The organism is Psychrobacillus sp. FSL K6-1464, from assembly GCF_038003145.1.
In the GTDB taxonomy this organism is placed as follows: Bacteria; Bacillota; Bacilli; order Bacillales_A; family Planococcaceae; genus Psychrobacillus; species Psychrobacillus psychrotolerans.
On sequence record NZ_JBBOOP010000001.1, the window covers coordinates 2,995,085 to 3,052,755 of the forward strand.

Here is a 57,671-nt window from a genome sequence, read left to right on the forward strand (position 1 = left end):
TTATAGCAAGAATTAAAGCAGTTGAAAATAATATATTAGAAGTACAATTATTGTTAGCGAAAATTACAGGTAACTTTAAACGTGGAAACGAGAAACTCGGTAGGAATAAGAGAAAATAAATTAGCCCTAACTTTCCATAGATCGGACTAAATACGAAAATATAAAACGTTAAAACATCTCAATTTAATGTGTTAGATCAGCGTTGGACCCGGTGTAAAAACAATCGAGATAATTAACTGCAATTCAAAAACCGCAAACAAACTGCTTTGCCAAAACCCATTCAATCGTGGATTTTGATACAGCAATATTTTTATTGATTAAACTAGCTCAAATTTATAAGTCCTTAATTCAACAATCGATTTTATCCCCCTGTTATTATTGAATTAAATCAAGAGATTATCGGTTTATGAATCGTACTAGAATTAAAAGGGATATACCTAGTATCAAGTATTGCTAAAGTTCATTTTTACTAATCTCCCCGAATATAAATAAATAATACTGTTCAACTAACTCGAGCATCTATAAAAAAGGTGCAAGTGCGGATTACAATCAACCCATAGCCGCTATTTATAAAGAAACGGGAGTGGATTTTGATTTTTCAGAGCCAGCAGTTAAACGTATGGGTAAATTTCTAGAAAAAGTAATTCAAGACATTCATTAACTAAGTGTGAGCATTATTAAATTAAATCAAAAGTTTACCTTCTATAATAACAAGCAGATGGTTTAGATGTGCGATACCAGCGCTTCTATACCATCTGCTTTTAATTTCACTATTAAACCAGTATCCAACAAAGATAAGATGTTTCCCTACTCCTCGAGCTATCTTTCATATGCATAAACAATCGAATCAAAACACCTTCCTATTTTTTAATCCTTCTCCTATTAAAAATTCCAACCAAACACATGACTTGTCAACTATTGATTAATCAACTATAATGACCATAGATTTATATTTCAATAAAAAAAGGGTGGAAAATATGATACAACAAAAAACAGCTTTAGAACAATTAATGGAGGAACGTAAATCTGTGCGTAAGTATGAGACTGGCGTTACGATTCCTCGCGAAACAATTGAACACATTTTACAGCAAGCTACATCAGCTCCATCATCAAGTAACTTACAGCCTTGGCGCTTCCTAGTTATTGATGATCAAGAACAAAAAAAAGAATTACGCATTGCTGGTTTTAATCAGGCGCAAATCGAAACATCATCAGCGATTATTGCTGTATTAGGCGATAACGAAATGCATAAAAACGCTAAACAAATTAATGATTTAAATGTTGAGCTAGGCTATATGCCACGCGATATTGCTGATATGATGATCGCCAACTCGGAATCCACGTATAGCGATTTATCGGATGAACAACGGACAAACATTGCACATTTAGATGCTGGTTTAATTACTATGCAAATCGTACTTTTATCGAAGGATATGGGTTACGACACTGTAATTATGGGTGGCTTCGATAAAGCAGCATTCGCTCAAAAATACGAGCTACCTGCAAATGAGATACCAATGGTGTTAATCGCTATCGGTAAAGCGGCTATGCCAGCACGTAATTCATCACGTTTACCGTTTGAACAAATTATTCGCTTTTCTAGCTAAATAAGGCATTTCAGCTCTTAATTCATTTTAAATTTGATTTTGTTATCCTTTCTAACAAACGAAAATGCTATTATATAGGTTTAGACATAGCGTCCCTCTGTTCAATGTCACAAAGAGCATCTGGCGTACATTATGAAACACCTAAAAATCTTCTATAATAAATGCCGAATTCGAACTCAATTTTTAATGCGTGCAAAACGAAAAGCAATCAATGTGAGGAGGAATAGTATGGAAGTTTGTTTGGATGATAAAAAACAAATGATTATGATGTTGAAAAGATTAGACCGGCACGTAACGCAAGTTTTTGAAAAAAGAACAGAAGTTAGTTTGACTAGATATGAAATTTTAGCTTCTTTAATTAAAAAGGGTAGTGTTTCACAAAAAGTACTACAACAATCCCTAGCTATCGATCAATCGGCAATTACGCGACACTTAAAGTTGCTTGAAGAACAGCAATATGTCGAACGCAAACGTAATGAAAAAAACAATCGTGAAGTACTTGTAACGATTTCTGATAAAGGACGAGAATTATTAGAGGGTTGTACAATGTTTAAAGATCAATTTATGAATGATCTCTACGATGATTTTTCAGATAGTGATTTACAGCAACTCAAGCAATTTCTCACGCGCTTAAATCACAATGTAGAGAAGCTTTAAGTTTTGCTCATTAATGCGAAAATCTATTGTTTTAAAACAAATTAAGCATAGTAGTAGAAACCATGGCTATGGTCTTTACTACTACGCTTTTTTTATCTTTTATACCATTCGTATTTCTTACAATGTCCGTTGGTGCTGGTGAAATTAATTATATAAGTTCAGTTCCTATTCTTGGGAAATCGAGCCTATTTTTATTTTTTATCTTCAACTAAACTCATCTTCCCTTAAGGCATCCTTTGTTAATTATTTTTTTAAAAAGGGTTAATAACTAGCAATCTATAATATAATAGTTTTAATAATTAAAATTATTGAAATAATTATATGGTAGAAGGAGAGTCATTCATGTCACAAAATACAAGTCCTAATTATTATAAAGAATTAATTGATTTACAAGATGTCGAAGGGGTGGAAGCTCAGTTTAAAAGTTTACTTGCTGTTCCGATTGAATCCATTTCTGATTTAGAAAAGTGGTTAGAAGACGAAAAGGATTTACTGTTTATAATCGATGAGGCGATGACAGGTCACCAAGTCGACTTCTACCGAAACACAGAAGATGCGGACATCAAGTCAACTTATCTTCACGATCAGCAAGCCATTCAACCACTTTTAATGAAATACGTAGCAAAGTTAAATGATAAATGCTGTGATTCTACTTATTTTACTCAATTAGATGATAACCGTTACGGCTTGATGCGACGTGTTCGTGAGTCGAAGGTTAAACTTTTCAGAGAAGAGAATATTCCACTGCTTGTAAAGGAACAAGAGCTTTGTACTAAGTACGATGAAATTATGGGTAGCCTAACAGTTGAATGGGAGGGAGAGGAAAAGCCTTTTCCATTTATCGAATCCCTACTAGATCATCTAGACAGAGCCGTGCGAAAAAAAGCTTATCACACAATGATGTCAGCCCATCGTCAAATTAAGCCCGATATGGATGCCATAATGGACGAGCTTATTCAATTGCGCCATCAAATAGCTTTAAATGCAGGATTTGAAAATTACCGTGATTATATGTTTATAGAGAAAAATCGTGAATATAGCATCCAGGATTGTTATGACTTTCATGAAAATGTAGCAAAATATATTATTCCCGCTTGGAATCGACTCTCAAATGTTTTTAAAACAAAGCTTGGTGTCGATAAGTATCGCCCTTGGGATAACACAGCTAAATTCATGAAAAACCCACCATACTCTGAGGTGTCTACTCTGATGAATGGCGTTTCTGAAATGTTAGGCAAAACTGACCCATTTTTTGCAGACCGTTTCGATTACATGAGAGCGAATGGGTTACTAGACCTCGATGACCGAATAGGTAAAGTCCCAGGTGGTTTCTGTACTTCTTTACCTGTATCAGGGGATACTTTTGTTTTTGCGAACTTTAGTCCTTCCTTTTTCTCTCTTATCGCATTAATTCATGAAATGGGCCATGCAGTGAATGGATATTTTCAGTTATCCGAACACGGCCCCATTGAAGACTACAAAGGACGAAGTGAAGTTGCTGAGCTTTATTCTCATGGGATGGAATTACTCTTATTGGATAAGCTTGACCGTTTCTATCCAGAAGAGGAGGATTTTAAGAACGCACAGCGTGAAGAGCTGAGACGAGCATTTTCGATGTTAATCGGACCATTAGCAGGAGATCTCTTCCAGCATTGGATGTATACAAATCCTAAACACACTTCCAAAGAGCGAGATGAAAAATACTTTGAAATCTCAAAACTTTATGGCTTAAACCCTGTTGATACTTCTGGCCTGGAGGAAGAAATTGGGATGAGCTGGGCTGGTACCCTTCATTATTTCCAAGTTCCTTTCTATCTTATTGAATACTCCATCTCGATGCTTGGTGCACTACAAATACTGGAGAATTATCAGAACAACCCAGAGAAAGCAGTTGAATCCTTTAAAAAAGGTGCAAGTGCAGACTACAATCAATCCATCGCAACTATTTATAAAGAAACTGGGGTAAATTTTGACTTTTCAGAGCCAGCTGTTAAACAAATGGGTGAATTCCTAGAAAAAGTAATTCAGGACATTCATTAATAAAGTGTGAGTATGGGGACAGATCATTGTAGAGGTCAATTGGGATTTTTCCATACAAAAGTTACAAGTAGTGATGTCTATCCCCTTTGATTAATAGTCAAGGTTTTATTCATGGACTTACCTTCTAAAAACTATTTAATCTTTTTTAAAACAACAAGAGAAAAGAACGAATTCCATACAACGGAAATTCGTTCTTCTTTCATTATACTAACTCCAACCAAGCGACTGCTTCACAATGTTTGGAGTGCTGGTGGGTTTAATTATTTTGGCTCAATTCCTAGTTTAATAGAGTCGAGCCAATTTTTATTAATATATTCTCAACAACCTTTTTTCTTTGGTCGTCGGATCCAGCATGACACATCAAATAATTACTTGTACAACAAAAATAGATCTTTCGTATTTCCGTATTTTCATTCACTAAAAAAGAGCTATTTTTAGCGCTTCCATCGTAAATTTTATTTTACTATTGAAAAAGAGCTAACTGGAGTTTGTGGAGCGGTGTATTGATTATGTAGCATTTAAAACCTTTTAATATTAAAAGGTTTTAGAACTAGGCTCGGTTCCTAAGCGAACTCTTCTCTGTTTGCACGCTCTACAGGTAATCCGCTATTTAAGTAACTATTTTCCCATCGATTTCATGAATATAAGAGTTTAAAACCCCAATTTGCTCTTCTAATTTTTCCTTGTGCTGAACTAATATAGCTTGCGTATTAATCTCTTCCTGTTCTAAATTCAGATTTGAAATATTTTCTCGTATATCCTCAATCGACATGCCCAGATTTCGAAAACATTTGATTAATTTTAGGAGTTCAATATCTTGATCATCAAATATTCGATGATTTTGTGTATTTCTTTTTATTGATGGAATTAAATCTATTTTTTCATAGTATCGAATTGAGCTTGCTGGAATTTCAACTAAGAGACTAGCTTGTTGAATTGTATACACGAGGCATCCTCCTTGACTTAAAGTATGGTTTAACCTTTAAGGTTGATAGTATCAAATCAAAAGGAGAATGTATAATGAAAAAGATTTTAGTAGTAGTAACAAATATTTCTAAATATCCAAATTTAGAACGCGCAACAGGATTATGGTTAGGGGAAGCTGTTCACTTTGCAGCTGAAATGGAAAAGGAAGGCTACCAAATTGATTATGTAAGCCCTAAAGGTGGTCACACACCACTTGACCCACACAGCCTACAAGCTGAACAAATGACGGAATTGGATTGGCAATATTATACAAATGATGATTTCTTAAACAAGCTAAGTACTACTTTATCGGCTGACGCTATTAACCCAAATGATTATGATGCTATCTATTATGCAGGTGGTCACGGTGTTATGTGGGATTTCCCAGAAGATGAAAACCTACAAAGCATTGCGAGTAAAATTCATGCAAATGGTGGCATTGTATCAGCTGTTTGTCACGGGGCTGTTGCGTTATTAAATATTAAAAATGCAGAAGATAATTATTTAATCGCAGATACTAAAGTGACTGGCTTTGCCAATACGGAAGAAATTGCCGTTGGATTAGATAAAGTCGTACCATTTTTAACTGAGGCTGAACTTGTTCGTAGAGGGGCTAATTACGTAAAAGGCGAAGACTGGGCAGTGTTTGCTGTAGCTGATAATCGTATCGTTACTGGACAAAATCCTGCATCAGGTGGTGCAGTGGCCAAAGAGGTAATTAAATTATTAAAATCACTTTAATAATACTTAAGTAAAATTACGTTATAATAACTTCTTACAGAGCTAATACAAGTTCGCTGAATCTTTAAATTAATGGAGCAAAAGCAGATGTTTTAAAGGTGAGATACGTTCACTTCTAATTTAGTTTCTTTAGTTAGAAAAGAAAAGCAATATGTAGAACATAAGCGTAATGAAAAAAATCTTGATCAGATACAAAGATAACCTCAAAAAAGCTGTGCTAAAATCCCCTACAGCGTGGATTTTTGACACAGCTTTTTTGATTATATTTTCTATACTAACTCTAACCAAGCGACCGCTTCACAATGCGTTGATTGCGGGAACATATCCACTGGTTGAACCTCTTTTGTTTTATAACCGCCGTCTTCTAATATTCTCAAATCACGAGCAAGCGTTGCGGGGTTACAAGATACATAAACAACACGCTTTGGACGCTGCTCTATAATTGTCGTTAATAGTGCTTCGTCACAACCTTTTCTCGGTGGATCCACTACTAAGACATCTGCATGCTTGCCTTCTTTGTACCAATTAGGAATAACTTCCTCTGCAGGTCCAGCCTCAAAGTATGTGTTAGTAAAACCATTCAGCTCTGCATTTCGTTTTGCGTCTTCAATTGCCTGTGGGACGATCTCTACTCCAAGTACTTGTTTGGCTTTTTGCGCTAAAAATAATGAAATTGTACCAATTCCGCAATATGCGTCAATTACTGTTTCTTCCCCTGTTAGCTGTGCATAATCCAGTGCTTGCTTGTATAGGACCTCCGTTTGTACAGGATTTACTTGGTAAAATGAGCGCGCTGAAATTTCAAAGCGAACATCCCCGATTAAGTCTTCAATAACGGCTTTGCCCCAAATAACGTTTGTTTCATTTCCAAAAATCACATTTGTGTTCTGGTTATTCACATTATGAACAATTGATTTCACATTTGGTTCTACTTCACGGATGAATTGAATAATTTCCTCTTGCTTCGCTAATTTTGCATGCTTCGTTACAAGTACAACCATCACTTCTCCAGTTGCCCGTCCTTTACGGACGACTAAGTGGCGTAGCTGACCTTTTTTCGTTTCTTCATTGTATGGAACTAAATCCAGTTTCAATGCATTTTCTTTTACTGCTCTTAGTAATCTATCTGCCTCATCTGATTGTATTAAACAAGTATTCGTATCTGCTATTCGATGAGATTTCGCTTGATAGAAGCCTGCAATAACTTGACCATTTTCTAAATCAAATGGTATTTGAGATTTGTTGCGATATTCCCAAGGCTTGTCCATACCTTTTACAGGAAGAACTGGTGCATCTATTTTCCCTATGCGTTTCATGACATTGCGAACCATACTTTCCTTCCATGCAAGCTGTCCTTCATATGTCATATGCTGAAGCTGACAGCCTCCACATTGATAAAATACTGGACACGGTGCTTCTACACGAAATGGAGATGGCTCTACGATATTTTTTAACTTGGCAAAGCCATAGTTTTTTAATGTTTTAAGCACATGGACTTCTACAGTTTCATTCGGCAAGCCTCCTGCTATAAATAGAGGATATCCGTCGACCTTTGCGACACCCGCTCCGTCATGTGTTAAATCTTCAATATAGACTGTTAACTGATCATTTTTTTGTACTGGTGTATTCAATGTTAATCTCCGTTCTAGTTATGATTGATTCATTATACCAAAAAGAATGCGTACAAGTCTGCTGACTCATACGCATTATCAATTATTTTTCAATTCTTCTATACAAAATCACCAGTTATGTGAACCTTCTATATATAACAGAATTTTTAGAAATGTTATACTAGTTATAGCTTTATTTATCTAAAAAGCCCATCTTCCACAAACACTGGCCTGAATGTTGGAAAAAATAAGTTAAAAATAAATCAAGTTAGATAATGAATGGAGGTAATAAGATGGAGTTACTTATGGAAATTATAGGTAAAGTACTACCCGTTGTAATAGTTGGAAGCATTGCGATCTTTATTATTAAAAAGCTTGAGCATAAACAAAAGCAAGGTAAGACTGGCAGAAAAAATTCAAACGACCAACAAGATTTACTGGACAGTTTAATACCTCTAGGAATGCTATTTGGATGTGTAGTTGGGGTTATATTTAATATACTTTTCTCATTTTCATTATTATCCACTTTATCTTTTGGCTCTGGGGCAGGCCTACTACTTGGCTATTTTGCATATGAAATTTATAGCAGGACAGAGGTAAATTAATCAGAAAAACTTAACTAGAACTTTAGCTTAGTATAAGATTAGGATTCATTACTTCTATGTTTTCTATAGTCGTCATGAATGACTGGAACAAATCCGTTTTGTTCCAGTTTTAAATAGCGCTCCTCTAGATGGGTTATTATCTTTTGTCCCTTTTCTTTAGAAAACACACCATACTCAACATATTTGTTAATAATTTCTTTCTTTTGGTTAAGCGCATCTTGTTGTAAAGACTTCATCTCTTCTTGTTGTTTCGCCGTTAACTTTATATCTACTGGCATTTCTGCATTTGTTTCTAATGAAAACCCCATTATTCCCAAACACATTAAAATCGCTGTTATAACACTAACCCAACGTTTTTTCATAGACAAATCTCCTTCCTTCAATTTGTTTTATCATGTGCCACTAGGCAGCAATTATCCTTTTTTGAAAAACTGTATAAAATGCTATAAGTAGAATAAAAATAAAAAAGAACCTCATTTTGAGGTCCAATTACTTTGTTTCTACTGCCAATATTTTAACGAGTCCAGCTAATTGCTCCCATGAATGAATTTCATAGGTTGGTTCAATATTAGTTTGGTTCTGCTTTCTATTTGGATTGAACCAACATGTATCAATCCCAAAATTATTTCCGCCTTGAATGTCGGAAGAAAGTGAATCACCAACCATTAATACGCGAGCTGGATCGGAAATTTGAAGCTTCTCTAATGCATATGCGAAAATTTCTTTTTGAGGTTTTTGGAATCCCGTTTCTTCCGAGGTTATGATGGCTTCAAAAATATTCTTTAAAGAAGATCCATTTACTCGTGCATGCTGTGCATCTTTAAATCCATTAGTAAGAAGAGCGATTCGGAAATCTTTCATGCTTGCTAACATTTCTTCTACTCCCTCAATCAGATGAACTTCTTTCCCTAAATTTTCTATGTACTTCTCCCCGCATATAATCGGATCTATGTCTAAGGAATGTTCGGTAAATAACCGTTTAAAACGTTCGACTTTTAGCTCTGTTAAGGTGGTACGACCATATTCTAGGTCTTCCCATAAGCTTTTACTTATAGCCTTGTAGGTATCTAGATAATCATTTAAACCATTTGGCAATCCATACTCTTCAAACAAAAAACGAAATGCATTATGTTCAGTCATTCCAAAGTCAAGTAAAGTGTCATCTAAATCAAATAGTAGTACATCATATTTCATCAAAAATACCCCTTTCCTGTCCCTCCAATTGTAGCAGAATAGATATTAGACTAAAATATCCTTTAGTGTTTTCTAATAAGAAGATATTCTTTCCAGGTCCAATAAATATTTTAATGGGCTATCTTATTAACTTTTAGGGCTTTCTTGCATGTAATAGTGCTATTTATGGACTATATTTCATCTATTTTGGCCATATAAAGTTTTTAGGGCCATCTGACTGAAAACATAATAATGTCCCCGCTCAAGTCGACCGAGGACATTCGTTTATTCGTCCTTCACTGCCCCGTCTTTAGAAGCTGCCCAAAAGGCTATGATAATGGAGCCGATTAATACGATGAATGGTGCATAAAAAATCATAAACTCTGTCATAGTTTGCTCCTTCCTTATGCGTGATTATCTTCTTTTTTCCCACGTACATAATCTTTATTGAACAAAAACAATCTCAGTAGTAAATATAGCGATGGTATTAGTAAAGCAAGCCCAGCTATAAAAGCGACTATTAAAGCAAGAGCCATTGCTTCATTAGTAAAGCTGTCATAGATTGTTAAATGTGGATACAGCAAATATGGGAGATGCGCAAATCCGTATGCGAAGAATGCTATGAGAAACTGGCCTCCTAATAACACAAAAGCCAATCCGTAACTTCTTTTCGACCATAATAACCACACTGTACCGATGAAAAGTAATAGTGATAATGCAAATGCCCACCAAATATTAAGCATGTTTTCGTAATGCTCCGGATTATGTGAACGAAGCTCCACCATAATTCCACCCGCTGTTATTATCGTCGGCAGTGCCCAAATAAGTGCATACTTTCGCATCAGCCTTGTCGCATCTATGTCTCCTGCTTTATTGGCATACCAGGTCAAAAACACGGATGAAATATACAATACAGAAGAAAGACTTAATACAACAATCGACCATGTGAGTGGGCTTGTAAATAATGCCTCGTAATCGAGAGTAGGCGAATCATTAATCATATGAACAAAGCCGCCTTCTGATATTGTTAATACAATAGACAAAGCTGCCGGGATAAAAAGACCAGCAAGACCATACATAAATGAGTATCCCTTGTGCCCTCTAGAACCATATGTTTCAAAAGCATAATAAGAGCCGCGAATCGCAAGTAATATTAGAGCTATACTTGCAGGAACTAGTAAGGTCGTACCATAATAAAATGCAGTTTTCGGGAAAAATCCGATAATCCCTACAAAGAAAAACACTAAAAATACATTCGTTACCTCCCAAACTGGCGACAAATAACGCTGTATAATATTTGTTAATATCCTCTGCCTTCCTGTGAGTAAACTATACGCGTTAAAAAAACCAGCTCCAAAGTCAATAGATGCAACGACTAAATATCCGAAAAGAAACGTCCACAACACAAAAATTCCGATGATCTCTAATGTCATAACATATCACCGCCCTTTTCAGCATGTCTGTCTTCTATTTCTTGCTCGACTGGATTCTTTCTGAACATACGACTTAAAACTACGATACTTCCGACTCCAAGTACTAGGTAAAGACCAGCAAATAAAATCAGCATGATATCGACATGTGGACTGGTCGTTGCAGCATCCTCCACCCGCATAATACCTCTTAGTATCCATGGCTGCCTTCCTACTTCCGCAAGCCACCAACCAGCTTCAATAGCGAGTATAGACGCTGGTCCTCCCAAAACTATGAGCCAACGATACCATCTAGAATTGACAAAGGACCATTTCAGAATTTTACCAAGCCAGTATAGTCCTGAAAGTGCTACCATCGACATCCCAATCGTCACCATAATATCAAACAAGTAGTGAATATATAACGGCGGCGTTTCATCCTCTGGGAACTGATCTAAGCCAATCACTTCTGCAGTCGGATTGAAATGGGCGAGAATACTCAAAGCAAAGGGTATTTCTATTGCATACTTCACTTCTCCATCATCTAATATTCCATAGAGAATTAGTGGCGCACTTTCTTCCGTTTCAAAATGCCATTCAGCTGCAGCTAGTTTTTCAGGCTGATACTCCGCTAAATACTTTCCTGAGAAATCTCCAATAATAGCAGTAGCAATTGAAAATACTAACCCTACTTTCATCGTTAAGAATAATGCTTTTTTATGGTATATATGATTAGAGCCTTTCAATAAACGAAAAGCTGCAATCGCCGCTAACACAAATGCAGAGGTCATATACGCTGTTACCACTACATGAGCAACCTTTGTTGGCATAGCAGGGTTGAACATGGCTAGCAGCGGGCTAATATTCACTAATTCCCCGTTAACTATATCGAATCCTTGAGGGGCATTCATAAATGCATTTACCATTGTTATAAAAACTGCGGAAAATGAAGCGCCAATGGCAACTGGAATAAGTAATAGGAGATGCTTCTTTTGGTTCTCAAATCGATCCCAAGTATATAAGTAAATACCAAGGAAAATAGCTTCAAAAAAGAAAGCAAAAGTCTCCATGAATAGAGGAAGAGCTATAATATTCCCCGCAAGTTCCATAAAGTTCGGCCACAGTAAGGACAACTGCATACCAATTGCGGTCCCTGTAACAACTCCTACCGCTACAGTAATGACGAATCCTCTCGCCCACCTACGTGCTAACAATATGTAATGCTCATCATTCTTTTTAATACCTACCCACTGGGCAATCATAATCATTAAAGGTACACCAACACCAATAGTTGCGTAAATAATATGAAACGATAAGGTCAATTCGGTTAAAACGCGACTAAAAAATACCGATTCTTCATTCATCAGCCTTCCCCCATTCTAGTTCCCAAATATTCTCCCCGCTATTGATAGCATCATGATTCCTGCCACAACAAAAGCAAGCCACATTAAATACTTCTCTTGTTTCTTATACATGTGCTCCACCCCTTTATCATCATATTACCCAAAAACAAAAATATTGAACTTTATCTATCGGTGTTTTCTAAAAGAATATAAAAAAGCTCAGCATTTAATAAAATGCTGAGCTTTTACTTAAGGTCTATCCTCGTCACGTATTTCATCAATCGGTACGAAAACCTCTATATGTCTGTGTAAATTTTGGAATGTTGCAGGTATAACTCCGCCGTATTCTCCGTCTAAATTTAAAAGAACCATATCGTCAGAAGTTACTTTAATATGTTTTGCTTTTTTAAAAATAACATGGGGATCCGTTAAATGTTCCCCCCGTAAGGCTAAAGATGCCACACGGATAAACTCTGCTATGTTCAACTTTTTCAATATTAACAAAGAAAACAATCCATCATTAATACTTGAACTTGGGGCAAGCTTTTCAAATCCACCGACCGAGTTCGTTAAACCAACTAGGAACATCATGGCCTCGTCTTCAAATACTTCCCCGTCATATTCAATTCTAACTCTTGTTGATTTAATCGACGGAAGCATTTCAATACCTTTTAAATAATAAGCAAGCTGCCCAAGCATTGTTTTCAGTTTACTTGGTACATCATACGTAAGCTCGGTAATTCGACCACCACCAGCAATATTGATAAAATAGCGATCATTAACTAATCCCACGTCAACTGGAATAGAATCACCTTTAACAATAATCTCCACAGCTTTTTTTATGTCTCTTGGAATATGAACTGCTCTTGCAAAGTCATTCGTCGTCCCCATTGGAATCAGCCCAATTTTAGGTCGCTTTTCGAATTCACTTACCCCTGCAACAACCTCATTTAGCGTACCATCTCCGCCAGATGCAATGATAATATCAAAGCCATTTTCCACTGCTTTCCTCGCTGCCTCTGTAGCATCACCTTCACGCGTAGTGGCGTGACACGATGTCTCATACCCAGCAATCTCTAACGTTTCCAATACTTCTGCTAAGTTCTTTTTAAATAGTTCTCTTCCAGAAGTTGGATTATAGATAATTCGTGCACGTTTCATACTTATTTCCTTTCTGTTTCACAATCTTTGTTATTATAAAGACTATGTTTCATCAAAAAAAGTTTCATTCCACTATTAAAAGAGTCGACTGTTGCCGACTCCTTTAAGAATTTGATCAGCCTAATTATTTTTGTAGTGCTGGTAACCAAGCATTACGAATTGCTTCATATACTGCTAGGTGAAATTCTTGATTGTTTACAAATTCATTAGACATTTGTGCGTAAAATTCTTTTTGAGTTTCCTCAAATGATGGGTCTTCTTTGGCTGGGAATTTAGCTCTGCCGTCCATTACGAATTGCTGAACACTCTCTGCACGGGGACCCCATTTAGAAATCACTTCACCATCTTTGCTTATCAACAAATAAACGGGAATTGAACGACCACCATTTGTTAAATACTGGTCAATTAAATCCAAGTTTTCATCGCGATAAACAGCACGTACTTCTACATTTGCTGCTTCTGCAATTTTACGCAATATCGAATTGTTCATCATTGCATCGCCACACCAGTCTTCTGTAATAACTAATATATGTGGCGCTCTATCCTTTAGTACTTGAATGAATTCATCATCCGCTGGCACATCAAATTTTTCATAGATGCTAAAAGATTCTTCTTTTTTCGTAGTCATATCATCCATATATTGAGCTAGTGGTTTTGCATTTTCAAAATACTGTTGTTCTGTAGTCAAGTGAGTAGCCCCCTTTTTTCTAAGTATACTTCGTTTTTAAATGTTATTCAAACAAGCTAGACTCATGAATATATAAACTATATTATTGTTCGAAGTTTACACCCTGTAAATACAGCTTTCTCTGTTCCCCTTCACCGTTAACCACAAGCGTGGTCGCACAAGTCTTTCACTCATGTTGCTCATTGTCTTCTATTTTTACCATAATGGTTTCCTTTACGTTTATCGAATTATAGTCTTCAGATACAGCGTCTCTGAAAATGAAGGTGCTTTAATTTCATGTAATTTTCCGCTCTCTAAATCAATATAACCCAAGTGTACATTTTCATCCTCATTACTTAGTTGAGCAAATATCTTTATATGTTAGTGTCACAAACTGTGCCATTCATTTTCAAAAAAAAGACTGTCATCAAAGACAGCCAATTTCTATACCATTAATTTTTTCTTCGATTCAAATAAAATGACATCATTCACTTTTTTATGTAGTTTACCTTCTTTGTAGAAAATGGCACTTCCATCAGGGAGAGCATAAATCCTACGATCGGAGGAAAGAGTAGTCAATTCGTCATCAGATGCTTCGTTATAATGCACCTCCACACTAAAGTCCACTAAACCTAACCCTTTTATGACTAAGGACTCCGGATAGTCATCGTCTTTAGTTAAAAGACAATCCTTACAAAATGCTAAAGCCCCTGCACTATAACCGATTAATAACCCAGGAAAGTTTTCAATACTCCTAGCAAGTTCTTTTTCTTCAATCAGCTGAAGTAATTTTTCTGGTCTCCCGCCTATTAAATACAGAACATCGCTCTCATTTATCAAATCTTCCATTTCATTTTTGGATAGGTCCTCATGTAATAATCTAAGTTTAGCATTTGTATAGGTAGAAAAAGCCTGTTTTAGATTTACCATCCAACTGTCATAATTAGAAACTTCTGTCGCAAAAGGAACTACTAAAACTTTTGCATTTGCTTTAATCTTTTTCTAGAATTCTTCAAATATATCATCTAGCTCACCCTTTAAAACATGTCCCCCACCAATAAAGCATAGCTCCACCTTGATTCACCTCTTTATATGTTACATAAATATTCATTTATCATAGCACCAGTTTTCTTTGAAATAAATACAATTTTATTCATAAATTTCTGTACTAATGAGTGTGATCAACTGCTATCCGAGAGAACTTTGCATCCATATAAGAGACGAGTTAAATATTCCCACAAAAAAGGATACCCACTTAAAGTGGGTATCCTTGAGTATTAGCGTTTAGTAATTTCTTCGTTCAAGATTTTGTTAACAAGAGGCGGGTTTGCTTGGCCTTTTGTTGCTTTCATGATTTGTCCAACTAAGAAGCCGATTGCGCGGTCTTTTCCGTTTTTAAAATCTTCAATAGATTGTGGGTTAGCATCCAGTGTTGCTGTAACGATTTCACGAAGTGCGCCTTCGTCCGAAATTTGTACTAAGCCTTTAGCTTTTACTACTTCCGCAGCGTCTCCGCCATTATCAGCAAGCTCTTTGAATACTTTTTTCGCAATTTTTGAAGAAATGGTGCCATCAGAGATTAGTTTGATCATTCCAGAAAGATTAGCAGGAGTAAGCTCTATATCCTTCAACTCTTTTTGGTCTGCATTTAGGTAAGCAGAAACCTCACCCATCATCCAGTTAGCAGCCAGTTTTACGTCTGCACCATCAGCAATGGTTGCTTCAAAGAAGTTCGCCATATCTTTAGACAATGTTAATACATGTGCATCATACGGAGATAATCCAAGTTCTTGGATATAACGTTGTTTACGCGCATCAGGTAGTTCAGGGATTTCTGAGCGTACACGTTCTAACCATGCATCATCAATTACAAGATCCACTAAATCTGGCTCTGGGAAATAACGATAGTCATCCGTACCTTCTTTAACACGCATAAGAATCGTTTTACCAGTTTTCTCATCATAGCGACGAGTTTCTTGTTCAATAATTCCACCAGTAGATAATACTTCTGCTTGACGAATCTCTTCGTGCTCTAATCCTCTACGTACAAAGTTGAAAGAGTTTAAGTTCTTCAACTCTGTTTTAGTCCCAAATTCTTCTTGACCATAAGGACGAATAGAAATATTGGCATCACAGCGTAAAGATCCTTCTTCCATTTTACAGTCAGAAACGTCTGTATATTGGATAATTGATTTAACTTTTTCTAAGTAAGCATATGCTTCCTCAGGAGTACGAATATCTGGCTCTGAAACGATTTCTACTAGTGGAGTTCCTTGACGGTTAAAGTCTACTAGTGAATATCCATCTGCATGTGAAAGCTTCCCAGCATCTTCTTCCATATGTAGACGAGTAATCCCGATACGTTTTTTCTCACCATTGACTTCAATTTCAACCCAACCATTTTTACCGATTGGTTTATCAAATTGTGAAATTTGATATGCTTTCGGATTATCTGGATAGAAATAGTTTTTGCGATCAAACTTTGTATTTTGTTCAATTTCCATATTTAATGCGAGTGCTGCACGCATCGCAAAATCGACTACATTTTTATTCAATACTGGTAAAACACCAGGGTATCCTAGGTCTACTACTGTTGTATTAGTGTTTGGTTCAGCACCAAAATGATTAGGTGCGGATGAGAAGATTTTCGACTCTGTTTTTAACTCAACGTGTACTTCTAAACCAATAACTGTTTCAAAGTTCATGTTATTTTCCCTCCCATATTTGAGGAGTTTGTTTATGGAAATCAGTAGACTGTTCGTAAACATGTGCTACACGATAAATCGTGGACTCATCAAAATAATTTCCGATAATTTGCAATCCTAGCGGCATTCCATCTTCAAATCCACAAGGGATAGAAATTGCTGGCAAACCTGCAAGGTTAATTGGGATTGTTAATATATCATTAGCATACATCGTCAATGGATCTTCTACGTTTTCTCCAATTTTGAATGCTGGAGTTGGTGCAGTTGGTCCTACGATTACATCATAGTCCGCTAAAACTTTATCGAAATCTTGTTTGATAAGCGTACGAACTTGCTGCGCTTTTTTATAGTAAGCATCATATGTTCCAGCACTTAACGAGTAAGTCCCAAGCATAATACGACGTTTAACTTCGTCCCCAAATCCTTGCGCACGAGTTTCTTTATAAAGGTCCAATAAGTTTTCTACGTTTTCAGCACGGAAGCCATAACGAATCCCATCAAAACGAGAAAGGTTAGAAGAAGCCTCTGAAGAAGAAAGAATATAATATGTCGCTAAAGCATATTTAGAATGTGGCAATGAAACCTCTTCCCAAGTAGCTCCTTTTGCTTCTAATACTTTCAATGCATCCATAATAGACCCACGAACCGCTTCACTTACACCTTCTTCTAAATACTCTTTAGGCACGGCAATACGAAGACCTTTAATATCTCCAGTAAGAGCAGCTGCAAAGTTTGGAACCTCAACGTCTGCCGAAGTAGAGTCATGTGCATCAACTCCAGAAATTGCTTCTAAAAGTAGTGCATTGTCTTCTACATTACGAGTGATTGGACCAATTTGATCTAAAGAAGATGCAAACGCTACTAATCCAAAACGGGAAACACGTCCGTATGTAGGTTTCATCCCAACAACACCACAATAGGATGCCGGTTGACGAATAGATCCACCTGTATCTGAGCCTAAGGAGAACGGTACTTCACCAGCTGCTACAGCTGCTGCAGATGCACCTGAAGATCCACCAGGAACACGATCTAATGACCATGGATTTTTTGTTGTTTTATATGCTGAGTTTTCATTGGAAGATCCCATTGCAAACTCATCCATATTCAGTTTACCAATTGTAATCATTCCAGCCTCGCGCAACTTTTTCACAACAGTTGCATCATAGATAGGATTGAATCCTTGTAAAATTTTACTTGCACAAGTCGTTTCTAATCCTTCAGTTACGATATTATCCTTCACTCCGATCGGTAACCCAAATAATGGTCCACGTTCTTCAAAAGGTACTTTTTCTAATTCTGTAGCTGTTTCTAATGCTTTTTCTTTGTTCAAAGCTAAGAAGGCTTCTACCTCGCCATCTAGTTTTTCCACACGTCCAAAAGCTTCGTTAGTCAAATCTACTAAAGAAACTTCTTTACTATGTACAAGTGCTTGTAGTTCTTTCGCTGAGTGGTTAAATAACGTCATGATTTTCCCTCCTTACATCTATTAGTCCATTATTGATGGTACTTTTACTTGTCCTGCTTCTTGTTCTTTAACATTTAACATCATCGTATCACGGTCTAATCCTTTTGTAGCTACATCTTCGCGTAACACGTTTACTAAAGGTAGGACATGTGTAGTAGGTTCTACATTTGTTGTATCTAATTCTTTTAATTGCTCAGCAAATTCCGTGATTGCTCCTAGTTGTAGCGCAAACTTTTCTGCCTCTTCTTCTGTAATTGCAAGTCTTGCAAGATGCGCAACATGCTTAACTTCTTCTTTTGTTAATTCCGCCATTTATAACACCTCCGAATTCAATAACCATACGAAATATCATATCATTTTTCACTCTACTTGAACAGAGCGTAGCCTATTGCGTGTAAATATGGACATAAGCTTCTTCGTCGCCAGTTTTTTTAACAAGTAATGCTTCTGCACCATCCAAGGAATTAACCTGTAATTCTACATTCATCGATGGATTAAAATGATCCTTTACAAGACCAGCCAAATACTGTGTAAAGCCAATTATCTCTGCCGTTCCATAAAACTGAATAGGAATGGTGATCGTCCATTTTTGTAGCTGTTTGTCTTTGAAATAACCAGTCCCAATAATGCTTGTATAGTTAGGGAAATATGTCTCTACATCCATTTTGAAGTTCCGGAAAATTGTATCTAAATCTCGGTACTTTTCTTCTGATTCAGCAGTTGGGAATAATATATATTCCTCATCATTTCCCTTCCAATCCGACACATTTTTGCCCGCTGGCGCAGTGCTATAGGAGAAGTATGTTCCTGGAACAACTGCATTTCGGCTATTTTGCTTAAACAAACCTACTACAATTGGAATATCTGCAAGACCATCTATCTTACGTAAACGGGTAACTACTTCTTCCGCAATTCTTCTTCCATTCTCTTCAATCTGAGCCTGGCTCAGCTTTTCTTCATAAGTAGCACCGTATTTTTCCTTCGTGTAATAATACGTGGAATTTAACGCCAATCCAATAGATATCCCAGATAGACTAACTTTATTATCTACTTTTTCCAAATAGTTTTGTTCCACAATATGCGTGATATAGACTGGAGCTTTTTGGGCTTTTTCTTCTCCAGTTAAACCTTTATCATCCGGGTTTAATCCACCTTCTGCTTGGTTGCTTCTTGCAAGCCATTTCTTCAGTGTTGTCGTATCTAGGTACTGTCCCTCCTGGAACAAATACTTATCAGGCGAGAATTCATTTTGTGAAATACGTAGAAGTCCAGTTTCCACTTCCTTCATATCGTACTTAGTAGACAAATTAGATAATACTAATCCTTTACTTGCACTTTCCTCATAAGGTAATAATGTTCTGTAGTATGTTTCATCTAGCTGCAAACTCGGAATTATTACTGTCTTGGTCTCTTCTTCTTCTGTATTTTGTATAACTTTTGTTTCGTCATCTAAAGAAGGAGCACACCCAGAAACCGTTAGTAATAAAGCCAGCGTCAACATGCCTATATGTTTTTTGGTCATGTTCGCCACTCCCTTTACTCCGCTATGGAGTCCAATAATTTTTGTTCATCCCAAACCTCAATACCTAGGCTTGTTGCTTTTTCCAATTTTGATCCTGCTTCTTCTCCGGCAATGACCAAATCTGTTTTCTTGCTGACACTTCCAGCAACCTTACCACCTAATGACTCTATTTTTTCTTTAGCATCAGTACGTGATAGTTGCATCAGTTTTCCTGTTAAAACAACTGTTTTACCAGCAAATGGACTATTCTCCATTACATCTGCATCAATAATTCTACCAGTATACTGTAGGGTCAATCCAGCTTCTTTTAAGCGTTCAATCAATAACTGGACCTCTTCCTGCTCAAAATAAGTCACTAATGAATCAGCCATTTTGTCACCAATTTCAAAAATAGCTATAAGCTCTTCCCTTGTTGCTTTCATCAGTGCCTCAAAACTATGAAAATTAGCCGAAAGTATTTTGGCAGCTTTTTCTCCAATATGACGAATACCAAGTCCAAATAGCACTCGTTCCATTGAGTTTGCTTTAGATACTTCTAATGCTTCCACTAAATTGGTTGCTGACTTGAGCCCCATGCGCTCCAGCTTCACTAAGTCATCTACTGTCAATTTATATAAATCTGAAATATCCTTGATCAGTTGTTCCCTAAAAAGCTGTTCTACCACTTTTTCACCAAGTCCATCAATATTCATCGCATTGCGTGAAGCAAAGTGGTAAATACCTTCTTGGATCTGAGCTGGGCATTGCGGATTTACACAACGAAGTGCTACTTCTTCTTCGATTCTCACTAATTCACTTTCACATACCGGGCAATGAGTTGGCATTTTATATGGTTCCTCTGTGCCTTTTCTCTCCTCCGTTATAACAGACACTACTTCTGGAATAATGTCTCCTGCTTTACGGATAATGACATGATCCCCAATTCGAATATCTTTTTCATGGATTAAATCTTCGTTATGAAGTGTAGCACGTTGTACAGTAGAACCTGCTACTTGTGCTGGTACTAAAATTGCAGTTGGCGTGACAACACCTGTGCGACCAACAGTTAAATCGATATCAATAATTTGCGTGACTACTTCCTCGGCAGGAAATTTATAAGCAATTGCAAATCGTGGACTCTTTGCTGTAAATCCTAGCTCTTCTTGTTGGGCATAGTCATTAACTTTTATAACAATTCCATCAATTTCATATGGAATGTCATGCCTTTTTTCTGTCCACTCTTCTATAAAGCTGAGCACTTCTTCGATAGAAGTGCACTTCTTCGTTTCCTTATTAGTCGGTAATCCCTGTGTATTCATAAAACCTAGTGCATCCAAATGATTGTCTATATTCTGGTCCTCACCATCTCCGCCCATTCCATAGACGAACATCGATAAATTACGGCTAGCAGTTATTTTCGGGTCAAGCTGACGTAAAGAACCTGCTGCTGCATTCCGTGGGTTGGCAAATAAGACTTCTGCTTGTGCTGTGCGATCTTCGTTCAACTTTGCAAAGGAAGACTTTGGCATATACGCTTCGCCTCTTGCCTCCAAGGTTACTGAATCTTTTAGGCGCATTGGAATCGAACGAATGGTTTTAATATTACTGGTAATATCTTCACCAATCGTCCCATCTCCCCGAGTAGCCCCTCTTTTCAGAAGACCGTCCTCATATAATAGGGAAATTGCCAGTCCATCAATTTTCAGTTCACATATATACGTTGGTGTTTCATCGATAATACCTTGAATACGTTTATCAAAATCACGCAAATCCCCTTCATTGAATGCATTAGATAGACTAAGCATTGGATTTGCATGAGTTACCTTTTTAAAGCCTTCACTTACGATGGAACCAACTCGCTGAGTAGGAGAATCTGGTAATATCAAATCTGGATTTTGTTCCTCCAAAGCTATTAGTTCATGCAAGTATTGATCGTATACGGCATCCGGAACAATAGGATCATCTAATACATAATAGGCATGTCCATAATCATTTAACAGCTTGTGTAACTCTTGTACTCGTTGTTCTAACTGATCCATCCAGGGTTCCTCCTGTTGTAGTTATACTTTTTCGATAGGGGCAAACTTAGCAAGCAGACGCTTAATGCCCGTAGGACTTGGAAATGCAATATCTAGCTCGGTATTCTCACCATCGCCACGAACACTGACAACCATACCTTCGCCCCATTTTTTATGGGTTGCTTTATCTCCAACTTGCCAGCCCATTTTATCCCCACCAGACTCGTTATATGCTGGACGAGTAACTACTGCTTTACGAGTGTTAGCCATAGCTTTTGCATTTCTTTCTGGATTTTTGCCGATGTCTTTAGTCCATCCAACGACCTCAATAATATCATCTGAAATCTCTTTGATAAAACGAGATGGGCTATTAAAACTGCCACGACCAAAAATAGTTCGAGACTGGGCACAGGTTATCACAAGTCTTTCTTCTGCACGAGTGATTCCTACATAAGCCAAGCGTCGTTCCTCTTCCATTTCATCATCATCACCGAGAGAACGTGAATGTGGGAATATATTTTCTTCCATCCCTATGATAAATACTACTGGAAATTCCAAGCCTTTTGCGGCATGCATCGTCATTAATATAATATTCCCTTTTGATATATCTTCCTCTTCATCCAACTTATCTATGTCTGAGATAAGTGCCAGGTCGGTTAAAAAGGCAACTAACGACTTATCTTCACTCTGTTTCTCAAATGCTTTCGTTACTGATAAAAACTCTTCAATATTTTCTAATCGACTTTCCGATTCAATTGTCTTTTCATTTTTAAGCATCGTACGATACCCTGTTTTATCAAGCACTTGCTCCACTATTTCTGTGACAGACAAAAACTCCTGCATTTGGGTTAAGTTATTGATCAGCCCTTGGAATTGAATAACAGAGTTTACAGCCCGAGCGGGTATCCCCATAAAGTCGACTTCGTTTAATGCATCTAAAATCGAACGATCTTGGTCTATTGCATAGTGAGCCATACGTTCAAAAGAAGTCGCTCCAATATTTCGTTTCGGTTCATTAATAATTCGTGCAAGTGATAAGTCATCATCGTTATTTGCTATTAGACGCAGGTAGGCAAGTAAGTCTTTAATCTCTTTACGATCATAGAACTTTGTACCACCCACAATTGTATAGGCCATATTCGATTTTACAAGTACTTCCTCCATCACACGTGACTGGGCATTCGTCCGATATAAAACGGCAAAATCATTTAATGTACGATTCTCTAATTCCATTAAATCTTGAATTTTTTGAACGACATATTGTGCTTCCTGCTGTTCATTCATCGCACGGAATAACTCGATTTTTTCCCCATCTAGATTCTCTGTTCGTAAAACCTTCGGGTATCTACTCGTGTTATTACCAATGACGTCATTTGCTGCCTGTAAGATTCGTTGAGAAGAACGATAATTTTGTTCTAGCATGATGGCTTTTGCATTAGGATAATCTTTTTCAAACGATAGGATATTCTGAATATCTGCTCCACGCCAACGATAAATTGATTGATCCGAGTCACCAACAACACAAATGTTTTTGAACTTTTTAGCAAGCATTTGTACTAACTCATACTGTGCTTTGTTTGTATCTTGATATTCATCTACATGGATATACTGAAATTTGTTTTGATAAAACTCCAGAACATCAGGAACTCGTTTAAACAGCGTTGATGTTAGCATGATTAAATCATCAAAATCGAGTGATTGGTTCTTTCTCAATTTTTTTTGATAGCTTTGATACACATTTGCTACTGTCTTTTCAAAAGGATTCATCTCATTCATCTGTGCACGATACATATCCGAATCGATGCATATATTCTTGGCTCCACTAATCGCATTTAACATCGAACGAGGATCATATTGTTTTGAATCAATATTTTGTTCTTTTAAAACATTTTTAATAACTGTCAACTGATCACTTGTATCTAAAATAGAAAAGTTTTTTGTATATCCTATACGGTCAATATCTCTTCTTAAAATACGTACACACATGGAGTGAAATGTAGATACCCACATTCTTTCTCCAGTCCCCGGTCCTAATAAGCCATCTATACGCTCTCGCATCTCTCTTGCTGCTTTATTAGTAAAGGTGATTGCTAGTATTTTCGATGGGTATACTTCCTTTTCTACGATTAAATAAGCAATTCGGTGGGTTAGTACACGTGTTTTCCCTGAACCTGCACCTGCCATAATAAGAAGTGGACCTTCTGTTGTCTTCACGGCTTCTTCTTGTTCTTTATTCATACCATTCAATAAGTTTTTCGCGATGATTTCCATAGTGCACTTCCTTTCAAGAACATTTGTTCTCTAATCATATCGTAAATCTATTGTTTACTCAATGTCTTTACTGCTTCTACTGTTTTTAAAGCCTCTGCCAGATTGTCATATATATAATTACCAACAATTATTGTATCTGCATAGGTAGCCATTTGTCTTGCTTGCTCCTCGGTTTGAATACCTCCACCATAAAACAGTTGAGTGTTTTTTAAACGTTTACTCACTTTTTTCACAGTTTGTACATCACCATACACTCCGCTATACTCCATGTAGAAAACCGGAAATCTAAACAAATGCTCGACCATTTCCGCATATGCTATAATGTCCTCTTCACTTAACGGATGCAAGGCATTCGTCAATTTTGCAGCTTTACAATCAGGGTTTAAAATACAATACCCTTCTGGAATAATTTCATCCCAATTCATAACCTCTCCAAATTCCTTCGTAGCTGCGTGATGTAAATCCTTCACCCACTTCGTTTCGGAGCTATTTAATACACTAGGTATAAAATAATAATCAAATCCAGGAGTTATAGCTTCAATCGTAGATACTTCTAACGCCACAGGAACTGCATACCTTCTAACCCGCATTAGCAAATCAATCACATTATCGAGTGTCACATTGTCAGAGCCCCCGATAATAATTGCATCTGTGCCAGATTCACATATTAGTTCAAGAGCATCTGCTGCTATATTTTTTGCTGGATCTAACTTGAATATATGCCGCCAATCTTTATATTCCAATTTTTTCACCTACATCTAATTAGTTAACATTCATCCCATTATAACAAAAAAACTGAACAGACATCGCTGTTCAGTACATGTTCTTACATATTTTGAAAACTTATATTTTTTAATCTACTCTTTAATGGTTGGCGTCGAATTTTCATCTGGATATAAGCGCCCTAACATTTCATCATAAGTACCGTTGCCGTAGTCGTAGGCACGTCTTACACGTGAAATGGTAGCAGTACTTGCCCCAGTTTCTTTTTTAATAGATTCATATGTTTTCTTCAAACGTAATAGATGTGCAACCTCGAAACGTTGTGCTAAGGATTGAATTTCGCTTATTGTACAAAGATCGTCAAAAAACTTATAACATTCTTCCATGTTCTTTAACTCTAATACTGCCTTAAATAGTTGCTCTGTTTGATTGCCTTTAATTTTTTCAATTTGCATTGCAGTCATCCTCCTTCTTGTTTATATTGGGTCTTCTAGATTGGTTAAGGTAAATAAGTGACCATTTCTTCTAAACCAGGGTTTGTCGGTATAAAACTGATCCATGTTTGACCAGGTACTAGTTTAGCAGGAACTCCATTTTCCATCGGCATTAGAATTCCATCGATATTCTCCCATTCGATTTCTTTCATAATACCTGCTTGAAAAATATACGCTCTTCCTCCATCATTTAAAGATAACTGACGGCGACCCGAACTATCAATAATTTTGTGCGGAATTTCCATGCATATTACATTGGCAATTTTAACAGCTTTGTCTGTCTCTTTATCTATTGTCAGAACTCCAGCGGTCTCACGCTCATATAAACCTTCGTCAGAAATATACGTATATTCGTTTTCAAAAGTGGAGCCTGCACCGTAATGTATAGAAAAATTAGATACTGGATTCCCAATCTTTATCCCTTCAAAAGAGTCGAAGAAAGAAAACCTTGGTATTTTAGTAATCTCCATCGAAGCCTTTACTTTTTCTGCACCTGCTAATACTTTATCTTTTGATATATACGAATTATGCGGTGCTTTTCGCTCCCTCGATCGTTCGAATAATATACCGTCGTATTGCATTCCGTTTATGTTATCAACTACTCTAGAACTTAGCATACTTTGAGCATCAGGACTATATCCATGTGCAACATAAAATGCATCTAGCCCTCTAGCAATGTCAACAAAGTAGTCTCTAGCACTTCTAACTGGGCCCATTTTTTCTGGAATCTCACTTTGATAAACTGCTAAAAATCTTGTTACATTACCTTCTGCTAACATTTCGTAAATAAAATCTGCTTTTGCAATTCCTGACTGTGGACGTGCAAGCGGATGATTGTTTATAGTGACTAGAATAGGTCTTTGTGTCAATTCTTTCTCTGATCCAACACCTGTGAAAGGTGCTGTGAACGGCAATACTACTTCCTCTTCTGTCTCTACAACTTCTTCCCCGACTTCCTCTATTGTATCGTCTACTGGATTTACCTCTTCTGTTCCTTTCTCTTTATCGGAACAAGCTACAAGAAGTACACTAGCTAACATTAAAATTCCCCACTGTTTGAACACAACTTACGTCCCCCTACCTCATTAATGCTGGAAACAATACTTGTTTTTTCATCACATCAAAAATTCCTTTTTGCGTTATCCTTACATACGGTAAGTGTGTTGCTTGAAGGAATAACAATGTGTAAATAGCATCCCCATGCTTAAATCCTCTAGCTGCTAGTTCTCTTTTTAAAACTAGTTCCTCTTCTATTAAATCTTCTACTGGCTTATTAGATAATACTCCACCTATCGGGAGTTGGACAGAACAAATGATTTGTTCATCCTCCACAATAACAATTCCACCATTCATTTTTTTTACTTCCCGGAAAGCTTGTTGCATACTTTCTTTGTTCTTCCCGATCAATAAAATATCACCCGTATTAGAGTATGAAGAGGCGAAGCCCATTAGTGAAGTTGCAAAGCCTTTAATAAGCGTTGAAACTTTCCACTTTCCTTTGCGATCTATTAACAAAAGAAAACTTTCATCATGATTTTTGGATAATTCCATTTCAGTTGTATCATGGCTAATGGAATAGGGTTTGGTAATTACATCATTTACCATTTCTATCCCAAATGGCATAGAGAACTGAAAATCAGCTTCCGAAACGTCAAATGACAAGTTTAGATCTGGTATAGATGACCAATTGATTGGATCAAGTGCCCTTGTTTTTTGTTGTTCTTTTTTTAGCCAAATTCCTTTGGAAAGTACACTTAAAGGTACTGGACTGTGTTCATCCTTTAAGAAATTGAGATCTGCATAGCGCCCTGTTGCAATCACCCCATGTAGATTAGACATATTATAATACTTTGCCACATTAAAGGATGCCATCAAATAGGCGTCAATCGGTTTTACACCTGCATCTAGTGCAACTTGAATACATTTATCCATAACTCCATCTATATGAAAAGAAGGTGTTGCTCCATCTGTCGTCATCATTAAGTGATCAAAAATTTGAAGATCCTTTTCCAAAATATCCTTTAATAGTTGTGGAAGATCAGGACGTATGGACGAATGACGGAGAGTTACTGCGTATCCCTGTAGAATTCGTCGTTCCACTTCTTCAATGGTCATTGCTTCATGATCTCCGTCTGCTCCTAGCAAACGCATTCTTGCAAGCGTGCGCTCGGAAGCTCCAGGAAAATGGCCTTCAATTTTCATACCGTTTGTCTTAGCCTGTTGCATCCAATAGAGCATTTGATCATCTCCAGAAAGCAAACGAGGCCATCCAGTCAGTTCACCACCCATAATGACATCCGAACGCTCAATCCATTCTCCAATCGTCTTAGAGGTAAATAATTCTTCTTCATTCTTTAACTCGGTTTGCGAATCAAAACGCGCCCACCAATAGAAGGAAAATGGCAGTTCTTTCAGTTCGTCCATTAATGAAAACGCTTTCTTATTTTCAAGCATCAAGAACAATGTTAAGTTATCCGCTATAAACGTAGTCGTTCCCAATTGCGCTGCATAATCTGCAAATGTTTGTGGATTATAAAGTTGGAATGGATGTACGTGAGGCTCAATATAGCCAGGTACTATTTTTTGACCAGTTGCATCATATACCTCAGTTTGGTCGGAAACTAGTGGCATTTCAGAACCCGTATAAACAATTCGATCTTTCACTATCCATATGTTTCCTGTGATCCACTTTTTTAAATGACTATGCAAAAAAGTTGCATTAGTAATTACTATATCAGGAGACTTTGTTCCATTGACCACATCAATCTGATGCCTTATTTCTTCAATTTTCCAAATGGGATATTGCATTGCATCCATTCTCCTTTCTTTTTGTTTACTCATAAAAATAATATTAGCATAGTACTTTAGTAAAGCAAAGTACTGAATTCTATTTTTGGTAATTCTTACAGGAAAGTTAGGAAATAGGAACCTAAAACCAATATAGAAAAACAGGCAAAGAAAAACATCAGGTTTTTCTTTGCCTGTTCAGCAATTATTGAAATGTACGCCAACCAATATCTTTTCGATAGAAGAGACCATCCCATTCTAACTTAGTGAGACCTGAATAAACTTTTTGTTGCGCTTTCTTTATAGAAGACTCCCTTGCTGCTACAAGTATGACACGTCCGCCATTAGCGATAAAATCTTTATCATCTGCTTTTGTACCAGCATGAAAAACGAATAATCCAGTGTCTGTTAATGTCCCTAGATTTGGCAGTTTGGCTCCTTTTTTCACGTCAGTAGGGTAGCCCTCTGATGCAATTACAACTCCAAGCATCCCCTCGTTAGACCATGATAGTTCAAACGGATTTTCATTCATCAAAGCTATCATAAACTCTCCAAAATCACTTGTCATTCGGGGTAATACCACTTGTGTCTCTGGGTCTCCAAAACGGGCATTGAACTCGATCACTTTTGGTCCTTCGCTTGTTAAAATAAGACCAGCATATAGAATACCTGTAAATGGAATTCCTTCTGCTGTCATCGCTTTAACGGTAGGAACTACTACAGTTTCATAAGCTATATCAACTATGTCCGAAGAGATTTGCGGAACTGGGGAATAAGCACCCATTCCTCCCGTGTTAGGCCCTTTATCTCCATCATAAGCTCGCTTGTGATCCTGTGCGATAACCATTGGATGAATTTGGCCTTTATGTACAAATGACATAAAAGAGAATTCTTCCCCGTCCAAATACTCCTCAATAACCACACGTGATGAGGATTCTCCGTATAATTGGTTGCCGATCATGTCTTCCACCGCTTTGTTCGCTTCATCCACAGTCATAGCAACAACTACACCTTTTCCTGCAGCAAGCCCATCTGCTTTCACAACGATTGGAGCACCTAACTTCTCAATATATTCCTTTGCTTTATCTACTTCTGTAAAAGTTTCATATGCAGCAGTAGGAATATTATATTTATCCATAATTTCTTTTGCAAATGCCTTACTACCCTCAATTTGAGCCGCAGCTTTTGTTGGTCCAAATATACGTAAACCTTCTGCTTCAAAATAATCTACAATACCCGCTGCCAGTGGTTGTTCCGGTCCAACGAATGTTAAGGCAATTTTGTTCTCTTTTGCGAAGGTTGCTAGCTCTTCAAAAGCCAACGCTTCAATAGACACAATCTGAATACCACCTGACATACCGTCATTACCTGGAGCTACAAATACATTTTCAACTGAAGGTGAATCTATGAATTGTTGGGCGATTGCATGCTCACGCCCCCCACTACCAATTACAAGAATATTCATCTAGCAATTCCTCCTTAGTGTTTGAAATGACGTACGCCAGTGAATACCATCGCAATCCCATACTCATTTGCTTTGTCGATTGAATCTTGGTCTTTCACTGATCCACCTGTTTGAATAATAGCTGTAATTCCTGCTTTAGCCGCCACTTCCACCGTATCATTCATTGGGAAGAATGCATCTGAAGCAAGACCTGCTCCTTTTGCACGTTCTCCAGCTTGCTCTAAAGCAATTTTAGCTGAGCCTACGCGGTTCATCTGTCCTGCGCCGACACCAATAGTCATATCTTCTGTAGCTACTACAATTGCATTAGATTTTACATGTTTCACTACGCTCCAACCAAGCTCTAATGCTTTCCATTCTTCCGCGGTCGGCTCTCGGTCTGTAACGACCTTCACATCTGCCTCTTTTAATCCGAACGTGTCAGGAGACTGCACTAATAATCCACCTTCTACAGATACAGTATTCCATGCATCTTTTTTCGTTTGTTCGTAAGAAATTGTGAGTAAGCGAATGTTCTTCTTCGCCGTTAACATTGCAATTGCATCATCGGAGAATGAAGGAGCAATAACAATTTCTAAGAAAATGCCAGCCAATACTTTAGCGGTTGCTGCATCTACTTCACGGTTTAAGGCAACGATTCCTCCGAAAATAGATGTTGAATCCGCTTCATAGGCTTTATTGAATGCATCTGAGATTGTTTCGCCGGTACCAACACCACATGGGTTCATATGTTTTACCGCTACTGCAGCTGGAAGCTTAAATTCTTTTACTATTTGAATCGCAGCATTGGCATCTTGGATATTATTATAGGATAGTTCTTTCCCATGTAATTGAGTAGCAGAAGCTACAGAAAAATCAGATCCAAGTGGTCGTTTGTAAAACGCTGCTTGTTGATGTGGATTTTCACCGTAGCGTAATGATTGCTTACGTTCATATGTAAGTGTTAATAGTTCTGGGAATTCTTCTCCAGTTAAGTCAGTCATATAGCCAGCAATCAACGCATCATAAGCAGCGGTGTGGCGGAATACTTTTGCAGCCAGTTTACGACGCGTTTCTAGTGTCGTCTCACCAGTTTCTTTTAACTGAGCAAGTACTTCCTCATAGTCAGATGCATCCGTTACAACTGTTACATACTGATGATTTTTCGCTGCAGAGCGAAGCATTGATGGACCACCGATATCAATATTTTCGATAGCATCTTCAAACGTCACATCTTGCTTAGAAATTGTTTCACGGAAAGGATATAAATTAACACAGACTACTTGAATAGGAGTTATTTGATGCTCTTCTAATTGTGCTTGATGAGAAGCGTCGTCATGCTTTGCCAATAAAGCCCCATGTATCATTGGGTTCAATGTTTTTACTCGACCATCCAAAATTTCTGGAAAGTTTGTCACTTGGTCTACTGATGTAATTGCCACACCATTTTGTTCTAAAAATGCTTTGGTCCCACCAGTTGATAAAATTTCATAGCCAAGTAGTTCCAACTCTTTTGCAAACTCGAGAATTCCTGATTTATCTGAAAGACTAATTAACGCACGTTTTGACACCATAATTCCTCCTTAAATTGGTAGTTCTAGTTGTGTTTCTATTATTATCAATTTTGATACTTCGAATTTGAACTTCATCGCATCCGCAGCTACACTAAATTATTTGGATATATTTCCCGTTCCACGAGTAAACCTCGTTACATCGCGGGTAAACAACTCTGGAGCGCGGGTATTTGATAAAGTTTCGCGAGTAAAACTATAGTAAGCGTGGGTAAACTCACAAAATTACCGACCAAACAGTTGTTGCAATGCCTTCGGATACAAAGCATGCTCTACTGCATGAATACGCTCTTCGGTTTGTCCTCTATTGCCTTCTACTACTTCTACTGCTTGCTGAGCTATGATTGTTCCAGTATCCATTCCTGCGTCCACATAGTGAACCGTTACGCCAGTCACCTTAACGCCGTGATCCATTGCCTGTCCGATAGCGTCTTTCCCAGGAAAGGCAGGTAATAGCGAAGGATGAATGTTGATAATTCGATTGGGAAATGCTGCTAACAATACATCTCCAATCAGTCGCATATATCCAGCGAGCACAATCCACTCTACATCTAACTCTCGTAGTTTTTCTAAAATCAGTTGCTCATACACTGCTTTGGAAGGAAAACCGGCAGGCTTAATAGCAAGTACTTCAATACCCGCTTTCTCGGCACGTTCTACTATTAAAGCTCCTGGCTTATCTGTCACTACTAGAACAGCTTCACCAGGGAGTTTTCCTTCCTGCACTGCATCGTTGATAGCTTGAAAGTTCGTACCGCTCCCTGATGCAAATACAGCAAATTTTGTCATTCCGGTCATTACATTAAACTCCCGTCATGTGCTCCGTTGAAAATAACACCTTCACCTTTCACTACACGGCCAATCGTATATGCTTTTTCTCCGTGGGCTTCCGCAATTGCAATTGCTTTTTGCGCCTCTTCACCTGATAGTGCAAGTACAAAGCCTATCCCCATATTAAACACATTGTATAAATCACGGTCTTCTAACTTACCTTTTTCTTTTAACAATTCAAATACAGAAAGCACTTCCCATGAACCAAGTTCAACTTCCACAGCTAATCCTTCAGGCATCATACGCGGTAGATTTTCATAAAAACCTCCACCAGTCACATGTGCCATCCCGTGGATAGAAAGCTCGTTATGCATTTCCATTACTGGCTTAGCATAGATTTTCGTTGGTGTTAAAAGGGCTTTACCAATTTCGCCTAACGCTTCATATCCTTCTACAACATCCTTTGGAGAATAGCCTTGCTCTTCAAAAACAATTTTACGTACTAGTGAATATCCGTTTGAGTGAACACCGCTAGAAGCGATACCTACTAGTACATCACCTTCTGTAATATTCTCCCCTGTAACGATTTTTGATTTTTCGCATGCTCCAACTGCAAATCCAGCAAGATCATATTCGTCTTCCTCATAAAGACCAGGCATTTCGGCTGTCTCTCCCCCGATTAATGCTGCTCCAGACTGTACACAGCCGTCAGCCACACCTTTAACGATTTGTTCAATTCGTTCAGGAACTGCTTTACCTACTGCTACGTAATCTAAGAAAAATAGAGGCTCCGCACCTTGTGCAACGATATCATTCACACACATTGCTACACAGTCTACGCCGATTGTATCGTGTGAATCTGTCATAAACGCAAGCTTTAGCTTTGTTCCAACACCATCTGTTCCAGATATCAAAACAGGTTCCTTATAATTCAATGAAGACAAATCAAACATTCCACCGAAACCACCGAAAGTACCCATGATACCTTTTCTAGCTGTGCGCTCGACATGTGATTTCATTCTTTGCACGGCTTCATACCCAGCTTCAATGTTCACGCCTGCTTTTTCATATGCTTTTGACATGTAAAATCCTCCTATCGAACAAGCTCTTTTTCATGTGGTAATTTCGTATCCGCATAGATACTAGTTGGATATTCTCCAGTGAAACATGCTAAACAATGCCCACAATTTTTTTCCACATCTGATCTGCCAATTGCCTCTACCATTCCTTCAACCGATAAGAATGTTAACGAGTCTGCTCCGATCAGTTCACGCATTTCATCAATTGTATTATTAGCAGCAATAAGCTCAGAATCCGAGCTTATATCAATCCCATAAAAACATGGATTTTTTAATGGTGGGGAACTTATAACGACATGAACCTCTGTCGCTCCAGCATCCTTCAGCATTTTCACAATACGACGTGAAGTTGTCCCACGAACAATTGAATCATCTACCATGACTACTCGTTTTCCTTTTACAACCTGACGAACTGGTGAAAGTTTCATCTTCACCCCACGCTCCCGTAAGTCCTGTGAAGGTTGGATAAACGTTCTACCCACATAACGATTCTTTATAAGACCTAACTCATAAGGAATACCTGTAGCTTCTGAAAAACCAATAGCAGCAGAAATACTGGAGTCAGGTACGCCTGTTACAACATCTGCATCAATTGTCAATTCTTTCGCAAGTTGCTTACCAAGACGTTTTCTAGCCATATGAATATTAATACCATCAATATCTGAATCTGGACGAGAGAAGTAGACATATTCCATCGTACAAATAGCACGGTCTTTTTTCTCTACATAACGCTCTGAACGGCAACCTTCATCATTTATTATTAATAACTCCCCTGGGTCAATCGAGCGAACTAGCTCCGCACCTATCAAATCGAAGGCACTTGTCTCAGAAGCTACTACATAGGCACCATCTAACATTCCTAAAGAAAGAGGACGCATGCCCTGTGGGTCCTGCGCTACATACATCGCGTGTTCCGTCATAATGACAACGGCGAAAGCTCCGTCCAATAAACGTAAAGCTTGTTTGGCACGATCCTCGAAAGAAGCAAGATTACTCTTCTTCAACAAATGGGCAAGTACCTCCGTATCCGAAGTCGTTTGGAAAATACTACCTTGCTGTTCTAAATTACGTTTTAAACGTGTAGCATTTACAATATTCCCATTATGAGCAATCGCAAGGCCACCAGTAGTTGAGTTGAACAACAAAGGTTGGACATTTTCAATTCCTGAGCCGCCGGAAGTAGCATAACGCACATGCCCAACTGCAGCATGACCTTCCAATTTCTCTAACTTGCCATTATTAAATACATCGTTTACTAAACCTTCCCCTTTTACTGCGCGTAGCCTAGTACCATCTGTCACAATAATTCCAGCACCTTCTTGCCCTCTATGCTGAAGTGCATGTAATCCGTAATAACTCATGGCTGCAGGATTTGGATGACCCCAAATACCGAAAACACCACATTCTTCGTTTAAGCCTCTGAGTTCAGTAAGCATGGTATTGCTCCTTTCCAAGCGGAACGGAATTCATCAACAGAACCGCTAATCCAAGTAGTTCCATCTTCATGTGAGATTACTAAATTATTAGACTCAGTTACTCTACCAATCTGTACTGCATCTGCTACGATTTCTTCAAATTTACTAGCATGTTCAGCTTTTACCGTGACGATAAAGCGTGATTGAGATTCACTAAATAATGCACTTGTAGCTGATCCAGTAATAGTTACTTCAACTCCAAGACCATTAGCACCGAAAGCTTTTTCAGCTAAAGCTACTGCAAAACCACCTTCAGAGATATCATGCGCGGATTGTACAACACCAGATTTAATCGCTGTTAAAAGAGCTTTTTGACGAGTCACTTCTACTTCAAGGTCGATAGATGGAGCTAGCCCAAAAATACGTTTTTCCACTAACTTTTGTAGTTCCGATCCACCAAACTCTGTTTTAGTTTCCCCGATTACATATACAACATCTCCAGCTTGTTTCACCGATTGGGTTGTTACATGTGCAAGATCATCTACAAGTCCGACCATCCCAATTGTTGGTGTAGGGTAAACCGCAGTTCCACTACGTTCGTTATATAACGAAACGTTCCCACCAATAACAGGTGATTCTAATGCAATACAAGCCTCTGAAATACCGTCTGCAGATTTCTCAATTTGCCAGAAGATTTCTGGGTTTTCTGGGTTACCAAAGTTCAAACAGTCTGTAATAGCAAGTGGCGTTGCACCTGAACAAACAACATTACGAGCTGCTTCAGCTACTGCAATCTTCCCACCAGTTACTGGGTCAAGATAGATATAACGAGAATTACAATCCGTTGTCATAGCAAGTCCTTTATTCGTCCCACGAACTCGAACTACTGCAGCATCTGAACCAGGGGTTACTACTGTACTTGTGCGTACTTGATAGTCGTACTGATCATAAACCCATTCTTTAGAAGCAATTGTTGGTTGTTGAAGTAGATTTAGTAAAGTCTCTTTGTAGTCCGAAATTACAGGCTCTACATTTTCCATTGCTTGAAACTCTGTATAGTATGCAGGTACCGCCGATGGTTTATAGTAAACTGGTGCTTCTTCTGCAAGTGCATCTGCAGGTACATCCGCTACTACATCTCCGTTGTGAATTAAACGAAGCATTTTGTCGCCTGTCACTTTACCAACCGCTACACAATCTAAGTCGTACTTTTCAAAGATTTTAACAATCTCCTCTTCACGACCTTTTTTTACAACGATTAACATGCGTTCTTGTGATTCTGAAAGCATCATTTCGTATGCTGTCATTCCCGTTTCTCGCTGGGGTACGAAGTCTAAATTCATCTCTATACCGAAGCCAGCTTTTGAAGCCATCTCCGCAGATGATGAAGTTAACCCTGCCGCTCCCATATCTTGAATACCAATTAACGCATCTGACTTAATCACTTCTAAACAAGCCTCTAATAGAAGTTTCTCCATAAAAGGATCTCCAACTTGAACTGCAGGGCGCTTTTCTTCAGAAGCTTCAGTTAATTCTTCCGATGCGAATGTTGCTCCGTGAATGCCGTCACGTCCAGTTTTAGCTCCAGCATACATTACTGTGTTACCTTCACCAGCTGCAATTCCTTTTTGAATATCCTCATGATTGATCAGTCCTACACACATAGCGTTAACCAGTGGATTTCCTTCGTAACAGTCGTCAAATTGAATCTCTCCGCCAACTGTTGGAATTCCGATACAGTTACCATAACCCGCAATACCAGCTACTACTTCTTCAAATAAATATTTCACACGTGGAGTCTTCAATTCTCCAAATCGAAGTGAGTTCAGCAATGCAATTGGACGAGCTCCCATCGAGAAAACATCACGGATAATACCGCCTACGCCTGTTGCAGCTCCTTGATAAGGTTCAATTGCAGATGGATGGTTGTGGGACTCCATTTTAAATACAACTGCTTGACCATCGCCAATATCAACAATTCCAGCACCTTCACCCGGTCCTTGTAAAACATGCTTCCCTTTTGTAGGAAACTTACTTAATACCGGTTTAGAGTTTTTATACGAACAATGTTCTGACCACATAACTGAAAATAATCCGGTTTCTGTATAATTCGGTAAACGACCAAGAATTTTCTCCACCATTTCAAATTCTGAATCGGACATTCCCATTTGAGCATATATCTTTTGTTCTTTAATTTGCATTGGATTTGGTTCAAGCATGACTGACATGAGTTTCCCTCCACTGTTTCACTATTGATTTGAATAACGCTAGTCCATCTGAGCCACCTATAAGATCATGTACTGCACGCTCTGGATGTGGCATCATACCAAGGACATTCCCTTTTTCATTTACAATACCTGCAATGTCCTCAATGCTTCCATTAGGTCCTTCAGAAGCATATTTAAAAACAATTTGGTTATTCTCTTTTAATCTAGTAAGTGTTTCATCGTCACAATAATAATTTCCTTCGCCATGGGCAATTGGAATTTGGATTATTTCGTCTTTTTCATAGCCAGTTGTAAACTGTGTAGCGTTATTTACTACTTTTAACTCTACGGTACGGCACATGAACTTTAAGTTTTTGTTGCGCAGAAGTGCTCCAGGTAACAACCCAGCTTCCGTTAATACTTGGAACCCGTTACAAATACCTAGAATTGGTTTACCTGCCTCAGCTGCCTTCACCACTTCAGACATTACATTCGATTGGTTGGCCATAGCTCCACAACGTAAGTAATCCCCATAGGAGAACCCTCCTGGCAATAAAATACCATCAAATTCGCTCAAATCCTTTGCATCATGCCAAACGTACTCTACTTCTTCTCCAAGTTCATCTTTGATCGCATGATACATATCTAAATCACAGTTCGATCCAGGAAATACGATTACTGCAAACTTCATTTGCTTACAGCCTCCTCAACTTCAAAACGATAGTCTTCAATCACTGTATTTGCTAGAAGCTTTTCACACATTTCCTTTACTACTGTATCTATATCACGAGTTCCCTCTTCAATCTGAAGTTCTAAAAACTTCCCAATACGAACATCCTTTACTTCGCTGTATTCCATTGAATGAAGAGCTCCCATCACTGCAGAACCTTGTGGATCTAAAACACTTTCACGTAACGTTACATACACTTTAACTTTTTTCATTTTGATAATCCTCCTAGGCGGGAAAGTATTATTTCATAAACTTCTGTTAAGCTTCCTAAATTACGTCTAAACACATCTTTGTCTAGTTTGTTATTTGTTTTGTCATCCCACAATCTACAAGTGTCGGGAGAAATTTCATCAGCAAGTAAGATTTCTCCATTTGCCGTTTTTCCAAACTCCAATTTAAAATCGATTAGGGTAACACCTATTTCTTTGAAAATGGGCTGAAGCACTTGATTGATTTCCAGTGCTTTAGTTTGAAGGGTATCTATTTCCTCCGGTGTAGCAAGTGCAAGTAATTCTATATGAGCATTTGTGAGTAGTGGATCTCCTAGTTCATCGTCTTTGTAGTAAAATTCCACGATGGTATGCTTTAAAGGTGTCCCCTCTTTAATTCCTAATCTCTTTGATAGACTTCCAGCTGCGATATTACGGACTACTACTTCAAGTGGAATGATATCCACTTTGCGAACAAGCTGCTCATTGTCTGAGATTTGCTCTACAAAGTGGGATTCAATTCCTTTACTTTTTAACTGTTCAAAAAGGATCGTTGTGATTTTATTGTTTAAAATGCCTTTTCCATCAATATCTTCTTTTTTCTCACCGTTAAATGCTGTAGCACTGTCCTTATATGACACAAACAATATACTTTCATCATCTGTTTCAAATAATTGTTTTGCTTTACCTTCGTATAGTAGGCGACCCTTTTCCACTTTCAATTCCCCCTAATCAATTTAAAGCTTAGTTAAGTCCTAAACGTTCAAAAATCATATCTACATGTTGAATGTGATAGTTATAGTCAAAGCAATCATCTAGCTCTTCTTTTGATAATAGAGAAGTAACTTGTTCATCTGCATCTACAAAAGTGCGGAATGCAGTTTGAGACTCCCATGCTTGCATAGCAAGTGGTTGAACAGTATCATATGCTGTTTCACGAGCTAACCCTTTATCTATTAATGCTAGTAATACACGTTGGGAGTAGATTAATCCTAAAGTGGAATCCATATTACGTTTCATGTTCTCTGGGAATACTGTTAAGTTTTTCACGATATTACCAAAGCGGTTTAGCATATAGTTCAAGGCAATTGTTGCATCTGGTAAAATTACACGTTCTGCAGATGAATGAGAGATATCTCTTTCATGCCATAATGCAACATTTTCATATGCTGTCATCATATATCCTCGGATAAGTCTTGATAGCCCAACCATGTTCTCAGAACCGATAGGATTCCGTTTATGTGGCATTGCAGAAGATCCTTTTTGACCTTTAGAGAAGAACTCCTCTACTTCGCGAGTTTCTGATTTTTGTAGACCGCGAATTTCTGTAGCAAATTTTTCGATAGAAGTAGCAACTAATGCGATAACACTTAAGTATTGTGCATGACGGTCACGTTGTAATGTTTGTGTAGAAATTGGTGATGCAGCTAAACCTAACTTTTCACATACATATTGTTCAACAAATGGATCGATATTCGCATACGTTCCAACAGCACCTGACATTTTACCAGTTTCAATTACTTTTGCAGCAGCCTCAAAGCGCTCTAGGTTACGTTTCATTTCTTCTGTCCAAAGTGCTAACTTTAAACCAAAAGTAGTTGGCTCTGCATGAACACCATGTGTACGCCCCATCATTACTGTGTATTTATGTTCTTTTGCTTTGTTTTCTAAGATTTCGATGAAGTTTTCAATATCTTTTCGCAAAACAACATTTGCTTGCTTAATGATATAAGAAAGAGCTGTATCTACTACATCTGTTGAAGTTAGACCGTAATGAACCCATTTACGCTCTTCTCCTAAAGTTTCTGATACGGCGCGAGTGAACGCCACTACGTCATGTCTTGTTTCTTTTTCGATTTCTAATATACGTTCTACATCGAAGGAGGCATTTTTACGAAGGAGAACTGTATCTTCTTTTGGAATATCTCCAATCTCTGCCCAAGCCTCACAAGCTAGAATTTCTACCTCTAACCATGCATTGTATTTATTTTGTTCTGTCCATATTGCTCCCATTTCTGGGCGTGTGTAGCGTTCTATCATTTAACTTCCTCCTAATTTATATCCAAATTTTAGATTGTTCTATTTCGTTTAAAGTGTCTTCAATATTAGTCGATAGGATGGTGACATGTCCCATCTTTCTATTCTCTTTCGCTTCGCTTTTGCCGTATAAATGAACCGACCAGTTAGGATACTTAGAAAGATTGTTTGTAACAGGTATTACATGCTGACCTAATATATTCACCATAACTGTTGATGTCCAAAGTTTTGGCTTTCTAAGTGACCATCCGCAGATAGCTCTTACATGTTGATGAAACTGAGAAATATTACATGTTTCAATTGAGTAGTGGCCAGAATTATGTGGTCTTGGTGCCAATTCATTTATTATGATTTCATTGTTCTCTAAAACAAACATTTCAACCGCAAGCGTACCAATTAAGTTTAAATGGTTGGCAATTTTCTCAGCGGCCTCTATTGCTTTTGTAGTAAGTGTTTCATCGATTCTTGCTGGCACAATCGTTTCATGCAATATATGATTTACATGAATATTTTCACCAATCGGCAAACAATACGTTTCTCCACTTCCATTACGCTGTACAATGACGGATATCTCTTTAGTAAAGGGAACAAAGGATTCAGCGATACAGGCGGAGTGAGCAAACAAAGATTTGGCTAAGGATAATTGCTCTTTTGTTTGAATTATTTGCTGCCCTTTGCCATCATATCCTCCGCGAGAGGTCTTAACTACACAAGGGAAGCCCACTCTATCAATTCTTTGCTCTAACTCTTCATACGTGCTAGCTTCGACAAATTTCGCAATAGCTACACCAGCCGACTGAATTTCTATTTTTTCTAGAATACGATCCTGCGTAATTCTCACCAGTTCCGCTCCTTGGGGAACATATGCAATTTCTGATAGTCTCTTCAACCCTGTATAATCAATGTTTTCAAACTCATAAGTTATAACATCACTTACTTCTGCTAACTCCTCTAACGCCGTTTCATCATCATACGGGGCAACAATTTGTATATCGGAAACCTGCCCGCAAGGAGAATCCATCGTAGGGTCTAAAACCGCCACCTTAAATCCTGCTTCCCTAGCAGCTAGTGCCATCATACGACCAAGTTGGCCTCCACCAATAATTCCTATCGTCTGTCCTGGATAGATTACTTTTGTCATTGAAGTTCACCATTACTTTCAAGAACTTTGTTTCTCGTGTCTTCTCTTCGCTTTTCAAGACGTTCTGCTAACTCATCATCTGAGATAGAAAGGATTTGAGCGGCAAGCAATCCAGCATTTGTAGCTCCTGCTTTACCTATTGCAACAGTTGCCACCGGTACTCCACCAGGCATTTGAACAATCGATAATAATGAATCTAATCCGTTTAGTGCTTTAGATTGAACGGGCACCCCGATTACCGGAAGTGTTGTCTTAGCCGCAACCATACCTGGTAAATGTGCTGCACCTCCAGCTCCTGCAATAATCACCTGTATTCCACGTGATCTCGCTTCCTCTGCATATTCAAACATTAAATCTGGAGTACGATGTGCCGATACTACGCGTTTTTCAAACGGTATATGCAGTTCCTCAAGAATTTCGCAGCTATATTTCATCGTCTCCCAATCGCTTGAGCTACCCATAATCACACCAATTTTTGTATTCATTGTTATCGTCCCTTCTGTCAGATTCACCTCGGCATCGAAACTAAAACTCTGAAGATTATATCGAGCATAATAGATTAACCTAAGGCTTATATGTTGTAAGCATAAAAAATTCCCCAAATAAACTACTCTCTCTATGAAAGAAAAGCAGTTTACTTAGGGAACATAATTGCCCAGTTTGTGTCAGGGAAAACATAAACAAACACACCCTTTTGCATTATCCATAAGTCGCTTTCCCTCATAGTCCAGTCATTACGGTGACTTGGTAGAGACGCTAAAGCCAATCCTTTAGCATATATGGGGATATAATCGTCTATTTCTATTCATATTTTAACAACTTATACGAAGAACGTCAACGCTTAAATACGAACGATTAATTTTCAGATAACTTTATTGTTCGGTTTTAGGAGTAATTACAACAATTATGTTTCTTTAATTCCTTTTAACATAATTAATTGTCTTACTGGAACAGGGGGACCACCTTCAACCTCTGCAAAAATTGGCTCTTCTCTCCGTCCAGCAATTTGATAACCATCTTCAGTCATTCTGTCTATACACTCTGAAATAGTTTCATTCTCTTCCACTTCAAACCATTTTGTTTCTTTCTTCATTTAAATAGTTTTCCCTTCTTTATAGATTTCACCCAAAATCCGCCGTGAATTGACTTGGGTTCATAGGCGATTATGAAAATACCCGGATCAAGATCTTTCAGTCTAGTATACAGTTTTAACTCATATTTCCTTGGTGTTAGTATTTGAAGAGCTTGTCTCTCACCTTGTCTACCATTCGCATGCCAATCTGTAACTCCATATCCTTCATCTCTCAATATTAAAGGTAAGTTTAGTTTAGTATCTGTAGAGATTGCATTTACCATAATATACCCAAGTGCCATTTTTTCTTCAATTTTCGTTCCAATAACAACTCCAGTACCATACCCAACTGCATAAGCAACCAAGTTTTGGATTTCATTTAAGTTATCTAATACTAGACCTAGTCCCACTATATAAATTACCGTTTCTACCATACTTATAAGTGCGGCGATATAACGGTATCCTTTTAATGTAAGAATCATTCGCAAAGTAAAGAAAGTAACATAAACAATATTAATAGAAAAAATAATGATTATCATTAAAATTGGAGATACATCCATTTCATCAACTCCTAACATATGTTGTTCTTCATTATCGCATATAGTGTAGCAATTTCAAGGAATTCAAGCTTTTAGCTGAAATTGTATTCCTTTTATTATAAAGTTAAAATTTATAATATTCTGATGACAAATTATACAAAAGATAGTACAATACACTAATTGGGTGAAGTGTGGATTTGAAATTGTTTTAGTTCATAAATACTGTTAGAGAATATGACCAATTTCTAGGGGGATCAGTCAATGCATGGACAATTTAGAAAAAGATATACACAAACAACACAAGAACAAAAAATGTATGCAGTACAAGAGGTTCTAAAAAACGGAAGAGGACGTAAAGATGTAGCAGATGAATTGCACGTAAGCGTCAATTCAGTTACAACGTGGATTAGAAAATATAAGGAAGATGGGAAAAATGCGCTCTCTCCATATTCTCAAGAAGAAATAAGTCGTCTCAAGGAAATTGAAAAAAAGTATAATGAGCAACAAAAAATGGAGTTACTTAAAAAGCTTCCCATTTATATTCACTTAAAAAAGCTTTCATACCCCAGAAAGCTGAAGAATCTTTGAAGTTTTCATATGCTTCATTTATGAAAGTAGGGAGTGAATTTCATAAAATATAAAATTAATTTTCTTACTTCTTTGTATTCAAAAAAAGTCTAATAAGATGCTATTGAATTAAACTTAGTGTGACTTTTTATATGGCGTCTAGTGATGTCATACTCCCACAAAGACCTGTGCAAGAGTTTAACCGGCCGTGGCTAAAACTTATGATGGCATAATATGTCTAGATTTCTATCGTTAGGGCTCTCTTTTGATTCTCCGGTATAATATACCTCTAGAGCATCTCTTCCTTACATTCTCGAGCTCTTTGCCCCTCTTTTTTACGCTTACTTTACCGTGAAAAATGCAGTAATAGTATAAAAATGAGAGAAATCACAGTGCGGTTTCTTTTTTTTATGCTAGAAAGGGGCTTAGTTGGAATTTTGAGCTGTTTAGTTGGAATAATAAAAAATCACCACAAAAAAGAGCACCAAAATAGCGCTCGCCAGGTATTGTAGGTAACGAGTACCTAAGCCTTTCTTAATTGCGCCTGTTAAAGAAAAAGGAAATCAAACTTCCTTGTTCCTAGTTGCAAATAGTGAACTTTACCCTTTGGATAAGTGGGTGAAAAATATCTATAACCACAAAAAAATCGTTACCGATATAACTCGGTAACGACTTTTTTTGGTGCCCAGCGACGTCCTACTCTCACAGGGGGAAACCCCCAACTACCATCGGCGCTGAAGAGCTTAACTTCCGTGTTCGGTATGGGAACGGGTGTGACCTCTTCGCCATCATCACTAGACTCTTTCGGCTTCCAATATACGGCGCATTGCGTTGTCAACTTCATTCGATCTGTCAGTCACGTACGTTAGTACGTTCCTTCCTTCTCTCACTCGTTTCCTAGCACTGCTTGTATCTTGAAACCCTCATAATAGAGTGCTTGTTCACTCAAAACTGGATAAACGACATTGTTACGTTAAACAAAATTTGGTTAAGTCCTCGATCGATTAGTATTCGTCAGCTGCACGTGTCGCCACGCTTCCACCCCGAACCTATCTACCTCATCGTCTTTGAGGGATCTTACTTACTTGCGTAATGGGAAATCTCATCTTGAGGGGGGCTTCGTGCTTAGATGCTTTCAGCACTTATCCCGTCCACACATAGCTACCCAGCGATGCTCTTGGCAGAACAACTGGTACACCAGCGGTGTGTCCATCCCGGTCCTCTCGTACTAAGGACAGCTCCTCTCAAATTTCCTACGCCCACGACGGATAGGGACCGAACTGTCTCACGACGTTCTGAACCCAGCTCGCGTACCGCTTTAATGGGCGAACAGCCCAACCCTTGGGACCGACTACAGCCCCAGGATGCGATGAGCCGACATCGAGGTGCCAAACCTCCCCGTCGATGTGGACTCTTGGGGGAGATAAGCCTGTTATCCCCGGGGTAGCTTTTATCCGTTGAGCGATGGCCCTTCCATGCGGAACCACCGGATCACTAAGCCCGTCTTTCGACCCTGCTCGACTTGTAGGTCTCGCAGTCAAGCTCCCTTCTGCCTTTACACTCTTCGAATGATTTCCAACCATTCTGAGGGAACCTTTGGGCGCCTCCGTTACACTTTAGGAGGCGACCGCCCCAGTCAAACTACCCGCCTGACACTGTCTCCTACCCGGGTTACGGGTATGGGTTAGAATTTCAATACAACCAGGGCAGTATCCCACCGACGCCTCCTCCGAAGCTGGCGCTCCGGGCTCTAAGGCTCCTGCCTATCCTGTACAAGTTGCACCAAAATTCAATATCAAGCTATAGTAAAGCTCCACGGGGTCTTTCCGTCCTGTCGCGGGTAACCTGCATCTTCACAGGTACTATAATTTCACCGAGTCTCTCGTTGAGACAGTGCCCAGATCGTTACGCCTTTCGTGCGGGTCGGAACTTACCCGACAAGGAATTTCGCTACCTTAGGACCGTTATAGTTACGGCCGCCGTTTACTGGGGCTTCAATTCGCACCTTCGCTTGCGCTAAGCACTCCTCTTAACCTTCCAGCACCGGGCAGGCGTCAGCCCATATACTTCACCTTACGGTTTTGCATAGACCTGTGTTTTTGCTAAACAGTCGCCTGGGCCTATTCACTGCGGCTCTTCTAGGCTATGAACCCAAAAGAGCACCCCTTCTCCCGAAGTTACGGGGTCATTTTGCCGAGTTCCTTAACGAGAGTTCTCTCGCTCACCTTAGGATTCTCTCCTCGACTACCTGTGTCGGTTTGCGGTACGGGCACCTTTCACCTCGCTAGAGGCTTTTCTTGGCAGTGTGAAATCAGGAACTCTAGACATACGTCCTCGCCATCACAGCTCAATGTTAAAGAATGCGGATTTGCCTACATTCACACCTTACTGCTTGGACATGCATAACCAACAGCATGCTTACCCTATCCTTCTGCGTCCCCCCATTACTCAAACGGTGGTTTGGTGGTACAGGAATATCAACCTGTTATCCATCGCCTACGCCTATCGGCCTCGGCTTAGGTCCCGACTAACCCTGAGCGGACGAGCCTTCCTCAGGAAACCTTAGTCATACGGTGGACGGGATTCTCACCCGTCTTTCGCTACTCATACCGGCATTCTCACTTCTAAGCGCTCCACCAGTCCTTCCGGTCTGACTTCAACGCCCTTAGAACGCTCTCCTACCACTGATACCAAAGGTATCAATCCACAGCTTCGGTGATTTGTTTAGCCCCGATACATTTTCGGCGCAGCGTCACTCGACCAGTGAGCTATTACGCACTCTTTAAATGATGGCTGCTTCTAAGCCAACATCCTGGTTGTCTAAGCAACGCCACATCCTTTTCCACTTAACAAATACTTTGGGACCTTAGCTGGTGGTCTGGGCTGTTTCCCTCTTGACTACGGATCTTATCACTCGCAGTCTGACTCCCAAACATAAATCATTGGCATTCGGAGTTTGTCTGAATTCGGTAACCCGGGATGGGCCCCTAGTCCAAACAGTGCTCTACCTCCAAGATTCTAACGTTTGAGGCTAGCCCTAAAGCTATTTCGGAGAGAACCAGCTATCTCCAGGTTCGATTGGAATTTCTCCGCTACCCACACCTCATCCCCGCACTTTTCAACGTGCGTGGGTTCGGACCTCCAGTAAGTGTTACCTTACCTTCATCCTGGACATGGGTAGATCACCTGGTTTCGGGTCTACGACCACATACTCATTCGCCCTATTCAGACTCGCTTTCGCTGCGGCTCCGTCTTCTCGACTTAACCTTGCATGGGATCGTAACTCGCCGGTTCATTCTACAAAAGGCACGCTATCACCCATTAACGGGCTCTAACTACTTGTAGGCACACGGTTTCAGGATCTATTTCACTCCCCTTCCGGGGTGCTTTTCACCTTTCCCTCACGGTACTGGTTCACTATCGGTCACTAGGTAGTATTTAGCCTTGGGAGATGGTCCTCCCAGATTCCGACGGAATTTCACGTGTTCCGCCGTACTCAGGATACACTCAAGAGAGAATGAATTTTAGACTACGGGGCTTTTACCCTATCCTGCGGACCTTTCCAGATCGCTTCGTCTAACTCATTCCTTTGTAACTCTATGTAGAGTGTCCTACAACCCCAAAAGGCAAGCCTTTTGGTTTGGGCTATTCCCGTTTCGCTCGCCGCTACTCAGGGAATCGAATTTTCTTTCTCTTCCTCCAGGTACTTAGATGTTTCAGTTCCCTGGGTGTGTCTCAGATGCGCTATGTATTCACGCAAATGTACTGCTCCATTACGAACAGTGGGTTTCCCCATTCGGAAATCTCCGGATCAAAGCTCACTTACAGCTCCCCGAAGCATATCGGTGTTAGTGCCGTCCTTCGTCGACTCCTAGTGCCAAGGCATTCACCGTGCGCCCTTATTAACTTAACCTAAAAGTTAAAAAGTCTTACACGTCGTGATTACGTAAATAATCACAACAGAATTTCTTGTTGTTTATTGTTTCAATGTCGTTTTATCCAGTTTTCAAAGAACAAGAGTTGAATCTTCATATAAAATGAACATTCAAAACTGAACTGCAAAACGTTAAGATACGAATAAAGATTCGTATTCCGATATTATCCTTAGAAAGGAGGTGATCCAGCCGCACCTTCCGATACGGCTACCTTGTTACGACTTCACCCCAATCATCTGTCCCACCTTCGGCGGCTGGCTCCCGTAAGGGTTACCCCACCGACTTCGGGTGTTACAAACTCTCGTGGTGTGACGGGCGGTGTGTACAAGGCCCGGGAACGTATTCACCGTGGCATGCTGATCCACGATTACTAGCGATTCCGGCTTCATGTAGGCGAGTTGCAGCCTACAATCCGAACTGAGAACGGTTTTATGGGATTTGCTCACCCTCGCGGGGTTGCGACCCTCTGTACCGTCCATTGTAGCACGTGTGTAGCCCAGGTCATAAGGGGCATGATGATTTGACGTCATCCCCACCTTCCTCCGGTTTATCACCGGCAGTCACCTTAGAGTGCCCAACTGAATGCTGGCAACTAAGATCAAGGGTTGCGCTCGTTGCGGGACTTAACCCAACATCTCACGACACGAGCTGACGACAACCATGCACCACCTGTCACCGCTGTCCCCGAAGGGAAAAGCCTATCTCTAGGCCGGTCAGCGGGATGTCAAGACCTGGTAAGGTTCTTCGCGTTGCTTCGAATTAAACCACATGCTCCACCGCTTGTGCGGGCCCCCGTCAATTCCTTTGAGTTTCAGTCTTGCGACCGTACTCCCCAGGCGGAGTGCTTAATGCGTTAGCTGCAGCACTAAGGGGCGGAAACCCCCTAACACTTAGCACTCATCGTTTACGGCGTGGACTACCAGGGTATCTAATCCTGTTTGCTCCCCACGCTTTCGCGCCTCAGCGTCAGTTACAGACCAGAAAGCCGCCTTCGCCACTGGTGTTCCTCCAAATCTCTACGCATTTCACCGCTACACTTGGAATTCCGCTTTCCTCTTCTGTACTCAAGTCCCCCAGTTTCCAATGACCTTCCACGGTTGAGCCGTGGGATTTCACATCAGACTTAAAGGACCGCCTGCGCGCGCTTTACGCCCAATAATTCCGGACAACGCTTGCCACCTACGTATTACCGCGGCTGCTGGCACGTAGTTAGCCGTGGCTTTCTAATGAGGTACCGTCAAGGTACGAGCAGTTACTCTCGTACTTGTTCTTCCCTCACAACAGAGTTTTACGATCCGAAAACCTTCTTCACTCACGCGGCATTGCTCCATCAGACTTTCGTCCATTGTGGAAGATTCCCTACTGCTGCCTCCCGTAGGAGTCTGGGCCGTGTCTCAGTCCCAGTGTGGCCGATCACCCTCTCAGGTCGGCTACGCATCGTCGCCTTGGTGAGCCGTTACCTCACCAACTAGCTAATGCGCCGCGGGCCCATCCTGTAGTGACAGCGAGATGCCGTCTTTTAACATCTCCCCATGAGAGGAAATGGATTATTCGGTATTAGCCCCGGTTTCCCGGAGTTATCCCAATCTACAGGGCAGGTTGCCCACGTGTTACTCACCCGTCCGCCGCTAAATCAGAAGAAGCAAGCTTCTTCGTCATTCGCTCGACTTGCATGTATTAGGCATGCCGCCAGCGTTCGTCCTGAGCCAGGATCAAACTCTCCATAATAGTTCGCTTCCGGTATGCAGAGCACATCGAAAGCGAACAAATTAGAACTAGTTTAAAAGCTCATTTTGTTTTGCTGGCATCATCATTAAATGATGTCCAAAATTGTTTTGCTCTCATCCTAACAAGTTAGTTGAAAGCTATGTTTCTTAACGTTTTGCATGTTCAGTTTTCAATGTTCATGTTGTTTAAGTTGTCGTCTTGTTTCAGCGACCTTTGTATCTTAACACCCTTTTGCTACCTTCGTCAACAGCTTTTTGTAAAGTTGTTGTGTAAAATATAATAACACTTTTTTCTGATAAATGCAACAATTAAATAGAGTTAATAGGAACCCTTTTAAACGCTAGGTTTCTATGAAAATAACGACACTTCCTTTAAACTCAAATCTATCTAGATTCCTAATTATAATATTTAAGATTCTAATTAAAATAAGTTAGAACAAAGAGATAATACCCTCTTTAGTTTTCAAAGTTTAGTAAAGTTAGATGAATTTATCATAAGGTACATCTATATAGAAGAAACAAAAAAGAGAAGCACAATGCTTCTCTCTTGTTTTACTATTTTTATAAGAAGATAAAGTAACAAAGGAATATAACCCATAAACCATACATAATCGGATGGATTTCTTTAATACGCCCTGCTACGATCATTGTAATTGGGTAGAATAAAAATCCAATGGCGATACCAGTTGCAATAGAATAAGTTAATGGCATTGCAATGATTACGAAAAACGCAGGCACTGCAACTTCGAATTTTTTCCACTCTATATTTCCTAAAGCAGAAACCATCAATACCCCAACTATTATTAACGCGGGCGCCGTTACATAAGAAGTAACTACACTTAATATTGGATAGAAGAATAATGCTAATAACATCAGCACTCCCGTTACTACTGCCGCGAAACCTGAACGCGCCCCAGCTGCAACACCAGCTGTTGATTCTACATAACTAGTAGTAGTGGAAGTACCCGCTACTGCTCCAGCTGTAGTAGCTATTGCATCTGCTAGTAACGCTTTACCAGCACGTGGTAATTTATTGCCTTTCATTAATCCCGCTTGGTTAGCAACAGATATCAATGTTCCAGCTGTATCAAAGAAGTTTACAAATAAGAAAGTAAGCACTACAACTAAGAATTGTGTAGTTAATAAAGAAGTTGGATCATTAAAAATTGGATCAAGTGCAGCTCCAAATGTTGGGCTTACATCTGGAATACTACTTACGATTCCGGATGGTAGTGGCACTAGACTGAAAATCATACCAACGATTGCCGTAATCAGCATTCCGTAGAATATTCCACCTTTAACGCCTTTCACCATCATAATCACTGTAATAACAAGCCCAAAAATCGTTAATAAAATGTTAGGGTCTGCTAAATTTCCTAGACCAACAATTACAGAAGGATCACTTACGATAATCTTAGAGTTTTGCAAACCTACAAAAGTGATAAACAAACCAATTCCAGCACCCACTGCATACTTTAGTTCGGTTGGAATTGCGTTTATAATTGTTTCACGAATGCCAGTTAACGATAGAAGTATAAAGATTACTCCTGCTACAAAAACGCCAGTTAAAGCAATTTGCCATGAGATTCCAAAATCTAGTACTACTGTAAAAGCAAAAAATGCGTTTAATCCCATACCTGGTGCTAGTGCAATTGGGTATTTCGCCAGAACTCCCATTAATATAGAACCAAGGCCTGCTGCAAGAGCAGTAGCTGTAAATACAGCACCTTTATCCATATGCATGGAATCTGGTAATCCCTCTATCCCATCAAGCGAAAGGATCATCGGGTTTACTATAAGAATATACGCCATAGCTAGGAAAGTTGTTAACCCTCCAATAATTTCACTGCGGTAATTAGTCCCTAATTCTTCAAACTGAAAATACTTTTTCATGATTTCCTCCAGTTATTGTCTGTATAACAGAAAAAAGCATACGACTAGTAAATCAGTCGTATGCTTTAGTATCTCAAGTAAGGGAAGAATTATCCTTCTTCCTCTTAATCGTAGTCGAATCATTTACGGTGATTCGGTAGAGACTTTTGGGCCTTATTCCCAACGTTATACGACGACATATTAAATTATATATGTAATATAACATCATTATTTTAGAAAATCAATACTAAATCCGAACGTTTTTATATAAAAACTTAATATAGTTCGTCATTATGACACTTCTAGTATTTCTTACTAATTCAAATACTCCTCATACTTACTACTGTAATCAAGAGCAAATTAGTAATTTCCATTTTAAATAGAAGGAGTATGTATTATACTAAAAACTGAACTACTATTATCCATTTAAAAATTCAAATAACTCTTTCTCCAATAACTGGAATAAGAAAAACACAGGAAAGGGTTTACCCTCCTGTGTTTTCATTTATATTATTTTTCCGTTTGGTTTTGTTTCTTTTTCAAATACTCTGCCCGTATTTTTTCTAGCTGCTGCTTTTTATCAAATTTGGCAGGCTTGTTTTTTTCATGATAACTCGCCACAGCTGCCTGACCTTTATTATCCAAAAGATATTTTCCCACTTTGTTCACCCACTTTTCTTGTCTTTAAAGAGAATCTATTCAACAAATATAATATACCTTATTTTACGGAATTAAACCCTATTAGCTTAACGCTAATCTAAAGATTAGATTTACGGTACTGAATGCACTTCTTAATATGAATCAACTCCAATGCTTCAATACACATCTCTATATAATACAGTTTCCTGATTCATTTTGAAACCTTCCTTCAATTCAATGATTATGAACAAAAATAAGACCTCCCTTTAATCATAAATTACATGAATAAAGGAAAGTCCTATTTTGAAACAATCACTCATAACCTTTAAATCCTTGATATAAGGTTTTAGTGTTTGGTCCTATTCCCACTCAATCGTAGCTGGTGGTTTACTCGTAATGTCATACAGTACGCGGTTGATGTGAGACACTTCATTGACTAAACGAACAGATACTTTCTCTAGAACGTCCCATGGGATACGTGCCCAGTCAGAAGTCATTCCATCAATAGAGGTTACTGCACGGATACCGATTGCGTAATCATATGTACGTGCATCACCCATTACACCAACGCTGCGGATGTCTGGAAGAACTGTGAAGTACTGCCAAATATCACGATCAAGTCCCGCTTTGGCGATTTCTTCGCGAAGGATGAAATCAGATTCACGAACGATTTCTAATTTTTCTTCAGTAATTTCACCTAATACACGAATTCCTAAACCAGGTCCTGGGAAAGGTTGACGCCAAACGATTTTTTCATCAATACCAAGTTCTAATCCTAATGCACGCACTTCGTCTTTAAACAACGTTTTAAGTGGCTCAATTAGTTTGAACTGCATATCTTCTGGCAATCCACCAACATTATGATGAGATTTAATCGTTTGAGCTGTTGCAGTTCCAGACTCAATAATATCTGTATATAGCGTACCTTGTGCTAGGAAATCCATACCGTCTAACTTAGAAGCTTCCTCGTCAAATACGTATATAAATTCATTCCCGATAATTTTGCGTTTTTTCTCTGGATCTGAAACCCCAGCTAATTTGTTCATGAAACGTTCGCGAGCATCAATTTTAATAACATTCATATTAAAACCTTCTGTGAAAGTCTTCATTACTTGCTCTACTTCACCTTTACGGTTTAAGTTATGGTCCACAAACATACATGTTAGTTGGTCTCCAATTGCTTTATGGATTAGTACCGCAACTACTGAAGAATCTACTCCACCACTTAGTGCACAAAGAACTTTTTTATCCCCAACTTCTTGGCGAATGTTTTGGATTTGCATCTCTACAAAGCTTTCCATGGACCAGTCACCTTTAGCATGACAAATATCAAATACGAATTGACGTATTAACTCAATCCCATAAATAGAATGTCTAACTTCAGGATGGAATTGTACAGCATAGAAATTTTTTGCTTCGTTTGCCATTGCAGCTACTTCACAAGATGGACTTGTTGCAATAACTTCAAAGCCCTCAGGAGCAACTGTTACATGGTCTCCATGACTCATCCAAACGACTTGGTTTTCTGGAAGTTGTCCAAATAAAGAAGTTGCGTTTTTCACATTGATCTCCGCTTTCCCATACTCACGATGAGAAGCTTTTTCTACTTTCCCACCGAAATGTTGAGACATTAGCTGCATACCGTAGCAAATACCTAAAATTGGAACACCTAAGTCATAGATTGCAGAATCGATATGGAATGCATTTTTATCGTAAACTGAATTAGGTCCGCCTGAGAAGATGATCCCTGTTGCATTTACTTTTTTCAATTCTTCTGCTGTAACTGTATGTGGCAGTAGTTCACTGTAAACACCAAATTCACGAATACGACGTGTAATTAGTTGGTTATATTGACTACCGAAATCCAAAACAACTATCTTTTCTTGTTCCTTTAATAATGGTGTTAAAGTCATTAGTTCCACCTCTTCTGATAATAATCCAAACGTACCCTCAATCTAATAGAATGATAAAAAAACGCGTAAGAAAGCATACCTCCTCTTTCTACGCGTTTATGTTCTCTACATCAAAAAGGTGAATGCATATGCCTAAAAAAGACATGACTGCATTCACCTTCATAGTCAAGTTGTTAATGGCAACTTGGTAGAAACATCCGAACCATATTATCGGACATATACGAGGGCAACATTGGTCATTTAATTTGACTTTAGTTTACAGGTAGTTGCCCTCAAAATCAACCGCTAAGCTGATTGATTAAATATTCCCAACTTTCTCTCATCGACTCATAATTCATGCCCTCTCGATTATTACCATATAAGCCTTTTTCATATGCATCTGTTAATTTACGCATATGTGTTTCTCCAAAGCCAGAATCTACATATTTTGCATAAGCAGATAGCGTCTGTCCTTGCTCTCTCTTCATTCCATATGCATCTAATTGTTTCAATAGCTGATGATACATTTTTTCAAATGTATCCCAGTCATTTTTCCGCATTCGGCTCACCGGTATTAACACTTTGGATAACCACTTTCTTCGATAACGATAGGCTAGCATAGAAAGCAATACTAAACCGAGTAGTGTCCATAATATAGGTGCTTTGTTATTAGAAATCCATTTAGCAAAGTTACTCAGGATTTCTGTAAAACCTTTGGAAACTTCCTTCTTATCTTTTTCAGCTTGAGGCTTTTCTGGAGTCTCCTTAGGTGTATTTTCCGGTGTTTCCAACTCATCTTTTTCATTGTCTATATCATAATTTAAATTGACAGCATTCGTAAATCCAATTGTAGGCTCGAATGTCATCCATCCAGTACCTGGAAAATAAGCTTCTACCCATGAATGTGCATTATTGTTTGTCACTTCATAAACTGGAACTCCATTATCACGTTCAACTACGTCTCCCGGCGCAAACCCCTTCACCCAACGTGCAGGAATTCCTTCCGAACGCAACAATACAACCATCGAAGTGGAGAAGTTATCACAATAGCCGACCTTCGTATCAAATAAAAACTGATCGACATAATCGGTATCACCTTCTGGAACTGCCGCCAAATCCTGATTGTAGCTAAAACCATTTAATCGGAAATAGCGTTCAATTGCTTTTGCCTTATCATATAAATTATCGGTATCTGCAGTAATAGAAGTTGCCAAATCCTTTACCCTTGAAGGTAATGTTTCGGGAAGCTGCAAATAGCGATCGAATTCACTAGATAATCCTTCTAACTTTGCAGGCGCCGTATCCCTAAGTGCTTTTAAGCTATAGATTGGCTCGTTATAGGTTACTTCATAGGTTCCAACAGGTACTTCATTGTCTCCATTAAATGTATATAGTTTTTGATTTCTTTCATTCATTTTTAAAGAAATAGGCTCCATTGAGTCAACCCGCTCGATTCCATAAGGCTGCATGATAAAAGGATACGGTTGAGACATATAGATTCTAGCTATTAACGACTCATCTTCTGTCCCAGGTGCAATATCAGATTGAATCGGTTCTCCCAACCCGTAGTTCGAAAGGCTTGGAGGCTCTGTTGCTGAATTTACCCAGCCTTTAGAAGTATACATGTCCTTCGTTTCAATCTTCCAATATTGCTTCGTTGGACTAGTCGCATAAAATACGGGAGTATCATCGCTCGCAAAGGCTCCTCCCAAGCGCTCATCATTTTCTCCATAGCCGACTTTTTGTATTCCTCCACCAACACCTTTTCCATCTTCCCTATTATCTGCATTTGGACTGGTCGATAATAGAAAAGGCACTGGATCTGGCCAACTAGGACCTGCTTTTGGCAAAACGTAAGCGAGGGCACTACTAATAACTATAATACTTAACAAACTTCCAATACTTGCTACTATAAATGCACCATGTATTTTCTCATGCCCCGATAACATTTTTTGAGCATATAATAAGCCCAAAATGAGGAAGCCAGATATTAACACGGTAACAATACTTTTCTCTCCACTATATGGACTAAATGTATCTAAGATTGTTATAAATAAAACGGTAAACAAAAAGAATAACATTAAGTTTTTACGTACTCGTATCCAATAGTTTAATAGATACGTAGTCATCCATAATAAAATGAAAAATAAAAATGTTCGGAAGGGGTCTGTCGCCTGTACCCAATCTTGACTTATAAGAGAAGCGATATTTCCTACGAACATCCCCCAAATAAACTTCAATGCCTCTATTGATAAGAAAGATAGATCTGTATAGATATGTATAATTACCCAACAAATAAATACTAACTTAACAGGAAATGCATATACCCATTTCAATTTTATAAGATAAAACAAAAAGGAGATTACTAAATACCAACCAAATAAGCTTAAAAAACCTGTACTCGTTAACTCGATAACTGGTTTTAACCATTCCATCATTAGGATAAAAACAAAAGAATAAATAAGTATAGATATTATTGTTTGCTGCGCTTTGTTACTCATGAACGTTTCACCTCCAAAAAGGCTTGGGCAAAGCGATCTTTCGTAATCGACTGTACTTGAAAACCTCTACTTGCTGCATACTTGTACATAGCATTCTCTTCACTTGTATTTTTTTCATTTTTGGATTTTATGACAAAACAAGTACACGCTCGTAAGTTTGTTGCATTTTTTTGTACATTATCCATCCATTCATAAGTTAGATTACTAGTCACATATAAAAGAGTTGTCGCATTGGATAATGATCGGTCATGCAAAATTACTTGCTCTAGCGGCTTCGTTAAATCGTCTTTTACCTTTGTTAAATGATATAGCACTCGTTGAAGATGCTGGTCAGTTTGAACTTCAGGCAAGAACAATCGTTCCTCTCCAACCGAGAGAAATGCAGAGGATGCCTGATGCTTTACAATCGCTTGCATCATTGAGGCTGTTAAGTCGACCACTTCCTCAAACAGAGGAGAAGGCGTTCGGTCCATCACCACGAACATATCCTGGGATTGACGATCTTCGAATTCTTTTGTTTTTAGTGTTTGTGTTCTGGCGAAAGACTTCCAATGAATCCATGATACACGATCACCCGATTGGTATGATCTAACGCCAGTTGCCATTGATGTATCTTTCATAGCTTGAATTCTAGAAGCAGCTGCTCCTTGGTCATATCTCGTTTCAATTGGAATGTAGACCATCTCAGTCAAGTTTGGAAATACGAGAATTGTTTTAGAATTTGTTACAAATACTTCTTTTTTCACCCAACCAAATAAATCGCTTACTACAATGCTTGTCCCTTCTAAAACATGCTCTCCACGTGGAATATGCTCTATTTCATAAGTCCATCTAAATTCTTTTTTCATGCCCCAAAAGGTAAGCTGTTTCCATGAAGCTTCTGTAGCAAGAGAAGAGCTTACTTTTTCCTCCATTTGAACGTACATTAGTGGAAAACGACTTTTTCTCGTCACCTGAATAGTTGCTGAAAACCTTCCACCACTTTGAACTTTACCAGTTTCAATTATTCGTTCCACAACGATATCGTTCAGTGAATTCATATATAATAACAACGAATATAAAGAAATAGGGACGATCAAATAAAACAAAAACCAGCTAACAAACCCTCCCTGAAACATTGCATACACAAAAGCTACTACTAGGAGGAATAGAACGCCTACTACCCCTCGAATTTTTTTCCATCGATTGAGCAAATGCTTCATTGACTTATTTTCCTCTTAATAGGAACCGGAGTCCTCTTCACAATTCGTGCAAGCACTTCTTCAGACGAAATTCCATCATAACGTGCCTCAGGGCGTAAGATGACACGATGTCCGAAAACATAAGGCATCAAATATTGAATATCATCTGGGTTTACATAATCTCTACCATGAAGCAACGCAAGACCCTGCGACGCGCGCATTAATGCAATAGATGCACGTGGACTTACTCCTAGATAAATATATGTATCCTGTCTTGTACGATTAGATAATTCAACGATATAGCTCTTTATTGTTTCATCTACTGTTACTTGCTTCACCTTTTTCTGAAGTTCGATTAACTCTTCTAGAGAAATGACAGGCACCAATGTATCAATCGGTGATGCATGTTCTAATCTATTTAATACTTCAATTTCTTCGCTTGGATGCGGATAACCCATCTTTAACTTAAGTAAAAAACGATCTAATTGGGCCTCTGGTAACGGGTAGGTCCCTTCATGTTCAATCGGATTTTGCGTCGCCATTACAAAAAATGGTCTTGGAATCGGCATAGTCACTCCATCAATGGTAACGGAAGCTTCTTCCATCCCTTCTAGTAGCGCAGATTGCGTTTTTGGGGATGTACGATTGATTTCATCCGCAAGCACTATATTCCCCATAATAGGTCCAGGTCTAAACTCGAACTCCATTTCCTTTGGATTGTAAATAGAAACCCCTAATACGTCCGAAGGCAATAAATCCGGTGTGAATTGAATTCTTTTAAAATCTGCTCCAATAGATTTGGCAAGCGCCCGCACCATCATCGTTTTACCTACACCGGGTACGTCTTCTAATAACACATGTCCTTGCGCTAATAATGCAACTACTGCAAGTTCCGCAATATCTTTTTTACCAATCATTACTTTTTCTATATTTCGAATAATCGTTTCTATCTGTGCTCGTTCTCTCATCATTCTCCCCCTAAAATCACGTATAAATTGACTTGCGTGAAAATTTTTACAATACGCTATAAGCATACCCAAAATTTGCCTTAAGTACAAATAGAAAACAAAAAAGTCGAGCTGCCTTTTTACTCGACAGTTCGACTTTCTATTTTTATATATCAGACTTTGTTATTATTTCCAAAAATCATCAAAAATGGTGACTGGCATATTACGTTTATGCATGGACCGAATATAGAA

The 57,671-nt window shown here is 38.7% G+C and carries 48 protein-coding genes, 3 rRNA genes and 3 riboswitches (2 of these 54 running past the window's edge); of the genes, 7 read left to right on the plus strand and 44 right to left on the minus strand.

Annotation, left to right across the window (positions count from 1 at the left end):
- The 4 genes from MKX39_RS15275 to MKX39_RS15290 form a co-directional block, all read left to right on the plus strand.
- Positions 1–119, plus strand: partial view of a hypothetical protein gene (locus MKX39_RS15275; RefSeq protein ID WP_340770210.1) — the 3' end only. The gene continues 133 nt to the left of window position 1, outside the view; the window shows 119 of its 252 coding nt (coding positions 134–252); its start codon lies off the left edge, out of view; the stop codon is at positions 117–119.
- Positions 120–977: 858 nt separating this feature from the next.
- Positions 978–1,607: a nitroreductase family protein gene (locus tag MKX39_RS15280; protein WP_340770212.1), complete on the plus strand. Its 630-nt coding sequence runs from the start codon at positions 978–980 to the stop codon at positions 1,605–1,607.
- Between the two features lie 228 nt (positions 1,608–1,835).
- Entirely contained in the window at positions 1,836–2,264 is a 429-nt protein-coding gene (locus MKX39_RS15285) for a MarR family winged helix-turn-helix transcriptional regulator (RefSeq protein ID WP_093538070.1), read from the plus strand.
- Between the two features lie 342 nt (positions 2,265–2,606).
- On the plus strand, positions 2,607–4,304 hold the full coding sequence (locus MKX39_RS15290) for a M3 family oligoendopeptidase (protein WP_340770215.1): 1,698 nt from the start codon (positions 2,607–2,609) through the stop codon (positions 4,302–4,304).
- Positions 4,305–4,914: 610 nt separating this feature from the next.
- Here MKX39_RS15290 and MKX39_RS15295 read toward each other — a convergent pair.
- Positions 4,915–5,250 (minus strand): MerR family transcriptional regulator, encoded by a 336-nt coding sequence (locus tag MKX39_RS15295; protein ID WP_340770217.1) that lies wholly within the window; start codon positions 5,248–5,250, stop codon positions 4,915–4,917.
- A 74-nt stretch (positions 5,251–5,324) separates the two neighbouring features.
- Between MKX39_RS15295 and MKX39_RS15300 the strand changes: the two genes are divergently transcribed.
- Entirely contained in the window at positions 5,325–6,011 is a 687-nt protein-coding gene (locus MKX39_RS15300) for a type 1 glutamine amidotransferase domain-containing protein (RefSeq protein WP_340770219.1), read from the plus strand.
- Positions 6,012–6,280: 269 nt separating this feature from the next.
- Here the strand turns inward: MKX39_RS15300 and rlmD are convergent, their stop codons facing one another.
- The gene (gene rlmD / locus MKX39_RS15305; RefSeq protein ID WP_340770221.1) at positions 6,281–7,642 is read right to left on the minus strand and encodes a 23S rRNA (uracil(1939)-C(5))-methyltransferase RlmD; all 1,362 of its coding nucleotides are present in this window, start codon (positions 7,640–7,642) and stop codon (positions 6,281–6,283) included.
- A 284-nt stretch (positions 7,643–7,926) separates the two neighbouring features.
- Between rlmD and MKX39_RS15310 the strand changes: the two genes are divergently transcribed.
- Positions 7,927–8,226 carry a hypothetical protein gene (locus MKX39_RS15310; protein ID WP_340771472.1) on the plus strand — a complete coding sequence of 100 codons (300 nt, stop codon included), beginning with the start codon at positions 7,927–7,929 and terminating at the stop codon, positions 8,224–8,226.
- 38 nt (positions 8,227–8,264) lie between these two features.
- On the opposite strand, the gene MKX39_RS15315 is transcribed toward MKX39_RS15310, so the two are convergent.
- The 32 genes from MKX39_RS15315 to MKX39_RS15465 all read right to left on the minus strand — a co-directional run bounded on the left by MKX39_RS15315 (position 8,265) and on the right by MKX39_RS15465 (position 42,179).
- A complete protein-coding gene (locus MKX39_RS15315; RefSeq protein WP_340770223.1) occupies positions 8,265–8,588 on the minus strand; it encodes a YckD family protein in 324 nt (107 codons plus the stop codon).
- Between the two features lie 127 nt (positions 8,589–8,715).
- A complete protein-coding gene (locus MKX39_RS15320; RefSeq protein WP_340770225.1) occupies positions 8,716–9,420 on the minus strand; it encodes a YjjG family noncanonical pyrimidine nucleotidase in 705 nt (234 codons plus the stop codon).
- A gap of 264 nt (positions 9,421–9,684) precedes the next feature.
- Positions 9,685–9,789, minus strand: coding sequence for a cytochrome bd oxidase small subunit CydS (cydS, locus tag MKX39_RS22360; RefSeq protein WP_407691719.1), 105 nt, complete (start codon positions 9,787–9,789; stop codon positions 9,685–9,687).
- 14 nt (positions 9,790–9,803) lie between these two features.
- Positions 9,804–10,832, minus strand: a complete 1,029-nt coding sequence (locus MKX39_RS15325) for a cytochrome d ubiquinol oxidase subunit II (protein ID WP_340770227.1) — start codon at positions 10,830–10,832, stop codon at positions 9,804–9,806.
- On the minus strand, positions 10,829–12,175 hold the full coding sequence (locus tag MKX39_RS15330; protein ID WP_093538056.1) for a cytochrome ubiquinol oxidase subunit I: 1,347 nt from the start codon (positions 12,173–12,175) through the stop codon (positions 10,829–10,831). Before MKX39_RS15330 ends, MKX39_RS15325 begins: the two co-directional genes overlap by 4 nt.
- Positions 12,176–12,400: 225 nt before the next feature.
- Positions 12,401–13,312 carry a diacylglycerol kinase gene (locus MKX39_RS15335; RefSeq protein WP_340770229.1) on the minus strand — a complete coding sequence of 304 codons (912 nt, stop codon included), beginning with the start codon at positions 13,310–13,312 and terminating at the stop codon, positions 12,401–12,403.
- 124 nt (positions 13,313–13,436) lie between these two features.
- Positions 13,437–14,000: a thioredoxin family protein gene (locus MKX39_RS15340; protein ID WP_340770231.1), complete on the minus strand. Its 564-nt coding sequence runs from the start codon at positions 13,998–14,000 to the stop codon at positions 13,437–13,439.
- A 423-nt stretch (positions 14,001–14,423) separates the two neighbouring features.
- Entirely contained in the window at positions 14,424–14,975 is a 552-nt protein-coding gene (locus MKX39_RS15345) for a Type 1 glutamine amidotransferase-like domain-containing protein (protein WP_340771474.1), read from the minus strand.
- A 281-nt stretch (positions 14,976–15,256) separates the two neighbouring features.
- Positions 15,257–16,684 carry an Asp-tRNA(Asn)/Glu-tRNA(Gln) amidotransferase subunit GatB gene (gatB, locus tag MKX39_RS15350; RefSeq protein ID WP_340763481.1) on the minus strand — a complete coding sequence of 476 codons (1,428 nt, stop codon included), beginning with the start codon at positions 16,682–16,684 and terminating at the stop codon, positions 15,257–15,259.
- Position 16,685: 1 nt separating this feature from the next.
- Entirely contained in the window at positions 16,686–18,149 is a 1,464-nt protein-coding gene (gene gatA, locus MKX39_RS15355) for an Asp-tRNA(Asn)/Glu-tRNA(Gln) amidotransferase subunit GatA (RefSeq protein WP_340770233.1), read from the minus strand.
- Positions 18,150–18,170: 21 nt separating this feature from the next.
- A complete protein-coding gene (gene gatC / locus MKX39_RS15360) occupies positions 18,171–18,461 on the minus strand; it encodes an Asp-tRNA(Asn)/Glu-tRNA(Gln) amidotransferase subunit GatC (RefSeq protein WP_093538050.1) in 291 nt (96 codons plus the stop codon).
- Positions 18,462–18,534: 73 nt separating this feature from the next.
- Complete coding sequence (locus MKX39_RS15365) at positions 18,535–19,671, minus strand: CamS family sex pheromone protein (RefSeq protein ID WP_245762738.1); 1,137 nt, start codon at positions 19,669–19,671, stop codon at positions 18,535–18,537.
- Positions 19,672–19,685: 14 nt separating this feature from the next.
- Complete coding sequence (gene ligA / locus MKX39_RS15370; protein ID WP_340770234.1) at positions 19,686–21,689, minus strand: NAD-dependent DNA ligase LigA; 2,004 nt, start codon at positions 21,687–21,689, stop codon at positions 19,686–19,688.
- 21 nt (positions 21,690–21,710) lie between these two features.
- Entirely contained in the window at positions 21,711–23,939 is a 2,229-nt protein-coding gene (pcrA, locus tag MKX39_RS15375; protein WP_340770236.1) for a DNA helicase PcrA, read from the minus strand.
- Between the two features lie 47 nt (positions 23,940–23,986).
- Complete coding sequence (locus MKX39_RS15380) at positions 23,987–24,682, minus strand: heptaprenylglyceryl phosphate synthase (RefSeq protein ID WP_340770238.1); 696 nt, start codon at positions 24,680–24,682, stop codon at positions 23,987–23,989.
- 114 nt (positions 24,683–24,796) lie between these two features.
- Positions 24,797–25,117: a YerC/YecD family TrpR-related protein gene (locus MKX39_RS15385; protein ID WP_093538046.1), complete on the minus strand. Its 321-nt coding sequence runs from the start codon at positions 25,115–25,117 to the stop codon at positions 24,797–24,799.
- Between the two features lie 44 nt (positions 25,118–25,161).
- Positions 25,162–26,220 carry a DUF3048 domain-containing protein gene (locus MKX39_RS15390; protein WP_340770239.1) on the minus strand — a complete coding sequence of 353 codons (1,059 nt, stop codon included), beginning with the start codon at positions 26,218–26,220 and terminating at the stop codon, positions 25,162–25,164.
- Positions 26,221–26,233: 13 nt separating this feature from the next.
- Positions 26,234–27,964 carry an adenine deaminase C-terminal domain-containing protein gene (locus tag MKX39_RS15395; protein ID WP_340770244.1) on the minus strand — a complete coding sequence of 577 codons (1,731 nt, stop codon included), beginning with the start codon at positions 27,962–27,964 and terminating at the stop codon, positions 26,234–26,236.
- Positions 27,965–28,148: 184 nt separating this feature from the next.
- Complete coding sequence (purD, locus tag MKX39_RS15400; protein WP_340770248.1) at positions 28,149–29,408, minus strand: phosphoribosylamine--glycine ligase; 1,260 nt, start codon at positions 29,406–29,408, stop codon at positions 28,149–28,151.
- Between the two features lie 14 nt (positions 29,409–29,422).
- Entirely contained in the window at positions 29,423–30,958 is a 1,536-nt protein-coding gene (gene purH / locus MKX39_RS15405; protein WP_340771475.1) for a bifunctional phosphoribosylaminoimidazolecarboxamide formyltransferase/IMP cyclohydrolase, read from the minus strand.
- 225 nt (positions 30,959–31,183) lie between these two features.
- The gene (gene purN, locus MKX39_RS15410) at positions 31,184–31,756 is read right to left on the minus strand and encodes a phosphoribosylglycinamide formyltransferase (RefSeq protein WP_340770250.1); all 573 of its coding nucleotides are present in this window, start codon (positions 31,754–31,756) and stop codon (positions 31,184–31,186) included.
- Positions 31,756–32,811, minus strand: coding sequence for a phosphoribosylformylglycinamidine cyclo-ligase (gene purM, locus MKX39_RS15415; protein WP_340770252.1), 1,056 nt, complete (start codon positions 32,809–32,811; stop codon positions 31,756–31,758). The genes purN and purM overlap by 1 nt, the downstream gene beginning before the upstream one ends.
- Before the next feature lie 11 nt (positions 32,812–32,822).
- Positions 32,823–34,244 (minus strand): amidophosphoribosyltransferase, encoded by a 1,422-nt coding sequence (gene purF, locus MKX39_RS15420; protein ID WP_340763490.1) that lies wholly within the window; start codon positions 34,242–34,244, stop codon positions 32,823–32,825.
- Entirely contained in the window at positions 34,220–36,451 is a 2,232-nt protein-coding gene (purL, locus tag MKX39_RS15425; RefSeq protein WP_340770254.1) for a phosphoribosylformylglycinamidine synthase subunit PurL, read from the minus strand. The genes purF and purL overlap by 25 nt, the downstream gene beginning before the upstream one ends.
- Positions 36,435–37,121: a phosphoribosylformylglycinamidine synthase subunit PurQ gene (gene purQ, locus MKX39_RS15430; RefSeq protein ID WP_093538039.1), complete on the minus strand. Its 687-nt coding sequence runs from the start codon at positions 37,119–37,121 to the stop codon at positions 36,435–36,437. Before purQ ends, purL begins: the two co-directional genes overlap by 17 nt.
- Positions 37,118–37,372: a phosphoribosylformylglycinamidine synthase subunit PurS gene (purS, locus tag MKX39_RS15435; protein ID WP_340763492.1), complete on the minus strand. Its 255-nt coding sequence runs from the start codon at positions 37,370–37,372 to the stop codon at positions 37,118–37,120. The genes purQ and purS overlap by 4 nt, the downstream gene beginning before the upstream one ends.
- Positions 37,369–38,085, minus strand: a complete 717-nt coding sequence (gene purC / locus MKX39_RS15440; protein WP_340770257.1) for a phosphoribosylaminoimidazolesuccinocarboxamide synthase — start codon at positions 38,083–38,085, stop codon at positions 37,369–37,371. Before purC ends, purS begins: the two co-directional genes overlap by 4 nt.
- A gap of 28 nt (positions 38,086–38,113) precedes the next feature.
- Positions 38,114–39,409 carry an adenylosuccinate lyase gene (gene purB, locus MKX39_RS15445; protein ID WP_211895466.1) on the minus strand — a complete coding sequence of 432 codons (1,296 nt, stop codon included), beginning with the start codon at positions 39,407–39,409 and terminating at the stop codon, positions 38,114–38,116.
- A gap of 16 nt (positions 39,410–39,425) precedes the next feature.
- A complete protein-coding gene (purK, locus tag MKX39_RS15450; RefSeq protein ID WP_340770265.1) occupies positions 39,426–40,547 on the minus strand; it encodes a 5-(carboxyamino)imidazole ribonucleotide synthase in 1,122 nt (373 codons plus the stop codon).
- Positions 40,544–41,032, minus strand: coding sequence for a 5-(carboxyamino)imidazole ribonucleotide mutase (purE, locus tag MKX39_RS15455; protein WP_093538034.1), 489 nt, complete (start codon positions 41,030–41,032; stop codon positions 40,544–40,546). Before purE ends, purK begins: the two co-directional genes overlap by 4 nt.
- A 218-nt stretch (positions 41,033–41,250) precedes the next feature.
- Positions 41,251–41,350, minus strand: a riboswitch (purine riboswitch).
- A gap of 101 nt (positions 41,351–41,451) precedes the next feature.
- Entirely contained in the window at positions 41,452–41,640 is a 189-nt protein-coding gene (locus tag MKX39_RS15460) for an NETI motif-containing protein (protein WP_093538033.1), read from the minus strand.
- The gene (locus MKX39_RS15465; protein ID WP_093538032.1) at positions 41,637–42,179 is read right to left on the minus strand and encodes a DUF2179 domain-containing protein; all 543 of its coding nucleotides are present in this window, start codon (positions 42,177–42,179) and stop codon (positions 41,637–41,639) included. Before MKX39_RS15465 ends, MKX39_RS15460 begins: the two co-directional genes overlap by 4 nt.
- Positions 42,180–42,419: 240 nt before the next feature.
- On the opposite strand from MKX39_RS15465, the gene MKX39_RS15470 reads away from it, so the two are divergent.
- Positions 42,420–42,746: a transposase gene (locus MKX39_RS15470; RefSeq protein ID WP_340763497.1), complete on the plus strand. Its 327-nt coding sequence runs from the start codon at positions 42,420–42,422 to the stop codon at positions 42,744–42,746.
- Between the two features lie 662 nt (positions 42,747–43,408).
- Here MKX39_RS15470 and rrf read toward each other — a convergent pair.
- The 10 genes from rrf to nadE form a co-directional block, all read right to left on the minus strand.
- A 5S ribosomal RNA gene (gene rrf, locus MKX39_RS15475) occupies positions 43,409–43,524 on the minus strand.
- A 185-nt stretch (positions 43,525–43,709) separates the two neighbouring features.
- Positions 43,710–46,638: ribosomal RNA gene (locus MKX39_RS15480) — 23S ribosomal RNA — on the minus strand.
- A gap of 195 nt (positions 46,639–46,833) precedes the next feature.
- Positions 46,834–48,388: ribosomal RNA gene (locus MKX39_RS15485) — 16S ribosomal RNA — on the minus strand.
- The 16S, 23S and 5S rRNA genes sit together here, the layout of an rRNA operon.
- A gap of 560 nt (positions 48,389–48,948) precedes the next feature.
- Positions 48,949–50,280 (minus strand): NCS2 family permease, encoded by a 1,332-nt coding sequence (locus tag MKX39_RS15490; protein ID WP_340770268.1) that lies wholly within the window; start codon positions 50,278–50,280, stop codon positions 48,949–48,951.
- 91 nt (positions 50,281–50,371) lie between these two features.
- Positions 50,372–50,473: riboswitch (purine riboswitch) on the minus strand.
- A gap of 296 nt (positions 50,474–50,769) precedes the next feature.
- Positions 50,770–50,919, minus strand: coding sequence for a hypothetical protein (locus MKX39_RS15495; protein ID WP_093538347.1), 150 nt, complete (start codon positions 50,917–50,919; stop codon positions 50,770–50,772).
- A gap of 338 nt (positions 50,920–51,257) precedes the next feature.
- Positions 51,258–52,811: a glutamine-hydrolyzing GMP synthase gene (gene guaA / locus MKX39_RS15500; RefSeq protein WP_340770270.1), complete on the minus strand. Its 1,554-nt coding sequence runs from the start codon at positions 52,809–52,811 to the stop codon at positions 51,258–51,260.
- A 142-nt stretch (positions 52,812–52,953) separates the two neighbouring features.
- Positions 52,954–53,055: riboswitch (purine riboswitch) on the minus strand.
- A 34-nt stretch (positions 53,056–53,089) separates the two neighbouring features.
- Entirely contained in the window at positions 53,090–55,291 is a 2,202-nt protein-coding gene (locus MKX39_RS15505) for a transglutaminase domain-containing protein (RefSeq protein WP_340770272.1), read from the minus strand.
- Positions 55,288–56,493, minus strand: coding sequence for a DUF58 domain-containing protein (locus MKX39_RS15510; protein WP_340770274.1), 1,206 nt, complete (start codon positions 56,491–56,493; stop codon positions 55,288–55,290). Before MKX39_RS15510 ends, MKX39_RS15505 begins: the two co-directional genes overlap by 4 nt.
- Complete coding sequence (locus tag MKX39_RS15515) at positions 56,490–57,440, minus strand: AAA family ATPase (RefSeq protein WP_093538343.1); 951 nt, start codon at positions 57,438–57,440, stop codon at positions 56,490–56,492. The genes MKX39_RS15510 and MKX39_RS15515 overlap by 4 nt, the downstream gene beginning before the upstream one ends.
- A 165-nt stretch (positions 57,441–57,605) precedes the next feature.
- Positions 57,606–57,671 carry the final stretch of an ammonia-dependent NAD(+) synthetase gene (gene nadE, locus MKX39_RS15520; protein WP_340770276.1) on the minus strand. 762 nt of this gene lie beyond the right edge of the window, so the window shows 66 of its 828 coding nt (coding positions 763–828); its start codon lies off the right edge, out of view; it ends in the stop codon at positions 57,606–57,608.

Coding starts and splice junctions, on each gene's coding strand:
- purL (WP_340770254.1), bottom strand. CDS start 36,451: ATGTCAGTCATGCTTGAACCAAATCCAATGCAAATTAAAGAACAAAAG.
- gatC (WP_093538050.1), bottom strand. CDS start 18,461: ATGGCGGAATTAACAAAAGAAGAAGTTAAGCATGTTGCGCATCTTGCA.
- MKX39_RS15300 (WP_340770219.1), top strand. CDS start 5,325: ATGAAAAAGATTTTAGTAGTAGTAACAAATATTTCTAAATATCCAAAT.
- MKX39_RS15285 (WP_093538070.1), top strand. CDS start 1,836: ATGGAAGTTTGTTTGGATGATAAAAAACAAATGATTATGATGTTGAAA.
- MKX39_RS15510 (WP_340770274.1), bottom strand. CDS start 56,493: ATGAAGCATTTGCTCAATCGATGGAAAAAAATTCGAGGGGTAGTAGGC.
- purF (WP_340763490.1), bottom strand. CDS start 34,244: ATGCTTACTGAACTCAGAGGCTTAAACGAAGAATGTGGTGTTTTCGGT.
- MKX39_RS15460 (WP_093538033.1), bottom strand. CDS start 41,640: ATGAAGAAAGAAACAAAATGGTTTGAAGTGGAAGAGAATGAAACTATT.
- MKX39_RS15515 (WP_093538343.1), bottom strand. CDS start 57,440: ATGAGAGAACGAGCACAGATAGAAACGATTATTCGAAATATAGAAAAA.
- MKX39_RS15325 (WP_340770227.1), bottom strand. CDS start 10,832: ATGACATTAGAGATCATCGGAATTTTTGTGTTGTGGACGTTTCTTTTC.
- purB (WP_211895466.1), bottom strand. CDS start 39,409: ATGATAGAACGCTACACACGCCCAGAAATGGGAGCAATATGGACAGAA.
- purQ (WP_093538039.1), bottom strand. CDS start 37,121: ATGAAGTTTGCAGTAATCGTATTTCCTGGATCGAACTGTGATTTAGAT.
- MKX39_RS15395 (WP_340770244.1), bottom strand. CDS start 27,964: ATGCAATATCCCATTTGGAAAATTGAAGAAATAAGGCATCAGATTGAT.
- ligA (WP_340770234.1), bottom strand. CDS start 21,689: ATGGATCAGTTAGAACAACGAGTACAAGAGTTACACAAGCTGTTAAAT.
- MKX39_RS15280 (WP_340770212.1), top strand. CDS start 978: ATGATACAACAAAAAACAGCTTTAGAACAATTAATGGAGGAACGTAAA.
- MKX39_RS15490 (WP_340770268.1), bottom strand. CDS start 50,280: ATGAAAAAGTATTTTCAGTTTGAAGAATTAGGGACTAATTACCGCAGT.
- gatB (WP_340763481.1), bottom strand. CDS start 16,684: ATGAACTTTGAAACAGTTATTGGTTTAGAAGTACACGTTGAGTTAAAA.
- MKX39_RS15335 (WP_340770229.1), bottom strand. CDS start 13,312: ATGAAACGTGCACGAATTATCTATAATCCAACTTCTGGAAGAGAACTA.
- pcrA (WP_340770236.1), bottom strand. CDS start 23,939: ATGGAAATCATCGCGAAAAACTTATTGAATGGTATGAATAAAGAACAA.
- cydS (WP_407691719.1), bottom strand. CDS start 9,789: ATGACAGAGTTTATGATTTTTTATGCACCATTCATCGTATTAATCGGC.
- purD (WP_340770248.1), bottom strand. CDS start 29,408: ATGAATATTCTTGTAATTGGTAGTGGGGGGCGTGAGCATGCAATCGCC.
- MKX39_RS15320 (WP_340770225.1), bottom strand. CDS start 9,420: ATGAAATATGATGTACTACTATTTGATTTAGATGACACTTTACTTGAC.
- purS (WP_340763492.1), bottom strand. CDS start 37,372: ATGAAAAAAGTTAAAGTGTATGTAACGTTACGTGAAAGTGTTTTAGAT.
- MKX39_RS15385 (WP_093538046.1), bottom strand. CDS start 25,117: ATGCAAATTGAAAAAATTAAAGGCAATCAAACAGAGCAACTATTTAAG.
- guaA (WP_340770270.1), bottom strand. CDS start 52,811: ATGACTTTAACACCATTATTAAAGGAACAAGAAAAGATAGTTGTTTTG.
- purN (WP_340770250.1), bottom strand. CDS start 31,756: ATGACCGGAATGACAAAATTTGCTGTATTTGCATCAGGGAGCGGTACG.
- MKX39_RS15365 (WP_245762738.1), bottom strand. CDS start 19,671: ATGACCAAAAAACATATAGGCATGTTGACGCTGGCTTTATTACTAACG.
- MKX39_RS15470 (WP_340763497.1), top strand. CDS start 42,420: ATGCATGGACAATTTAGAAAAAGATATACACAAACAACACAAGAACAA.
- MKX39_RS15465 (WP_093538032.1), bottom strand. CDS start 42,179: ATGGATGTATCTCCAATTTTAATGATAATCATTATTTTTTCTATTAAT.
- gatA (WP_340770233.1), bottom strand. CDS start 18,149: ATGACGTTATTTAACCACTCAGCGAAAGAACTACAAGCACTTGTACAT.
- MKX39_RS15505 (WP_340770272.1), bottom strand. CDS start 55,291: ATGAGTAACAAAGCGCAGCAAACAATAATATCTATACTTATTTATTCT.
- purK (WP_340770265.1), bottom strand. CDS start 40,547: ATGACAAAAGTAATCTATCCAGGACAGACGATAGGAATTATTGGTGGA.
- purM (WP_340770252.1), bottom strand. CDS start 32,811: ATGTCAAAAGCATATGAAAAAGCAGGCGTGAACATTGAAGCTGGGTAT.
- MKX39_RS15315 (WP_340770223.1), bottom strand. CDS start 8,588: ATGAAAAAACGTTGGGTTAGTGTTATAACAGCGATTTTAATGTGTTTG.
- MKX39_RS15310 (WP_340771472.1), top strand. CDS start 7,927: ATGGAAATTATAGGTAAAGTACTACCCGTTGTAATAGTTGGAAGCATT.
- MKX39_RS15290 (WP_340770215.1), top strand. CDS start 2,607: ATGTCACAAAATACAAGTCCTAATTATTATAAAGAATTAATTGATTTA.
- purE (WP_093538034.1), bottom strand. CDS start 41,032: ATGAATACAAAAATTGGTGTGATTATGGGTAGCTCAAGCGATTGGGAG.